This is a genomic window from Pseudomonas sp. SJZ131 (assembly GCF_007828705.1).
GTDB classification, from domain to species: Bacteria; Pseudomonadota; Gammaproteobacteria; order Pseudomonadales; family Pseudomonadaceae; genus Aquipseudomonas; species Aquipseudomonas prosekii.
In genome coordinates this window covers 1,431,346-1,486,141 of the sequence record NZ_VIVC01000001.1, presented here as the reverse complement: position 1 = coordinate 1,486,141, position 54,796 = coordinate 1,431,346, and the positions used below count along the sequence as shown (strand labels likewise).

Below are 54,796 nucleotides of genomic sequence, written 5' to 3'. Positions count from 1 at the left end.
CGAATGGCGCGACAACCCTGAATTGTCGGGATTGGGCGGCTGCATTGGCGACATCGGCACGCACGCGTTTTCCCTCGCCGAATTTGTCGCCGACCAACCGATCCAGCAGTTGTGCGCGATGTTGGGCGTGCACATCGCCGGTCGGCAACTGGATGACGACGCCTCCATGCTGTTCAAAATGGCCGACGGCGCCAGCGGCGTGTTGATCGCCAGCCAAGTCTGCGCCGGTGAGGAAAACCCGCTGAAGATTCGCCTCTACGGCGACAAGGGTGGCCTCGAATGGCGTCAGGAAGAGCCCGCCAGCCTGATCCATCGCGCCCTCGATCAACCCATGCGCGTGTTGCGTTCCGGCGTCGGCCAGCCGTGGTTATGCGCCGCTGCGACCCAGCGCATGCGCCTGCCGGCCGGCCACCCCGAAGGCTATCTCGAAGCCATGGCCAACCTTTACGGCGACCTCGCGAATGCGATCCGTGGCCACGCCCAAGGGCAAACCAGCGGCCACGATGCGCCCGGCGTGCCGGGCATCGAAGTCGGCCTGCGCGGCATGGCGTTCATCGAAACGGTGATCGCCAACCATCGCGGCGACGCCAAGTGGACCGAGCTGGTCTGCACCCCATGACTCTGGAGAATCCTGCCGTGAACGACATCGCCAAAACCCCGACCGGCCTGCGCGGCCCGGGGATTTTCCTCGCGCAATTCATGTCCGCCGAGGCGCCGTTCGACAGCTTGGCGAACATCGCCCAGTGGGCCGCGTCGCAAGGCTACAAAGCGATTCAACTGCCGACCTTGGGCACGCAATTCATCGACCTGGCGCGCGCGGCAGACAGTCAGGATTACTGCGATGAGCTGAAGGCGATTTGCGCGCAGGCAGGCGTCGAAATCAGTGAGCTGTCGACCCACTTGCAAGGCCAGTTGGTCGCCGTGCACCCGGCGTTCGACACGCTGTTCGACGACTTCGCCCCGGCGCATCTGCGCGGTCAACCGCAGGCGCGCACCGAGTGGGCGGTCGAGCAACTGAAGCTTGCCGCGCGTGCCAGTCAACGCTTGGGGTTGACCGCACACGCGACGTTTTCCGGGGCGCTGCTGTGGCCGTACATCTACCCATGGCCGCAACGGCCGAGCGGTTTGGTCGAGCAGGGTTTTGCCGAACTGGCCAAGCGCTGGTTGCCGATCCTCGACTGTTTTGCCGAGGCCGGCGTGGATCTTTGCTACGAAATTCACCCTGGCGAAGACCTGCACGACGGCGCGTCGTTCGAGCGTTTTCTCGACGCGGTCAATCATCATCCGCGCGCGGCGATCCTCTATGACCCGAGCCATTTGCTGCTGCAGCAAATGGACTATCTGGGCTTCATCGACCGTTACCACGAGCGGATTCGCATGTTCCACGTCAAGGACGCCGAGTTCCGCCCTGACGCGCGCTCCGGGGTCTACGGCGGTTATCAGGGTTGGGTCGAGCGGCCGGGCCGGTTCCGTTCGCTGGGCGATGGCCAGATCGATTTCAAATCGATTTTCAGCAAACTCACCCAATACGATTTCAGCGGCTGGGCAGTGCTGGAGTGGGAGTGTTGCCTCAAGGATTCGGCACAGGGCGCGGCCGAAGGTGCCGCGTTCATTCAGCGGCACATGATCAGCAAAACGCAGAAGGCCTTTGACGATTTCGCCAGTGTCTCGGCCGATGACGCGTCCAACCGCCGTTTGCTGGGGTTGCCCGACGCCTGAAAACTGCCTGAAAAAAGCTTCTTATCTGCAGAAAAACAAAAATAAAAAAGGTGACTGGAATGACGACGATGACCGCGCGACTGAGCGCAATGATGTTCCTGCAGTTTTTCATCTGGGGTGGCTGGTTTGTCACCCTCGGCACGTTCCTCGCCAGCAATCTTGGCGCCAGTGGCGGGCAGATCGGCATGGCGTTTTCGACGCAGTCGTGGGGGGCGATCATCGCGCCGTTTGTGATTGGGTTGATCGCCGACCGGTTCTTCAACGCCGAGCGCATTCTCGCGGTGCTGCACCTGATCGGCGCCGTGTTGCTGTATCAGCTCTATCGCGCGGCGGATTTCGCCACGTTTTACCCGTACGTGCTGGCCTACATGATGATCTACATGCCGACGTTGGCCTTGGTCAACTCGGTGGCGTTCCGGCAGATGAGCGACCCGGCGCTGGAGTTCTCGCGCATCCGCGTCTGGGGCACGATCGGCTGGATTGTCGCGGGCGTGGTCATCAGTTTTGTGTTCGCCTGGGATTCGCAAGCGGCGATTTCCAGCGGCGGCTTGCGCAACACCTTTTTGATGGCGGCGATAGCCTCACTGCTGCTCGGGCTCTACAGCTTCACGCTGCCGCGCACCGCGCCGCTGAAGGCTGAGGCGGGCGGCGGTCTCAAGCAAATGCTCGGTCTGGATGCCTTGGGGTTGTTGAAGGATCGCAGCTACCTGGTGTTCTTCATTGCCTCGATTCTGATCTGCATTCCGCTGGCGTTTTATTACCAGAATGCCAACCCGTTTCTCGCCGAAATCGGCGTGACCAACCCCACGGCAAAAATGGCCATCGGGCAGGTCTCCGAAGTGCTGTTCATGCTGTTGCTGCCGCTGTTCATCCACCGTTTCGGAATCAAGATCGCGCTGTTGGTGGGCATGTTCGCGTGGGCGTTGCGCTATGTGCTGTTCGCCTACGGCAACAACGGCGACCTGGCGTTCATGCTGTTCACCGGCATCGCGCTGCACGGCATCTGCTACGACTTTTTCTTTGTTTCCGGGCAGATCTACACCGACGCGAAAGCGCCGGAACGCTTCAGAAGTTCGGCGCAAGGCTTGATTACTCTGGCGACTTACGGCTTGGGCATGTTGATCGGTTTCTGGGTCGCCGGGCAGGTCACCGACCATTACGCTGCGGCCAGCAGCCACGACTGGAAAAGCATCTGGCTGTTCCCGGCAGGTTTTGCGCTGGTGATTTTTCTGTGTTTTTCGCTGGCGTTCAAAGGTCGGCAACCAGCGGCGGTGCAACCGACGGTTTGACGGCGTTCACCGGCTAACGACCGACCAATGGATAGTGCCTGATACGGCACGGATAGCTGTTGCCGTCGCCCTTGCAGATACCGTCCAGATAACGGTAGTCGATCTGCACGGATTGGCCTTTTTTCGGCCAATGGCGGCGCGGCAGGGTCGATTGATAGTCTTTGGTTTCCGGGGTGAAGGTCAGGTTTGCATTTGCTTCAGGGCAGTCCGCTGTCGCTTGTTTCGAACTGACTTTCACCACCCGTGCTTGCAGTTGTGGGTAAGGCTGTTTGACCACTTCGGTGATCAGCACCTTCAGGCTGCAAATCTGCCATGTCGAGGCGTGTGCGGGTGCGCTCATTGCTGCCAATGCCGACAGGGCAAATACGTAGCGCGCGGTGTGTTTGATCATGATTGCCCTGGCCCGTAAGGCTGACGTTGAACAGCAAGTCGAACAGAAAGTCAGCGCAGCTTAGTGGATTTGTTTGATGTTCTCTCAGGGTTTTTGCTGATTCTCCGAGCGCACCACCAGCCAGATCCCGACCGCAGAAACCGCCATGCCCAGCGCCATTTGCCACGACAGCGGTTCATCGAACATCGCCCAGGCCCAGAGCATGGTGACGGGCGGGCTCAGGTACAAAATGCTCGCGACGCGGGTGGCGCTGGCGCGGCGCAGGCAGATCCAATAGAGCCCGTAACCGCCAATGGTCGACAGCCCGACGGTCCACAAAACGCTCAAGGCAAAGCCGCTGCTGGGGATCGGCGCGAGGCTGCCGTGCCAACCCTCGATGACGCCGAACGCAACGCTCGACACACAACATTGCAGCCACAGGTTGGGCAGCAGACCCATCGATGCCGCGACCGGCAAATGCTTCTGCCACAGCGTCGCCACCGCCAGCGACAACATGCCCAGCAGCGGCAAGCCATACGCCCACAACGGCGCCTCGCCCCACGCCAGCGCGCCATGCGTGACCAGCACCACGCCGAGCAGACCGACGAACAATCCCGCCCAGACTTGCCACACCAGACGTTGGCGCAGCACCAGCGCGGCGAGCAGCGCCATGCCCATCGGCAGCAAATCAGCGAACAACGCGGCGAGGCCGGCCGGTACACCCAGCGCAATCCCTTGAATCACGCCGTACAGATAACCGCTCATCGCCAGCAAGCCGATACCGGCGTTTTTCAGCAATGTAACCGGTGAGGTTCGGCGCAGCTGTCGGGCGACGAAGGGCAACAGGATCAGCGTGACCACCACGCAGCGCCAGAACACCACCAACAGCGCCGGCGCGTAATCAATCGAGAAGCGCGCGCCGACAAATCCCGAGCTCCACGTCAGGATCAACGCCGCTTCGAGCAGGGGCAGGGGGATCGCCTGACGCCAGTCAGTCGCGGATTTTGTTTTGCAGACAATCGGTAGGGGCTGGTTCATTGCCACAGGCTACGAAAGCTGGCTAATCTAATAAATCAAAATATAGTGCAGCAGTTCTTCACAAAGAGTGAACCATGACAGCCATCCTCGATATCGACCTGCTGCGCACCTTTCACGCCGTGGCGCGCATTGGCAAGTTCAGCGCGGCGGCCGAGCAATTGCACAAAAGTCCGGCGGCGGTGAGCGTGCACATTCAGCGCCTGGAGGCGGTGGCGGGGGGGCGCTTGCTCAATCGTGACAATCAATCGGTGTCGCTGACCGCGCTGGGCAAGCGTCTGCTGCAATCCACCACGGCGTTGCTCAGCACCCACGACCGCGTGCTTGCTGACCTGCACGGCAGCCATCTGGCCGGGCGCATCACTTTGGGCGTGCCCGATGAATATGCCGGCCACGTGATCCGCGACATCCTCCCGACCTTCATCGCGGCGTGGCCCAACGTGGTGCTGGAACTGAAAACCGCACCGAGCTACGCGCTGCGTGATCTGGTGCAGCGCGACAAATTGCACTGCGCGGTCATTGCGCAACCCAAGGGCCAGCTCGACGAACACACGCAATTACTGGTCGCGACCACGCCCGTCTGGGTCGGTCCGATCAACAACAATCTGGCCGCGCTGGAGCCGTTGCCGCTGGCCGTGCACGCCGCGCAATGCCCGTATCGGCAAGCGATGATCGAGTCGCTCAAGCACGACGGGCGACGGGCGCGGGTGGTGCTGGAAAGTCCGTCGAACCAGGCAGTCAAGGCCTGCGTCGAGGCCGGACTGGCGATCAGTTTGATCGACCGCGCGATGGTCACGGCGCACATGCAGATCCTCGACGGCTTGCCGCTGATCGCCGATCACGACGTGGTGTTCATGCGCTCGGCGGCGTCGCGCGACTACGAAGCAGTCAACCTGCTGGCTGAGGCGATGCAGCAATACTTTCGGCTGTAATCAGCCGTTTCCGGGCGCCGCTTCAGCAGCTGGAGCTAGAGTTAACGGATGACCAAGTGTGATGCACGAATTTGCAGGAGGGCGAAGATGCTGACTACTGAACTCGATACCGACGCGCGCAATATCGTCGTCATCGGCACCTCGGCCGGTGGTGTGCAGGCGTTGATCGCGCTGTTCGAAAACCTGCCCGCCGACTTGCCCGTGGCCTATCTGGTGGTGCTGCACATTCCGGCGCACGAGCCGAGCGTGCTGCACAGCATTCTTGGCCGGGTCACGACGATGCGCGTGGTCGCGGCGCAGGATGGCCAGCGGATCGAAGCGCGCACCGTGTACGTGGCCATCGCCGACCGGCATTTGATGTTGACCGAGGCCGGGATTCGCCTGACCCGTGGGCCGAAAGAGTGCCGCGCCCGGCCGGCGGTGGACGTGCTGTTTCGTTCGGCGGCGGTGAATTACGGGCCGCGCGTGATCGGCGTGATCCTCTCCGGCGCGCTCGACGACGGCACTGCCGGCCTGTGGGCAGTCAAGGATCGCGGCGGCCTGACGTATGTGCAGGAACCGGCCGAAGCGATGCTCGGCTCAATGCCCGAAAGCGCCATCGCCCACGTCGAAATCGACCTCGTCGGCAGCGTCGCAGTGCTCGCCAATGCCCTCGCCAGCGCCGTCGGCCAACCGATTGCCGGCCTGCCAAGCCATGCCGTGCGCGATCGGCATTTGATCGAGAACATCATTTCCCTCAAGGGCAACGGTCTGGAGGCCGGGGTGATGGGCCTGGGCAAGGTTTCGCAGTTCACCTGCCCGGATTGTCACGGTGTGCTGGTGCAGATCGAGGAAGGCCCGATCGTGCGATTTCGTTGCCACACCGGCCACGCCTTCTCGATGAAATCACTGATTTGCGAGGTCAACGCGGCCATCGATACCGGGCTGTGGGACACCTTGCGCGCGGTCGAAGAACGCATCCTGTTGCTCCGGCAAATGGCCGGTCTGGCGCGAACCTCAGGGGCCAGCGGCGATGCCGATGAATGCGTGCGCCAGGCCGATCTCGCCGAGCAACGCCTGAAACCGCTGCGCGATCTGGTGCTTGATCCAAAATTCTTCGGTCACGACGCCGAACAATAGCGACGCAAATTGTTTAAACCTTCTTCGAACGGCGAGTGTCGATAGCTGGAGACCGTCCACTTCGCCTGAACGAGGAGCCGTTTATGATCGGTGTTGTGATTCCTGCGCATAACGAAGAAAAACACATCACCGATTGCCTGCACTCCGTCCTGCGTGCCGCCGAGCATCCTGACCTGTGTGGCCAGCGCGTGGCGGTGCTGGTGGTCTTGGATACGTGTTCGGACGCCACCGCGCAACGGGTCGCAGCGCATAGCGTCGGGCAACTGGAAGTGACCTTTCAGAACGTTGGCCGCGCCCGCGCGACGGGCGCCCAGCAGTTGCTCAGCGCCGGCGCGCAATGGCTGGCATTCACCGATGCCGACACCGTGGTGCCGCACGATTGGCTGGCCCGACAGCTGGGTTTCAAGGCTGACGCGGTGTGCGGCACGGTCGAAGTTGATAGCTGGAACGATCACGGCGAATCGGTGCGCTCACGTTATCTGGAGCTCTACCAATTCGTCGAAAATCACCGGCACATCCACGGCGCCAACCTTGGGCTAAGCGCCGAAGCCTATCGAAACGCTGGCGGATTTCAGCACCTGGAGGCACACGAAGACGTTCACCTGGTGGCCGATCTTGAGCGAACTGGCGCGCGAATTGTCTGGACCGCAACCAACCCGGTCGTCACCAGCGCACGTCGCGATTTCAAATGCCGCGGCGGTTTTGGTGAGTATCTGGCCTCGCTCGGCGCTTCGCTTAATCCGTCGATGAATGCAGGCGCCGCGCCGTGAACATCGAACTGATCGACGCGTTGCAATGGCCGGCGATGGTGGTGACGGTGGTGTCGGCGTGGTTTGTCGGTTCGCAGCGCCCGCGGCGGCGCATGTTCGCGTTTTGGGGCTTTATCGCCAGCAATGCGTTGTGGGTTATCTGGGGGCTACATGCAGATGCTTACGCGCTGATCTTGCTGGAATGCGTGTTGCTGGGGATGAACGCGCGGGGTTTTCGCAAGAACTTGCTCGGCCATCGCGCGTCTTGATTTTCACTGTCCACGAAAGTTTTTCTTGCAGCCGCGCAGGTTCATCAAACACAGGCAAATCTGCAAAACGATCAGCGCATAGGCTTCGGCATAAAAGCCCCAAATGCTCCACAGAATATTGCTCAGGATGAAACAGAAGAACCCGGTCATTCGGCGTTTCGGGCGTTGCGAGCCGATCAACCACGCAGCCAGTACCGTCACCAGCATCGCCGGCCACTGCACCCAATCTAGATAGGCCAAGCTTGTTTGCTCCTTTAGCTGCATTTTTGAACCGATTGTTGCTCAGCCGATTGTTGCTCAACCGATTGTTGCTCAACCGATTGTTGCTAAAAAAGCAGACGCCGTGGCACGCGGAAAATTCAGATTGTCGGCAGTTAAGCCTTCGGGGCAAACCGCCGGTCCGCCGTTTGCGGCGATTTTTTGAACGTCCTGCCGTTGGTTTTGACAGATAAAAGTGAGCCCCTGAATTCAAATAAAAGTTTGTTGCTCTCCAGTCCACCGCGCGCAGACGCCATGGCTTGAGACACGATGAGGAGAGTGAGATGAACGACCTGCCGGCAGCACGTTTTGCGGTGAAACCCTTGCTCTTCGAGCCGTCCTTCGAACAGATCCCCGAAGACGAAGCGCAGACCAGTAAAGAGCTGGCTGAAGCGCTGCATTCCATCCTGGAAACCACCTACAAAGACAACGGCCACGCCACCCGCAGCGTGCACGCCAAGGCGCACGGCTTGCTGCGCGGGCACATCACGGTGCTGGATAATCTGCCGCCGGAACTGGCGCAAGGTGCGTTCGCCAAGCCACAGACGTTGCCGGTGGTCATGCGTTTTTCGACCAATCCGGGCGACATCCTCGACGACAAGGTTTCAACACCGCGAGGCTTGGCGCTGAAGATCATCGGCGTCGAGGGCCCGCGCCTGCCGGGCAGCGAAGGTGAGACCACGCAGGATCTGGTGATGCAAAACGCCAAGGCGTTCACTGCCGCGACCCCCAAGGCGTTTCTGAAAACCCTGAAGTTGCTGGCGAAAACCACTGACAAAGCACCGGGCATGAAAAAGGCCTTCTCGGCGCTGCTGCGGGGCGTGGAATCGACCATCGAAGCCATGGGCGGCGAGAGCGGCACGCTGAAAAGCCTCGGTGGCCATCCGCAAACCCACATCCTCGGCGAAACCTTCTACACCGTAGTGCCGACGCTCTACGGCGTGCATTACGCAAAATTGTCAGTGGTGCCGGTTGCGGCCAGTCTCACTGCGTTGACCGATCGTCACGTCGATTTCGGCGGCAACCCTGACGGCTTGCGCGAAGCGGTCATGGAGTATTTCGCGGTGAATGGCGGCACGTGGGAAGTGCGCGTGCAACTGGCCACCGACCTGGAAAAAATGCCCATCGAAGACGCTTCGGCGGTCTGGCCCGAAGAGCTCAGCCCTTACGTCACGGTCGCGCGCATTGAGGTGCCGGCCCAGGCCTCATGGGACACCGAAAAAGTCAGCCAGATCGATGACGCAATGGCCTTCAGTCCCTGGCATGGACTGGCGGCACATCGTCCATTGGGAGGCGTAATGCGCGTTCGTAAGCCATCCTATGAAATGTCCGCCGGATTTCGCGCGGAGCACAACGGCTGTCCCATCCGGGAGCCGCGTTAAGCCCCATCCGGGGGCTGCGTTAACAGGAGCTATTTGATGAAAAAGCTATACGTAAGCCTGGGTTTTTGCAGTTTGTTCATGCTGCACGGTTGCTTCGACAACTCGAACAACGAAACCAAGGACAACACCGACGGCACCAAATCCTCCGTGCAGATGCAATAGGGCAAGGCTGACGAGAGCAAATAACTGATCGCTCACCGATGAAGATCACATCGAAGCGGCCCACGACGGATCGTGTACAACAAGAAAAAGGGTGATCGCGATGAATTGTCTGATTTGTGTCGGTGCCGCCCAGCGCATCCTGTGCGACGGCCCTTGGGAAGAAAGAGATTGCCCGGATTGCGGGCGTTATCGGGTCTCCGATGACTTGATTCTGGCCCTGATGGATCAGGGCCAGATTTTCGACGTCGCAAAGACTCGAGGCTGGCTCGACACTCGGCGCGTAGAGGGCGCGGTGCCTTCGATTGAAGTGCATCAGGCGTTGCTGGTGTCTTGATCAACCACCGCACTCGACCCGTTTACGCGCATAACCTGTGGTTGGCGCGCGGTCCGGATCGCGGCGGCAAGATTTATCGATTAAAGCGCTCAACCAATGAATATTGGGTTTTGGCCGTATCGGTCAATTCCTTGCTCAATTCGGCCGAATGCCGCGCCTGTTCGGACGTCTGATCGGCCAGAGTGGCGATGGTGGTGATGTTGCGGCTGATTTCCTCGGCGACTGCAGTTTGCTCTTCGGTCGCGGCGGCGATCTGCGTGGTCATGTCGGTGATATTGGCCACGGCTTCACTGATGCCGACCAACGCCTTGTCCGCTTCGAGCACCCACGCCACGCCTTCTTCAGCCTGACGATGTCCGCTTTCCATGGTTTTCACCGCGTTGTTCGATGACACCTGCAACTTGGAAATCAGGCTGTGGATCTGCGCGGTGGACTCGGTGGTGCGTTGCGCCAACTGGCGCACTTCATCGGCAACCACGGCAAAACCCCGGCCCATGTCGCCCGCGCGTGCGGCTTCGATGGCGGCGTTCAGCGCCAGCAGATTGGTCTGGTCGGCGATGCCTTTGATCACGTCAACCACGGTGCCGATTTCGTTGCTGTCCTTGGCCAATTGCGCGACCGTCGCCCCGGTTTCCCCGACCACTACCGACAGACGCTGAATCGCCTCGCGGGTGTCGCGCGCAACTTCGCGTCCACGCCCGGTCAGCACATTAGCTTCCTGAGTGGCGTCGGCGGTGCGTTGCACGTGGCTGGCGACTTCCTGGGTGGTCGCGGCCATCTGATTGACCGCCGTCGATACTTGCTCGGTTTCGACGCGCTGGCGTTCCAGCCCGCGCGAACTGTCGGCGGCCAGACCGTCAGAACGCCCGGCCAATTGATTCAATTGCTCAGCGGTGTCCTGCAGGCGCGTCAGGCAGGTCTTGAGCCGCGAAGCCTGGCTGACGAACGCGGTTTCCAGCCGTGCCTGCGGGCCGCGTTCGTCGCTGTACATTTTCGCCAGCAAGGCATCGGAGGTGGATGCTTCGGCCATGTCCAGCAAACGCAACGCGCCTTGATTCTGCTGGCGCGAAACGAACAGACCGATCGGCACCGACACCGCAACTGCCAGCGCGATGGCTGGCGCCATGCCCAGATAAGCGCCGCCCAAGGTGCCCACCAAACCCATGGCCAAAACCGGCAGCGAAGCGAGCAGGGCGGGTTGCCATTTATCGCCAACCGGCACGGCGGATTTGCCCAGGCTCAGGCGTTTATACAGCGCTTCAGCGCGGCGGATTTGTTCGGCAGTCGGTTTGACCCGCACCGACTCATAACCCACCACCTGACTGCCTTCAAAAACCGGCGTGACGTAAGCGTTGACCCAATAATGATCGCCGGTTTTCGAACGGTTCTTGACGATGCCCATCCATGGTTTGCCCAGCTTCAGCGCGGCCCACATATGGGCGAACACGGCCGAGGGCACATCCGGGTGGCGGACGATATTTTGCGGCGCGCCGATCAGGTCAACTTTGTCGAAACCGCTGATGTCGACAAACGCATCGTTGCAGTACGTGATGACGCCTCGTGCATCCGTGGTCGAGATGAGTTTTTGTTGAGGTCCGAGGCTGACCTCGCGCTGCGTGACGGGTTGATTGTTTCTCATCAGTATTGCTCCTATGCCCTGAGGTAGAGACATCGGCCGCAATGCTGGAAAGGTGAGCGGTTAGCGCTGAATAGAGGTGCTGTGTGTCGGAAAACTGTTCTGCGCGAGGTGTTTTCTCGCAATCGCCAGCCGCACCGGATGCCTGTTTCAGTCACCGCTGTCGAATTTTTTGCAGATCCCATCCAACTCATCCCACGGATCACACCGCTGCTGCGCGCGCCCGCAGCCGGGGGAATGGGCGAACGCGGCGGGGCGCTCGACTTCGGGTTGCCGGGCGTGGCAGGTCCGGCACCAGACGACCCCGTTGGCTATTCGCCAGCGTGAATTCCAGTCCATCAAGTCCTCACTCGCCGTCATCACACACCTTCCTCAACCTGAATCTATATAGGGTTGATTGGCAGGCTCGGGTGAGGTTCCAGTTTTTTGCGGCGCCGCGCTCAAACTCAGCGCTTTTCGGCTAGTTCTTGCACTTGGCCAAGACCACTTGGCAGGTTTTCGGCGTACCACCCGAGCGGCTGGCGTAACGGAAGCAGTTATCCAGGGACTTTTTACGCGCCATGTGCAAACTGTCGCCCCAGGCCAAACCTCCTTCGCCGGCCGTCGGCACGGCTTTGGCATAGCAGCTTGAGCCCTGCGTCGAGCTTGATCTGCTCGAACATCCCGCCGTCAGCGTTAGGCTGATGACGATCAGGCAGGGCAGGCGCCAGGACGAGCACTGCCGCGCAGTTTTTCCAATCATCTCGTTCCCCAAAATGTGTGAGGCCGTGTGGCTGGTCTATTCAGATTAGCCGTTATTGCGTCCGAGCCTACGCACGAGATTGCGCCCATCAACCCCGCGCGCGACGCCCGACTATTTGCCGTTTTTACGTAGTCCGGCGCTGGGGATTCTCGGATCATGCGTTCGCTTCAACTGAGTCCTTTCCGTGAGAGGTCGCCCACATGAACGATAAAAACCTCACCCACGCCACCGGCGCCCCGGTGATCGACAACCTTAACAGCCAGACCGCCGGGCCGCGCGGGCCGGCGTTGTTGCAAGACATCTGGCTGCTGGAAAAACTCGCCCATTTCGACCGCGAGGTGATCCCCGAACGGCGCATGCACGCCAAGGGCGCCGGCGCCTACGGGACGTTCACCGTGACCGCCGACATCAGCCATTTCAGCAAGGCCAGCTTGTTTGCCGACATCGGCAAGCAAACCCCGGCATTCGTGCGTTTTTCCACGGTGGCCGGCGAACGCGGGGCTGCCGACGCCGAGCGCGATATTCGCGGTTTTGCGGTCAAGCTCTACACCGATCAAGGCAACTGGGACATCGTCGGCAACAACACGCCAGTCTTCTTCTTCCGCGACCCGCTGCGTTTTCCCGACCTCAACCATGTGGTCAAGCGCGATCCGCGCACCGGGCTGCGGTCGCCAACCAATAACTGGGACTTCTGGACGCTGCTGCCCGAGGCGCTGCATCAGGTCACGATCATCATGAGCGATCGCGGCATCCCCAGCAGCTACCGGCACATGCACGGTTTCGGCAGCCATACGTTCAGCCTGATCAACGCGCAAAACCAGCGCGTGTGGACCAAGTTCCACTTCGTGTGCCAGCAAACAATAGCCAACCTCAGCGACGGCGAAGCGGCGGAAGTGGTCGGCGCCGATCGTGAAAGTCATCTGCGCGACTTGTACGAAAGCATCGAAAGCGGCGACTTCCCGCGCTGGAAGTTGTGCATTCAGACCATGACCGAAGAGCAGGCGCGCACGCATCGGCACAACCCGTTCGACCTGACCAAAGTCTGGCCGCACGGCGAATACCCGCTGCAAGAGGTCGGCATTCTCGAACTCAATCGCAACCCCGAGAACCATTTTGCCGAGGTCGAGCAAGCTGCGTTTTCCCCGGCGAATATCGTCCCCGGCGTGAGTTTTTCGCCCGACAAAATGCTCCAGGCGCGGCTGTTTTCCTATGGCGATGCGCAACGTTATCGCCTCGGGGTCAACTTCAATCACATCCCGGTCAACGCGCCGCGCTGCCCGTTCCACAGTTATCACCGCGACGGCGCCATGCGCACCGATGGCAACCTCGGCTCGACGCTGTCGTATTACCCCAACAGCTTCGGCGAATGGCAGGACCATCGGCAGTTGCACGAACCGACCTTGCCGCTCGACGGCGATGCCGGGCACTGGGACCAGAGCCTCGTCGAGGACCATTACGAGCAACCCGGCAAGCTGTTTCGCCTGATGACCTCGCTGCAACAACAATTGCTGTTCGACAACACGGCGCGGGCCATGGGCGATGCGCCGCAGCTGATCAAACAGCGACACATCAACAACTGTGCAAAAGCCGATCCGGCCTACGGCGCCGGCGTGGCCAAAGCCTTGAATCTGAGCCCGAGCACGGTCGCAGCCGAAGCCGAAGCCCAAGCCGAGACTGAGACCGAGACCGACTTGCGCAGCGTTCTTTGAATTCACCTGGCCCTCGTTAACCCGTCAACCCGTCAATCCGTTACGTGGAGAACACTCATGAGCAGCAGCGATTCCAACAAAAAAGCATTGGTGGTCGTCGATATCCAGAACGACTATTTCCCCGGCGGCCGCTGGGCGCTTACGCAGGTCGAGGAGGCCGCCGCACAAGCCGCGCGGGTCATCGAGCGGTTTCGCGAGCGCGGTGATCTGGTGGTGCATATCCGCCATGAATTCAAGGACGCCAACGCGCCGTTCTTCCGCCCCGGCAGCGAAGGCGCGCAGATCCACCAAAGTGCGAAAAACCGTCAGGACGAGCCGGTGGTGCTCAAGCATTACATCAACTCGTTCCGCGAAACCGAGCTCAAGGACATCCTCGATCAGCACGGCATCAACGAAGTGGTGGTGGTCGGTAACATGAGCCACATGTGCGTCGACGGCATGACCCGCGCGGCGGTGGATTTCGGCTACACCACCACCGTGCTGCACGATGCCTGCGCCACGCTGGACATGGAGTTCAACGGGGTCAAGGTGCCCGCCGCGCAGGTACACGCGGCGTTCATGGCGGCACTCGCGTTCGGCTACGCGCCGGTCATTTCCACCAGCGAATACCTGGACCGTTGATCCATTGAAAACGGCGGGCGGATGGGCGGCATGGGCCGTCGCCTGGCCTGCCGTTTTCGTCGTCTATGCTGATGACCTGGACCGAACTGGCATGGAGGCTGCCGTCTGCTGTCCGGGATGATTGAGGTGCGTCGATGGTGCAGTTGATCTGCTCGGAATTCGATGAGTTCGAAGAGGCGTTATACGGCGTGCAGGGCCGATATGTGCTGCGCACGCGGCAGCAGCGCGATTGGCAACTGAACGTCGTCGACCTCAATGGCGTGGCGCTGATGAGCGGCCGCGAGGGCGCCGGCACGGTCTACACCGGGATCGGCCTGCCAGGTTACTTCAATATTTTCGTGCCGCTGACCGCGCATGAGTCGACCGTGGTCGACGGCCATGCCTTCAACCGTCGGCGGGTCGGCTGGATGGTGCCGAACGCGATGTTCCACATCAACGCGAAGAGCCCGGCGAGTTGGCTGACGGTGGCGATGTCTTGCGAATTGGTGTTGCGCTGGGCGGCGATGCGCGAGGACGAATTCGACTTCTCGCTGCTGCATCGCAACCTGGTGAGCAATGCCCAGCGCCACCTCGGGCCATTGTTATGGCTGGCGCGGCGGCTGTTTCACATCGACGCCCACGCACCGCAAGCGCTGCACACCGACGCGGCGGAGCAGGCCGCGCGCACCGAGGTGATGGACGTGGTGTTTCGCCTGTTGCTGCCGGTCGATCCGGTGCACGCGGCGCCTCGCCACAACCGCGACCACAAAGACATCCTGCGCCGCGCGCTGGAACTGCTCGACACCCTGGACATCCAGTCGGTGTACACCGAAGACATTTGCCAGGCGACCTGCGCGTCAGAGCGCACGGTGCGCAATGTTTTCAACGAATACCTCGGCATGAGCCCGCATCGCTATTTGATGATCCGCCGCTTGCACGCGATCCGCGCAGCCATCCGCCACGCCGGGCCGGAGGACACCATCACGCACATTTGCGCACGCTTCGGCGTGTGGGATTTCGGTCGGTTCGCCAGCCTCTATCGACAGTATTTCGGCACGCTGCCCGCGCAATCGCTGAAAGCCGCCAAGGCCTTGAACCACTTATAGCCAGCCTCACGGCCCGCTTCACAGCAAGGTCCGCAACAGGGTTTTGCTCGGGTATTCGCCGAACAATTGATGGTAATCGGCGGCCATCCGCCCGCTGTCGGAGAAGCCAAAGCGCAGGGCGATCTGGCTGACCGTTTGCGTCGTCGGATTGGCGATCGACAACGCCGCACGCACCAGGTGCAAACGACGAACATGCAGATAACGATTAGGCCCGACGCCGAACACTTCCTTGAAAATCGAGCGCAAGGTGCGCTCGCTGACCCCGGCCTGGCGGCACAGGTCAGACAGGCGAATCGGTTGCTCGTCGGCGCCTTGCAGCAGCGCCACCACCCTGGCGATGCTGGCCTGACGCTTGGCCTGCTGCCAGTTGATGCGAGGGCTGGTTGCGGTCGCAAGTGCAGGGTCCGGTGTGTTCATGTCGGCGCGTTATCTGCCTTGATTGACTTGCTCAAGCGTGGCGCCGAGCGCGAAACGGCACTACGTAAAACAGGCAAATTTGCAGCGGTTGTTGTCGGCGCAACTTGCCGATTTTACGTAGTGGGCTGCCGCTGTATCTCACCATGCTGTGGCAGTTAATTGCCCGACACCACGCCATGAACATCCGCCATAACTCCCAGGGAGTGCAAAAACCATGAGCACCTTCACCACCCAAGACAACGTGGAAATCTATTACAAGGATTGGGGCAGCGGCCCGGTCGTGGTGTTCAGCCACGGTTGGCCGTTGAACGCCGACAGTTGGGAAGCGCAGATGTATCACCTGGCCGCCAACGGCTTTCGCTGCATTGCCCATGATCGGCGCGGGCATGGCCGCTCCAGTCAGCCGTGGGACGGCAATGACATGGACCATTACGCCGACGACCTCGCGCAGTTGCTCGACCACCTCGACGTCACCGACGTGACGCTGTTCGGTTTCTCCACGGGCGGCGGCGAAGTGGCGCGGTACATCGGTCGTCACGGCACCGCGCGGGTGAAAAAGGCCGGGCTGATTTCGGCGGTGCCGCCGCTGATGGTCAAGACCGAAGCCAACCCCGGTGGCCTGCCGGTGTCGGTGTTCGACGGCATTCGCCAAGGATTGCTGGCCGACCGCTCGCAGCTGTTTATCGACATCCCGAGCGGGCCGTTCTTCGGTTACAACCGGCCCGATGCCAAGCCGTCGCAAGGCGTGATCAATGCCTGGTGGCTGCAAGGCATGCTCGGTGGCCACAAAAACACCCACGACAGCATCAAAGCGTTCTCCGAAACCGACTTCACCGAGGACCTGAAAAAGTTCGACGTGCCGACATTGATCATCCATGGCGACGACGATCAAATCGTACCGATCGACGCGGCGGGACGCGCCTCGGCGAAATTGATCAAGGACAGCCAACTGATCGTCTACGAAGGCGCGCCGCACGGCATCACCGACACGCACAAGGAACGGCTGAGCGCAGACCTTTTGGCGTTCGTGCAGTCCTGAAGATACAGCTCGATTGGTATCAAACGAAGCCGCTTACCCAGCGGCTTCGTTGTTGTCACCGTTACCGTCAGCGTTGCTAAAAAAGCAATAGTCATTTGCGATTCAGGCGGATTGTGGCTCTGCGTGCCTCCAGTTAGCATCGACGCAACTTCAACATTCAGCCCTTACCAGGTGAGTTCGAGGCGGCGTAATCGGCCTTGCTCACAGCTTTCAATCCACTTATTCGCAGGTACTTAAATGTCGAAACTCTTCGAAGACTTCAACATGGGCGACATCACGCTGAACAACCGCGTGGTCATGGCGCCGCTCACCCGATCCCGCGCCCCGAACGACGTCGCTGACGAGCGCATTGCGCTGTATTACGCGCAACGCGCCACCGCCGGTTTGATCGTCAGCGAAGGCACGCCGATCTCCCGCGAGGGCCAGGGTTACCTGTTCAACCCGGGCATCTTCAGCGCCGAGCAAATCGCCGGATGGCGCCTGACCACCGACTCGGTGCACGCCATCGGCGGCAAGATGTTCGCGCAACTCTGGCACGTCGGTCGCGTTTCGCATCCGTCGATTCAGGAAGGTGGAAAACTGCCTGTGAGCGCATCCAGCAAACGCCCGGTGGGCGCGACGGCGTTCGGTTATGACGCCGATGGCCAACCCGCACTGGTGGAACCGCCAGCGCCGCGTCAGCTGAATACTGAAGAGGTTTCTCGCATCGTCGGTGAGTTTGCCCAAGCGGCGCAAAATGCGATTGAAGCCGGTTTTGACGGCGTGGAAATCCACGGCGCCAACGGTTATCTGCACGAGCAGTTTCTCAATCCGCTGGTCAACGACCGCACCGACCAATACTCCGCTGCCGAGCTGGACAACCGTCTGCGCTTCACCTTGGAAGTGATCGACGCCGTAGTCGCCCGAGTCGGCGCCGGGCGCGTCGGCATTCGCGTTTCGCCTTACGGGCAACTCTTCGACATGCCGTGGTACCCGCAAATCGACGAAACCTACACCGCGCTGGCCGCCGAAATCGGCGCGCGCAAACTGGCCTACGTGCATGTGATGGACCAATCCGGGTTTCCGGCGCCGGGCACCGAAGATGCCGGTGGCGGCCCAACGGATGCGTTTATGAATCTGCTGGCGGCGATGAAATCCAGGCTGGCGCAAACTGCCCTGATCCTCGCGGGCGGCATGACGCGCGCTCGCGCAGAAGACCTGATCAACGACGGCATGATCGACCTTGCCGCGTTCGGCACGCCGTTCATCAGCAACCCGGACCTGGTCGCACGCCTGAAAAACAACTGGCCGCTGACCGAAGCGCAACGCGCAACCTTCTACGGTGGTGGTGCAGAGGGTTACATCGACTACGCCCCGCATCAGGACTAAGCGCCGGATCTTTGCTGGCCTGAGGTATCGACAGCCGTTACATTTGTAACGGCTGTTTTGCTGTGTCCGCCGAAAAACTTCCTGATGAGAGTTGCCCATGCACCTGAAAGCGCACCGCTACTTTGCAATGGTTGCCGTGACCGGCAGCTTCACTGCGACGGCGCGGCATTTCCAGGTGCCGGCCTCATCGGTGTCGCGTTTTATCGCCGCGCTCGAACGCGAGGTCGGCCAGCAACTGCTGTACCGCAACACCCGCGCGGTGAAACTCACTGATGCCGGCGAGCGCTATTACCTGCAAATCCGCGACGTGCTGGAATTGCTCGACGCCGCCGACGAAGAAATCATGGGCAAGGGCGCCGAAGCAGGTGGCCTGGTGCGCATCAACGCGCCGGTAGCGTTTGGCAGTTTGCACATCGTCAAACTGCTTAATGGCCTCTACGACAAATACCCGAAACTGACCGTGGAACTGACGGTCACGGATGCCTATATCGACCCGATTCAGGAGGGCGCCGACCTCATTTTTCGCGTCGGTCATCTGCAGGATTCCGGTTTGATCGGCCGCAAGATCTGCGATCAGCAATACGTGCTGTGCGCCAGCGCCGACTACTTGAAAAAACACGGCAAACCGAGCTCGCCGCAAGACCTGAAAAACCACGCCTGCCTGGTCTACAAAGGTACCGGCGGCGCCCAGCGCTGGTTTTTCCGCGCGCCCGGCGACGGCCAATCCGGCAGTGAGCATGTCGAAATCATCGATGTGCACGGCCCGCTGCGCAGCAACAATGCCCAAGTGTTGGTGGAAGCGGCGCTGGCGGGGCGGGGAGTGGTGTTTTTTCCGTCGTGGTTGTTCAGCCGCGAAAGCTTCGTCAATCAGCAACTGATTCGGCTGTTGCCGGAGTGGCAAGGCTCGGTGGAGCAGTCGCCGAGCCAGATACATTTGCTCTCGCCGGAGAATCGCTTGCGTTCACAGAAGGTGCGGGTGGTGTGGGATTACTTTCTGCAGGCGATTGGCACGCCGCCGTATTGGGATGATTTGGGTGATTGTACGGTCCGGAAATTAGATTAGTGATGATGGAGGCTCAAAAATTTCTAATCTGCTACTGTCACTGGGGTACAAACAAGGTGGTTGCAGGATATTCATCAATAACAGGGAAGATAAAATGGACGTTGCGTTAGTTATAAAAGTGATTCTTGCATTGGCAGCTATGGCCGGTGTGGCAAAAATAATTTATGAGTTTTCCGCAGGGGGCAAACTTCGTTTAAAAGACGAGTACCGTTTTGCCAAGGAGTTTTTGAATGAGCTCAGTTCTAATGAAAAGCTCCACCATCTCGCCATCGAACGTGGGTATTACGCACTTGCGGGCACATCATCCATCAAGGTTTCAGAGATCAAGTACTTGATTTCATTAACCAGTCCTGACAGACGACTCAAGGATTATGTGCTTTCCAGGAAATATGTTGAGCTGAAACAGCAAAGCAACAGGATTGAATTTCGAGATAAATACAAGAGCGGGTTTTCAAGGGTTTGGAGAAAGATCGTGTTTGTTTCTGTGTACTTCGTGGGCTCTTGTTTGGCTTTTTCTCCATTGCTTTTGATTAAACCATTTGGGCTCGAGCCGAAGTTCATGCTGCTGATTTTAGTGACCTTACCTTGCTTCGGCTTTTTTGCCGTTGATTCGATGAGAGGGTTTGTCAAAATCGTAAGAGGAGAGGCTCTTGTTAAGGAGCAAGAAGAACACGCTCCATTAATATATGTAAAAACTGAGCACAAGAAGCCCAGCAGCGTTGTAACGCCAGTTTAAATTTGCTTGCGGCGTTCCGAGGGACGCCGCAATTGACCTCAGCGGTTGTTACGCAAAATCGAAAAGTTCAACGCCGCCGCGACGCAGAGCCACCCCAGGTACGGCAACAGAATCAGCCCGGTGATGACGTCCAGGCGCATCGCCAATACCACCATCGCCGCGACCACCAGCCACAGCAACGAGATGATCACCATGCCGGCGAAAATCCGGTGCGCACCGAAAAACACCGGCGTCCACAGGGTGTTCAGCGCAATTTGCGCGGCCCATAACGCCAGCACCTCTTGGCTGCCAGGTATCAGGCTCAAGCGATAACCGGCCCAGGAAATCAGCAGATAAATCGCTGTCCACGCCACGGGAAACAACCAATTGGGCGGGGTGAAGCGCGGTTTGATCAGCGCTTGATACCACGGGCCGGGTTTGAACATGATGCCGGTGCTCGCGGCGGCACCGCAGGCTAGAAGAAAAACAAAAAAAGTCATCGTCTGTCCTTGGCTGAAATCAGCTGTCTGGGATTGAAGCCATGTCGGCCGTCTCAGGGTTGGAGGCCCAGCGCTGCAAAAAGGTCAGGACAAACGCATAGATTTTTCCGTGAGTCGCGGAAAACGCCTGCGACGACCGCCGCCGATCAGCCCTTGGCGGTGGCCAACTCGTGCGCAATCAAACGCCCGGTGGTTTGCGCCACTTCAATCAGGCGTTTGCGCGGCATGCCATTGCAGGCCGATGCCGACAACCCGCGCAACGCCACGCTAATAAAATCGGCGAGCGTCTGCGCATTGTTCGGATGAACCACTTGCAGATAGTCGTGGATAGCCTTGATGCCGCCATCGGCAAGCGTTTCGGCCATGCTGCGGGCGGTTTGATCGTCGGCGCGCAGGCCTTCGGTAATCATGCAGCCGCGCAGCGTGTTGTCCCTGCCGTACTGCTTGGCCGCCGCTAACAGCAACGCAGCCAGGGCTTCGGCTGGCGGTCGATCCGGCGCCAGCAACTTGTCCAGCGGCAGCGCATTTTCACTGGCGTAGCGCTGCATCGCGCGTTCGAACAGCTCGGCTTTGCTGCCATAAGCCGCGTAAAAACTCGGTGGCTTGATGTCCATTGCTTCGACCAGATCCGTCAGGCTCACGGCATCGAAGCCACGCTCGTGGAACATCGCCTGAGCGATGGCGACGCCCGCTTCTCTATCGAAGGCGGGACGGCGTTGGCGGAGCTTGTCGTTCATGGTGACCTCATCGATTAGGCCAGCAGTGTAGCGAGCGCTACATATCAGAGCAATTACCAGCCATCCACAGAAACTCTATGTAGCGATCACTAAATATCTTGCATCCTGGCTTGGCGCTATGTAGTGTCCGCTAAATAAATTTATCGGCACACATAGGAAAATCAGCATGCAATTTCAAGACAAAGTCGCACTCGTTACTGGCGGAGCCTCGGGTTTGGGCCTGGCCATTGCGCAGGAACTGGCCGGGCAGGGCGCTCACGTAGTGATTACCGGTCGCCGCCAGGCGCAGCTCGACGAAGCGCTGGCCAGCCTCGGTGATAACGCCAGCGCAATCGCGGCGGATGTTTCGATTGGCGCTGACTTGGACGCCTTGTTCAGCCAGATCAAGGCGCGTCATGGTCGCCTGGATGTGTTGGTCGCCAACGCCGGGGCCGGCGAACTGGCGCCGCTGGGTGAAATCACCGAAGCGCATTTCGACCGCGCCTTCAACACCAACGTCAAAGGCGTGACCTTCACCGTGCAAGGGGCGCTGACGCTGATGGGCAAGGGCGGCAGCATCGTGATCATCGGCTCCACCGCGTCGATCAATCCCGGCCCGGGCCTCAGCGTGTACGGCGCGACCAAAGCCGCGTTGCGTGCCTTGGTGCGCAGTTGGGTGGTGGACATCAAAGGGGCCGGCGTGCGCATCAATCTGCTCAGCCCCGGCCCGGTCGATACGCCTTCGTTGCGCAACTTGCTCGCCGAACACGCGCAGGAAGTCATTCAGTCACTGAGCGAAAAAAGCACCCTGGGGCGCATCGGCCAGGCGCATGAAATCGGCCAGGCAGTGGCGTTCCTCGCCAGCGATGCCTCGAGCTACATCAACGGCGTCGAGTTGTTTGCCGACGGCGGCGCCTCGCAGATTTGAGTCACCACGACTCGACAACAGATTCCCGAAACGCTTTTACCTGGAGCAACAGCCATGAATGACAGCAGCCACACCCCGGATATCGTCGCGCGACTGGCGGCCGAAAGTGCAATTCATCACCTCCACGCCACGTACATTCATCGCCTCGACAGCGGTGATTTTGCTGGCGTCGCCGAGGTTTTGCAGCATGCGGTGATCCACGTGCTCGGCACCGAGGCTTCTACGCTGGAGGGGCTTCTGGGGTTTTTCGAAGCCGGTTTGCAAGTCCACGCGGATGGCACGCCACGCACCTGGCATTCGATTACCAATGTGCTGATCGACGTAGATCCGTCGGGCGTAACGGCCAGTTCGGCCAGTTATTACACGGTGCATCAGCAGATTGACGGCTTCCCGTTGCAGCCGATCTGCGCCGGCAAATACCTCGACCAGTTCGAACGCCACTACGGCCAGTGGCGCTTCAGCCGCCGCGAGGTGACGCTGCGTTTTGCCGGCGATCTGCAACACCACGTCAAAGGCGCGCAACGCGACGCTGTGGCGCACACCGCGTAACAGCAAAAAGTACGGCGCATGCTCGCTTGTTTTAAACAGCGTGCATGCGCGGTCGGTTTTCTCCCAAACAAGGGCTCAACATGACGAACAAACGACAGGCGCTGGTCACGGGCGCCAATAAAGGCATTGGTCTTGCCATCGCCAAAGGCCTCGCCGAGGCTGGGTTTTGCGTGTGGCTCGGCGCGCGCGACCGGGTGCGAGGCGAGCACGCGGTCGCCGGTTTGCGCGAGCTGGGCCTCGACGCAAAGCTGTTGGTCATCGACGTTGCGGATGAAGCGAGTGTGAATCACGCCGCCGCGTTACTTGCCGGCGAAATCGATGCGCTGCAGGTGCTGGTCAACAACGCGGGGATCGCCGCAGACATGAGCAAGGCGCCCAGCGAGGTGCGCATGCAGGACATGAAAGCGGTTTTTGAGGTCAACCTGTTCGGCCCCGTGCGCGTGACCCAGGCGTTTCTGCCACTGCTGAAGGCTGGCGACCGCGCACGTATCGTGATGATGAGCAGCGGCGTCGGTTCGCTCGCGTTGATCACCGACCCGACGTCGATTTATTCCAGCGTCAACCTGCTGGATTACACCGCGTCCAAGGTCGCGCTGAACGCGGTGACCGTGGCATTCGCAAAAGAACTGCAGCCGTTGGGTATTAAAGTCAACGCGGTCGAGCCTGGCCACGTGCGCACCGATTTGAACGGCAATTCCGGGGTTTTGACGCCGCAGGAGGGTGCAGCGACAGCGCTCAAGTTCGCTTTGATTGGAGATGACGGGCCCACCGGTGGCTTCTTTGGCAGCCATGGCCGCCAGCCTTGGTGACAGCGATGAAAACGGCTCAGCCAATCCGGTCATTGCCCAATGAATCACGCTGCATCGATTGCAGGTTTTTCTCGATGGTTTCGCAGATCGCTTCCATTTGGATTTGATGTTCGCTTGAGCGAAACGGGCTTTGCAGGTCGGTGCCGATGCGTTCGATGGCCAACAGCATGAAACCGACCACGGTTGAGGCCAGCGGGGTGAACCAACCCAGCGACTCGACGAGGCCGACGGGAACGATCAGGCAGAACAGCGAAATAAACAGCCGTGGAAAGTAAACGTAAGGGTAGGGCAGCGGCGTATTGGCGATCCGCTCCATGCCGCCCTGGCTGTTGGACAGTTCGACAAGCGTCGATTCCAGCCGCGTGAGGCGAATGCTGTCGAGCCGCCCGGCCTTGTATTCCAGGGCCAGCAGGGCGGCCGAGCCATTGAGCACGTCGTTGGCAAAGTTGTTGGTGGTGGCGCTGCGGGCGAACTCTTCGGCCGGGATAAATGCGCGAACCTCGTCAGGGCACGGCTCGCCCTTCAGGTGCGCGGCCAGGCAGTTCACGTAGGCGACGTGGCGACGCACCAGCGTCGACTTCATCGGGTTGATTTCGCCGTCGGTGTCGTCGAGCAATGTCAGCACTTGCCGGGTAAAACTGCGCGAATTGTTGACCATCGAGCCCCACAACGTGCGGGCTTCCCACCAGCGGTTGTAGGCGCTGCTGTTGCGAAAACTGATCAGCACGATCAGCGCCGAACCCAGCAAAGTCAGGGGCATCAGCGGCAGGTTGATCTTGGTGTTGAGGAACAACATGTAGTCCATGGTGACCGCGATGTCCCACAGCAGCAGCCAGAACAAGGCCCAGCCGACATAGCCCATGGTTTTGATCATCAAGCGGTATTTTTCAACGATGGCAGCTTTCAAACAGGAACCTCGCGGCGAGCGGTAAGCATCAAGACCCTAGCTCGGACGCGGTTTGGTGGCGAAAGGTTCGCGATTGACTGTAATCAGAGATGTCGGTCGTCAGGTTTTTCGAGGTCTACAACGGGGCTGGTGGCTGTTTGCTGGCTTCTAAACATGTTTAGTGGGATCTGTTTGGCGACACCCGTTGAAACGTCCTGAAGACTACAAAACCTTGTGCCTTTGCCTACGGTTAAGACAGAATCCGCCGGCTTGTGCGCCTCGCTCTTGAGCCCTATCGTTTGCCTGCCACTGCTCATCAGTGGTCGGGTTTAGTAGCTCGAGAGTTTTATCAAGATGCATAAGCCCCATCCTTTCAGGTGTTGCCTGTTTTTGATGGTGGTTGTGCGCAGGGCGCTCTCGAGCGCGCCGGTTTTGATAATCCTCCCGGTCTACTAACCTGCGTACAGCCGCCACCCTTCTTTTAGTAGGGAAAGGTTGTGGCTCTAATTGTGGGTTATCAATATGTTCAAAGTAACGCCGAATCCCCCGAATACCGGTCCAGTACCTTACGACGCCTCTTTCGATCTTGATCCCGCAAAGATGAAAGTCGCGGCAGACCGCGCGCTCGAGTACTACCTCAATCCCGGGGCGACGAAAACGCAGATAGCGCCACGCAAACCCAGCAACATTTTTGCCATCGACGCAGACGCGGACGACGAGACCTTACTCGTTGATGCGTGTGATGCGTTGGCCTCCGCCAGCATCATCGTCAACGACATGGTTGGCTTGACGGACAACCCGCGACGGCAAGCGCTGCTGGTGCTGCAACGGGTAATCACGATGGGCGAGTTAGCGGTCAATCGGTTGCTGGATAACCACAAGCCTGGATAATTCAGGCCGGTGAGGGGGCTTGCTCCCTCACTACAGAATTGACGGATCAAGAAACGAAAAGGAATTTGCTGATGACACTCAAGGACTTTTATCAATCAGTTTTGCGTAAGTTTTATTCCATGGCGGCTTCTTTGCGGTCGCGCAAGACACCGAAGTTCGAGGAGTTTGACGTACAGTCCGCCATTCATGCGGTGTGTTCCGCAGACGATGCGTCGGACGCTTTTGAAATCTTCAAAGAAAACCTCGAGATTCTGCGTGATTGGCGGATTTTGTATGCCTGCACCGATGACAGAGGCTCCTTCAAGATTGCCAGGCGCAGTTTCGGCGCGAACGGAATTGTCTCGACCGCCATGCGCGGGCGTTCGCTGATAGTTCTGGATAAAGAGTTTGCAACGTCGACCGCGCCAATCAGCTACCCGATAGGTTATGGCGTTTACGCGGACTCCAACGTTGCGACCTTCATCATGAAAGCGTCCTACGGCGTCTCCAAATCGAAGGACTTGCCTGCATTCATTTCCGGTATTCGAGAAGTGTTAACTCTGCAGGATCTGAAAACGCTCAATCCGTTTTATTACTTGTGGGAATGCCAAAGAAGTTGGGGCGCCAAGACCCACGCGGCGTGCCGGGAAAATCTGGCGGCCATTATCGCGATGCATGACGATGACGATCCCCTGGGCGAGGGATGGAGCGAAAGGTTTCTGAGTCGCCATCGAGAAAAGTCGGAGTTGGCGGCGGACAAGATGATCGCAGCTTTCCTGACCGACGCACTGGCCGAGGAAACAGCGTCCAGATTGCTGTTGATCGAGGCGATGATTGTTCGCACAAAAATCATCGATGGCGCCTCGACAAAATCACCCGCGCACAAGCTCGTCGAACTCATAAAGTTCATGTGCGAAGAGCTGCACACCGTCATGGTCAGAGAACTGCGGATCTGCTCGGATATCCTTTTCAAAGGGAAAACCGGCTTGACCAAAAAACTCAACTCTATTGAAACCAAAAAGAAAGCGAACGCCGTATTGCAGGGCTGCGTCTGGGACGTGTTCATGTTGAGAATAATGGATGACATGGTCACCCCTAAAGGCCTGCCGCTTGGCGCTGCCTATATTCCGACGCTGGTTTCCATGGATGGCGACGTCACGGACATTATCCAGATGACCGAGCTGCGGGCACTGGCCCTGTGCAGGAAAACCGGCAGGGCGTTTCCGTTTTTGGATGTGCAGTTAGAGGATTGGTTGATCGAGCGCATCGGGATGAAAAGGGCGCAAGAGCTGAGACCGCTGTTCGAGCAGGGCGGCTTTGAAGCCCGAGCGAAAAACCGCAGCCTGGAACGCGTGAAGGAAATAGCGCTGCGCGACCGGAATCGCCTTCTCCCTGCACAATCGCCTGCCAGCCAAGCCGGGTAGAAGCAACCCCGGCCAACAGGGTCAACCCCAACCCCTGTAGGAGCTGAGCTTGCTCGCGATGGCGTCGGGTCTGACACAACCGCGTTATCGTTCATCGCGGGCAAGCCTCGCTCCCACGGTGTTAAACCCAATCCCTGTGGGAGCTGAGCTTGCTCGCGATGGCGTCGGTTCTAACACAACTGCGTTATCGTTCATCGCGAGCAAGCTTTGCTCCCACGGTGTTTGGGCTGATGCATCGCGTTACCGTTCATTGCGAGCAAGCCTCGGTCCCACGGGTTTGTGCGCCGTTGGTTGGGTCGCCCTCGGACAGCATCTGTGTCAGGCATTCGCGTTCCTGCGGGCCGGGTAGTACGCCGCTGGTTTTTGCCACCAGCACCGTGACACCTTGCGCATTGACTACCCGAACCTCGGCTGTCGCGTGGCCGCGTTCATCGATGTGCGCGATCAACCAATCACATTGCAGCTGTTCGCCCGCGTAAACCGGCCTTTTGAACTCAAAACTCATTCCTTTAGCCAACCAACCGATCTGCCCGCCAATTTCGGTGACCAGGCTGGCGGTCATCAAGCCGTGGGCAATCGGTGCATCGAAACCGCGCACGGCTGCGTATCCCGCGTGGCAATGAACGGGGTTGTAGTCGCGAGACAGTGCTGCGAACTGACGAATATCTTCGTCCGAAAAACAGCGCTTCACGGTGAAACTGTCTCCAGCCTTGAGGCCTTCAGCGGCGCGTTCTCTCAGGCTTTTCATTACACAATCCTCGGGCTAAAAAGTATGTTCGGGACCGGGGAATATGCCCGCGCTCACATCATCGGCAAAATCCTTCGCCGCGTTGTGCAGCACCGAACGCAAGTCGGCGTATTGCTTGACGAAGCGAGGCAGGCGACCGTTGCGCAAACCGGCCATGTCCTGCCAGACCAGCACTTGGGCATCGCACTGGTTGCCGGCGCCGATCCCTACCGTTGGAATTGAAACGGCCTCCGTGATCGCGCGGCCGACGTCGCCCGGCACCATTTCGATCAAAATGGCGAACGCACCCGCCGCTTCGAATGCCTTGGCGCTATCGATCAAGCGCTGCGCGTCCTCGCCTCGGCCCTGAACACGATAGCCGCCCAACTGATGCTCCATCTGCGGCGTGAAGCCGATGTGCGCCATCACTGGAATACCCGAACGGCTGAGCTTCTCGACCTGAGGCAGCATCTCGATCCCACCTTCGAGTTTGACCGCGTGCGCCCCGGCTTCTTTCATGAAACGCACGGCGGTGTGGAAGCACTGCTCGGCGCAGGCCTGATACGAGCCGAAAGGCAAGTCGGCAATCACCAAGGCCCGCTGCGTCGAACGGCTGACCGCGCGAACCAGGGGGATCAGTTCGTCAACGGTGATCGCAAGCGTCGATTCATTGCCATAAACGTTGTTCGAGGCGGAATCGCCCACCAGCAACACCGGTATTCCGGCCTCGTCAAAAATCGCCGCGCTATACATGTCATACGCGGTGAGCATCGCCCATTTCTGACCCTGTGCTTTCATCTGTTTCAGGTGCGGGATGCGCACTCGCGCCGCCGGTTGTACTTGGGGCGCGCTGCCATACGGTGAAGGCTGATCACTCATGAATGCGGTCTCGAAGATGGATTAACCGAGCATCTGCCCGGCAAGCAAAGCGATGGCGATGATAATCATGGCGGCGCCGGAACAACGGCTGACCCATTGCGCCGCTGTCGGGCGTGTGCGCAGCACCACCTGCGAACCCAATCCGACCAATAGATAAATCACCCCGCAACTGAACGTGTGGATCAGGCCCAGCACAATCATTTGCATTGGCACCGGCCAAGGCGCGGCGGCGTCGGCGAACTGCGGCAGTAATGCCAGAAACAACAGGAACACTTTCGGGTTGAGCCCGCTCACGCAAAGTCCTTTCAGCGCCCAACGCTGCCATGACCCGGTCAGCTGACTGCGGTCGGCGTGAGGTGTGGCGGGGTAAACGAACATGTTGAATCCCAGCCACAGCAGATACCCCGCCCCAGCAATCGTCAGCACGGACAGGGCCAGCGGATGATTGGCTACCAGCGTGCCGACACCAGCGGCGACGACCAGTGTTGCGATCAAGTGCCCCGACAATAATCCTGCTACTGCCGGCATGACCACGCGACCCTTCAATCCGGCAGAAATGGCGTAGGCCCAGTCGGCCCCAGGGGTGATCACAAACAGAATAGAAACGGCCCAGAAAGCAACAAACATGCTCAATGTCATGATGCTGCCCGCCGTGTGTGAGGGGTTACCGCGTTAGACATCGTCCGGCTCCAAGCATTATTGGTGCGAGGAAGAATAGTGAAATGTTGTTAGAATTTATTTTCAAAGATGCTCATTGGACCGATTAAAACGGGGAGATTCTTCCAAATGGACAGGATTGATCGAAAAATTCTTTCTGAGCTGCAAAAAGATGGGCGCCTTTCGGTCACCGACTTGGCCGAGCGCGTGGGGTTGAGCCTTTCCCCTTGCCATCGTCGGGTAAAGGCGCTGGAAGAGTGCGGAGTGCTGCTTGGCTACCGAGCGCAATTGGACCCCGGCGCATTGGGCTTGAATTTTTCCGCGATGGTTTTTGTCACCTTGCGCGAGGGTGACAGGCAGGCCGTCGAGGCCTTTGAAACGGCGCTGGTCGACATCCCGCAGATCGTCGACGCGCAACGATTGTTTGGCGAGCCGGATTATCTGTTGCACGTGATTACGCAGGATTTGCCGGCGTTTCAAAGGCTCTACGATGACAGCCTGTCGACACTGCCCAATGTCCAGCGTTTGACCTCGACGCTCGTTATGAAACGGGTGATTCAAGATCGGCCGCTGCCGGTGTAGGCGCGATTGCGGTTGTTACTTCTTTAGCCGCACTCACCAATCCATCCAGCCAATCCTGATGGGCATTGATCATTTGTGGGTTGGGTGTTCGGGCTGATGCATCGCGTTATCGTTCTTCGCGGGCAAGCCTCGCTCCTACAGGGGTAAACCCAACCCCTGTGGGAGCTGAGCTTGCTCGCGATGGCGTCGGTTCTGACACAACTACGTTATCGTTCTTCGCGAGCAAGCTTTGCTCCCACGGTGTTTGGGCTGATGCATCGCGTTATCGTTCTTCGCGGGCAAGCCTCGCTCCTACAGGGTTAAACCCAACCCCTGTAGGAGCTGAGCTTGCTCGCGATGGCGGTATCAGCGTTTCAGCGCATTGCACTCGTTGCGCAAGTCGCTGTTGCTGATGGTGCTGCAACTTTCGCCTTTGGTTTTGGCGTAGCAATAAGTCCGTTGGTCGCTGTCGCTTATGCTGCTGCAACTGGCGTGGGCGTAACCGCTCAGCATCAATAACACCGCAATGATCAGTCTCATCTACCGCTCCATTGGCGTCAGGTCTGCCTGACGCTGATTATTCCAAAATGATGTTGTGTCGCACCGTGCAATCAAATTGACATCGCGGTTTTGATTAGTTCCGACAGCAAAAAAATTGAACCGCTTTTCGACGCGCTCGCCTAATGATCAGCTTGTGAATATTTGCGCAGGCAATTTGCCAATATCGGCATTTTCCGAGAGGTGATCAACGTGGCTAAAGACGACAAGAAGAGCAAAGACGACGCTTCGAAAGCCAGCAAAGAACTGAAGGACAAAAAGTCCTCGCCGGCGAAGAAATCAGCCGCAGCCTCGGCTCTTTCGAAGTCTTCCGAAAAGAAAGACAAGAAGGACAAGGAAGATAAGAAGGACAAGAAAAAAGACGCCGAACCAAAGAAATCTGCAAAAAAAGCTGATAGCAAGCCCGAGAAGGCCAAGAAATCAGAGAAGGCAGACAAACCGGCTAAAAAGAAAAAGTGACACCTGCTGTCAGCTAGGGCTTTACGCCCTAGCTTCTTCACAATGCGATGCTTTCCTCATCAACTGTCGGCAAGGCCAAGTTGCTGCTGCATTACGGAAGCAGCGTTGTAGCAGTTGAAGGAGATGACTTTGCCATCCTCAAGATGAAAAACGTCACAGCACGGGATATCTATTTTCTTGCCAGTCTGTGGGACAGTCCCTGAGGCAATTATCAGGTCACCGGTATGCGTCCCCCGGATTGCGAGTTCCACGACGACAACGTCCTGCGCCACATAGACGTTGAACAGTTCGCGGTGGACATCGGGAAACGCATCGGCGAATGCGTCGATAGCCTCGCCAATAGCCTGTCCCTGCAGTTTCGTTCCGGTCGGTATGTCGCACATATAGCCTCGTTCCGAGAAGAACGAGACGAACTTCGCGACGTCTTTGCCGCTTCCTTCTGCGGCTGCGTACAGTTTTCTGACGATTTCTTCATTGTTGTAAAACATCATCAATCCTCCGCGTAGTGGGTTACCGACGCACTTGGCGTCGTTGTCGCTGTTCTACGTATTCGCTGAGTTGCGAATTTTTCGGTTGGTCACAATGGCGCGAGGCGAGGGCTAACGTTCAACTCGCGGCCCGAGCCAGTGCTTGTGTGTCGATATATTCACGGATGTGCGTCAGCTTTCCATTTCGCACGGTGATGGCGAAGACCCAATCGTCTTCCCATGTTTTGTTCGTCGACTTGATTTTGCCTTTGGCGTAGCCGACGACCAGAACCCGGTCGCCCTGGGCGATAAATTCGCGGGGTTCCATGAGTGAGGTTTCCATGGTTGCGGACTGCGTTTCAAACAGTTCTAACAGTCCCGCATGACCGCGGCGGGTGCCGGCCAACGGCCAGTTCTCACCCGGAATGATCCACTCGATATCTTCGGCCGACAGCGCCAACAAACCTTGCATATCTCCGCGGCCGAGGGCTGCGAACGCATCTTTCACAAGCTGCACATTCTCTTGCACGTTCATTGAAATCTCCCGTTTCGCTCACTGCTGATCCAAGCGCTGCCGAGTGTCGGCGACTCAGCCGATTTCGACGTTCATGGCAATGTCCCAAGTACCGGCGCCGTTTTTTGCGAGGCCAATCATCATCAAGCCGAGCGCTTCCAGTGTCTGAGCCATGTGCAGGCCGCCGACGTCCAGGGGACGCAGACCGATGCTCTCGATGAAGGTCGAAACGCGCGCTTTCGCCTCGGCATCGTCGGCGGCGATGAACGCGTCAAGGCGCCCATCTTTGGCGAGGACGTGGCCGAACAGCGTGTTGAACGCCTTCACCACGTGCGCGCCGGCGGGAAGGATTTTGGCGATCTCCTGCGCACCCGAACTGCCAGCGGGGGAGACAAGGCCAGTGAGGTCCGGGGAGGCGGTGTTGGTGATGTCGATGATCACTTTGCCGTCGAGCGCGTCTGCGAAATCGGCCACCACCGACGCCGCCCCGGCGTAAGGCACAGCAAGAATCACAATGTCGCCGGCCGGCGCGGCCCCGTACTTGCCCGTGATGGCTGCGGTTGCGAGTTTTTCGGCCAGCGCCTGCGCCTTCGCGGGGTCGCGGCTGATCACCTCAACGGTATGTCCGGCCTTTGCGGCACGCCCGGCGATCGCCGCGGCCATGCCTCCGGAACCAATGATGCTGATAGTGCTCATGTGCAGTCTCCTGGTGAATCGGCAATTTTTCGTTGATGGCCGCCGGGCCCGTTGTAGCTCGGCGGCTGCGCAAATCAGTCGGCGGGGAAGTAATGGCCGTTGTCCAAGTCTTCGAGCAGGCCGGGCTGAGCAGGCTCCCAGCCGAGGGCCTGGCGGGTGATCAGGTTGGATGCCGGAAGGTCCAGCGTGACCAGATTCGCGAGAAAGCCGAAATAGCCCGGCAGCATCAATACGTCCGCCGGAATGCTTACGGCCGGCACGCCCAAGCGGCTGGCAATGGCCTCGGCGATCTCGCGAAAGCGCATGCCATCGCCTTCGATCCCGTGCCAATACTTGCCCGCTGGACTCTTCTCCAGCGCGAGGCGGAACAAACTGGCGAGGTCACGCGCGTGCACCGCCGGCCATACATTTGCGCCGTCTGCCGGATAGCCAATGACACCCTTTTCCTTCGCCAGCCCGATCAGCAGCGGGAGGAAGCCGCTGTCAGTGGTGCTGTGCGCGATGGGCGGAATCCGCACGATCGAACAGCGCACGCCCTGTTCAGCAAGGCCGATCACGGTGGTTTCGACGATATTGCGCACCCGCAAGGTGCCTTTGTAAGGCTCGCCGCCGGGAAGGGCTGGGTCTTCTTCGGTGGCTGGTCGGCTGAGGTTTTCCCAGCCGGGCGAGCCAATGCTTGCTGATACGACCAGGGGTTTTCCGGTCCCAGCCAGTGCTTCGCCATACGCGAGCATGATCTGCCGCTCCGCTTGCGCGACCGCGTCAATTCCGCCAGTGGGAAGCAGGTCCTGGCGGTGCGCGACGTGGATAACGCCGTCAGACTCGGACGCTGCAGCCTTGAGCCCATCGAGGTCGGAGATGTCGCCGCGACGCACCTTGGCGCCAAGTGCGGTCAGTGCCGCTGCAGACTTGTCGGACCGAGCGAGGCCAGTGACCTCGTGACCAGCGGCGATGAGCTCGGGAATGATGTACGAACCGATATGGCCGGTCCCACCAGTGACTAATACGTGCATGTCATGGCTCCGTGTGCGTGAGGTGATGCGCAAAATACCGATACGAGAACGCTCAGCACTGACCGGTAAGGGCAGGTCATGCTTCGGCTATTGGTGCGAGCCGGCGAACTCATTCAACGAGCGATCCATGTTGGTCGAATCACTTGCAAAAAGCAAGTGATCTATCTGGTTTTACTTGCGCCATGCAAGCGATGTTAAGATCGCGCCATGAAGACAACTCTCAAAGACGACTTTCGGTCGCATTGCGCGGTGAACTACGGTGTGGAGATTTTTGGCGACCGGTGGTCGCTGTTGATCATTCGCGACATCGTTTTTGCTGGAAAGAAGACGTATGGCGATTTCCTCAAATCGGAAGAACGAATCGCAACCAATGTTCTGGCGTCCCGTCTTACCTTTCTTGAGGAGCAAGGCGTTCTGTCGAAAGCGCCCAGCCCCGACGACAAGCGCAAGGATTTCTACACCTTGACCGAGAAGGGCCTGGACCTGATTCCTGTGGTGATCAGCATTGTGCTCTGGAGCGCGAAGCATGATTCAAAGTCATACGTGCGGCGTCACGAGGAGTTGGTCGCTCGCTTAAGTCAAAACCCGATACAGGCGAGCGAGGAAATGAAGGCGCTGGTCCGAAATGGCGGCTGCATATTTCCTGAAAGCGTTGCTGAATAGCATGCGGTGAGCAGCCCTCGTATCATCTGCGCCAACCCATACACCCAACAAAATCCCAACCCACGCTTTCAAGCGGTATGCCTTCTGTTCAGCGGCATGCCTGCGCAAGCCGTCGTCTAAACATTCGAGCATCAACATGACCACTTACCATGCCAGGTTCACGGAGGGACCCGTCGGCAGACATGTGTTGAACATGGCAGGCACCAGCGCACTGGGTTTGCTTGCGATTTTCCTCGTCGACATCCTGACCCTGATGTACGTGTCGATGCTCGACGACCAAAGCCTGTTGGCCGTGGTCGGGCTCGGCAAGACGCTGATGTTCATCAACAGTGCTTTTTCCGCCGGCCTGGTAATCGGTGCCGGCGCGTTGCTTTCCGAGCGGATTGGCCGACATGCCTCGCGGTCGCTGGCCCGACTTACCAGCCATATGCTGATCATGGCGCTGGTGCTTTCGAGCACGATTGTTCTGCTGGAATTGCTGCTCGCGCAGCCGCTGGCGCGCTGGCTCGGTGGCGATCTCGCGGTTTACCAGGCGGCGCGGTTTTACCTGTGGACGGTGGTGCCCTCAAGCATTCTGATTGCGGCCACGCAAATGTGCGTGCAAATGCTTCGCGCGCAGGGTCAGGTGAGGCTGGCGCTCGCGGTGTTGCTGGTGGGGGCGGGAACGTTAGCGGTGGCCGATCCGCTGTTTATTTTCGGCCTCGGCATGGGCCTGGAAGGCGCCGGTATTTCCTGTCTGCTGGCAGCGGCTGTGTCGCTGACCCTCGGTCTGGTGTTGGTCAAGCGTCACATCGGTTTGTCGGCGCTGATCAATCTCAAGTTACTGGCGCTGCACACGGGGCGCACCTTGCGCGTGGCACTTCCGGCGATGCTCGGCAATCTGGCCATGCCCGTGGGCATTACTTACCTGATGGTGGTGATGGCGGGCGTGGGCACGTCGGCGCTGGCCGGAATGGCGGTGGTTGATCGCATTCTGCAGTTTGGCTATTGCGTGTTTTTTGCCTTGCCGGCTGCGCTGGTTCCGGTGATCGCGCAGAACCTCGGCGCGGGGTGCGATGAGCGGGTCAAGGCGCTTGTGGTCTTTACCCGCCGCTGCGTCGTCCTTTATGGTGTGGCGCTGTGGTTTTGCCTGGCGGTGGCGGGGCCGTGGATTGCCGATTATTTTCACCTGGTGGACGCGGGGCGAGAGCTGCTTTTGGCGTTCTGTCGGGTCGGCGCCGGGTTGTGGATTGTCTTCGGCCTGGATTTTGTCGCGCAGTCGATGTTCCTGACGATGGACCGCGCCTGGTGGGTGCCGGTGTTCGGTTGGATCCGCGGGACGCTGGGCACCCTGCCATTCGTGTATGTCGGCGCCGATCATTTTGGCGCCAGTGGCGCGGTGTTGGGCATGTGGACCGGCAACACACTGGTGGCGATCGCCGCAATCGTCACGGCGTCAGTGGTCTCGCGGCGTTACTTTGCCCAACGCACGCAGGCGCTTCATCTGCACTGAACCAACACCTTTTCAACGGATTTTTATGGCAGTCATGGACACTCAAAACCAATCGACGGATGCGCAGGGCCCCAAGCGTCGCCGCGCGCCGAAAGGCGAAATGCGCCGGATGGCGCTGCTTGATGCCGCCACTGAAGTCTTCGCCCGGGACGGTTATCTCGGCGCTTCCATGCGCGATGTCGCCGACATTGCCGGGATCACTACCGTCGGTTTGCTGCACCATTTTCCGAACAAAGTGGCGCTGCTGCGGGCGCTTATCGACCGTCGGGATGAACGGGTGGTCGCACGTTTCGGTGATCTGGCCACCGCGCCGACGCTGGAAGGTTTTTTGCAGTTTCTGCGATTGAGCATGAGTTTCAGCGTCGAGGATGCGTGCGAATGCCAGGCGTCCGTGATGATCAACACCGAAAGCCTGTCGGAAAAGCATCCGGCATTCCCTTGGTACAAAGACAAGTTCGACATGGTGCATGGGCATGCCCAGGCGCACCTTGGGTCTTTGCAGGAAGCGGGGGAGATTCGCCAGGAAGTGGACGTGAAGGCGCTCGCCCAAGAGATTTTCTCGATGATGGACGGGCTGCAAATCCAGTGGCTGAGAGGGCGGGCAGAGGTCGACGTGTTGAGCGTATTTGACGGCTATTTGCGCCGTCTGGCCGCTGATTTAAAACCTGAGCAGAAGGCTCATCCCTGAGCCTCGTGCAACGGTCAGTACGTTTGCGTGGCCGATACTTGAACGGCTTTGCGCAGTGGCACTGGCAGCGGGTTGCTGTCGCGGGTAGTCAATTGCTCCGGGTACAGCGTGATCAGCGTCTGGCTCAGGGCCAAATCTTCTGAATCGGTGCCGACGCGGATCTTGAACTTGCCGGCATCGACATTCCAGCTAGCGGTGTTATCCACGTAGTACGCCAGCGAACGCGAGTCGAGCGGGATGCTCACAGTCTTGCTCTCACCAGGCTGCAGATACACCTTGGTAAAGCCCTTGAGTTCTTTCTCCGGACGGTCGACCGCAGGTTTTACCGGCTGCACGTACAGCTGCGCCACTTCGAAACCGGCCTTGTCGCCCTTGTTGGTCACGGTGAACTTCACGTCAACCGTGGCGCCCGGCGTCAGCACGTTGCTCGACAGCTTCATGTCGCTGTAACCGAACGTGGTGTAGGACAAGCCAAAACCGAACGGGTAAAGCGGCTTGGCGTGCTTCTTGTCGTAGCCGCGATAGCCCAGGTACAGGCCTTCGCTGTAGGTCATCTCGGTCAGCGCATTGTCGCCGCGATAAGCCGCCGGGTCCGGATAGGATGCGTAGCTCGGATTGTCTTCGATCTGCTTGTCGATGGTCACCGGCAGTTTGCCCGACGGGTTGACCTTGCCATAGAGGATCTCGGCCAGCGCCTGGCCACCTTGCTGACCCGGGAACCAGGCTTGCAGGGTTGCGCCGACTTTCTTCGCCCATGGCTGCATGTCCGCGACACCGCCGCCGTGCATCACCACGATGGTGTTGGGGTTGGCCTTGGCGACGTGCTTGATCAGTTCCGCTTGCTGATCCGGCAGTTCATAACCGTGGTCGGAGCCTTCGCCTTCGTTTTCATAGTTGGTGCCGGCGGCCACCACGACTGCATCGTACTTCGACAAATCGGCAGGTGGACGCAGCGCCGCCCAGCTCATTTGCACGCCGGTGAGGCCGCCGAGTGCCGGGATGAAGTTGCCCTGGATACGCTGGTATTCGAGCTTGACCGTGTATTGCTTGCCAGCGACCAGATTGGCGGTCTTGCCGGAAGTCGTCAGTGCGTTGACCACGTCGGCGGAGTACGGCACACCGTCGCTCTGCACGATCAGTTCATCGTTGACCCACAGTTTGTACGGGCCATCCGCACGAATCTTGAACACTTGAGGACCGGAGACCACAGGTTTGATGTTCGCGGTGAAACGCGCCGAGAAATTGCCGGCAGTCGGGCTGAAACCGGACACCGTGGTGGTGCCGTTATTGGTTTCGTTGGTGCTGGTGGTCCAGTTCAAATTGACGCCCGGCTCAACACGCGTCTGCGCTGGAGTACCGGCGAAACTGGTGTTAGCGAAGTATTCAGCCTTGACCCCGGAGTTGCTGATGTTGCTGCTGCCGGTGGATGGCTGATACCACACCGAACTCTTCGGATTCAGGCTCATCTCGGGCAGATAAGTGACGTTGGAGCTGCTCGACGCCAGTTGCTCCAAGCCGCTCAGTTCGGTCACGTAACTGTTGGGTGGCGAGTTGGCGGTACCGAACGGCGAGGCCGGCGCCTGGTTCGCCCAGTCACCGATGACCGCGATTTTCGCCGATTTGGCCAGTGGCAGCAGCGGCTTGCCGGCGCTGGTTTTCTCGTTGCGCAGCAGGACGATTGCCTCACGCGCGGTGTTCAGCGACGCGCGCGCACCGTATTCGGGATGATCGAGGGTTTTGGCGGTGTTGAGGTTTTCCTGGAAGTCGTAACTGACGATCGCGCGCAGGTTGCGCTTGACCTTGTCGTCGATAACGTTCTGGGTCAGTTGGCCGCTCCACACGTACGGCATCAAGTTGGCTTCGGTGAATTGCAGGCCCGACGGCATGTCGATGTCGGTGCCGGCCCACGCGCCTTTGAACGCATTGTGAATGGCGTTAAAGTCGCTGATCACGGTGCCCTGATAACCCCATTCACCCTTGAGCACGTCGGTGATCAGGTGATGATTTTCGCAGGCGTAGTCACCGTTGACCTTGTTGAAACCACACATGATCGAGGCGACGTTGGCGTTCTTGACCATCGATTCGAAGCCCGGCAGGTACATCTCGCGCAGGGTGCGTTCGTCGGCGACGATGTTGACCGCCTGCCGGTTGGCTTCCTGCTCGTTGGCCAGGTAATGCTTGCCGCTGGCCTGGATGCCTTGGGCCTGAATCGCGTTGACGATGGCCGGGGCGAGTACCGCGCCGAGGAAGGGATCCTCGCCACTGACGTATTCCGCCGAGCGACCGTTGAACGGCGTGCGGTACAGGTTCACCCCCGGCGACAACATCTGCTGGCCGCCGGAGATCTTCGTTTCATAAGCGATCGCCAGGCCGAATTCCTTGGCGCGGTTGATGCTCCAGGTTGCGGCGAGCGCCGATTGCGACGGGTACTGCGCGCCGAACGTGGCGTTATTGACGTGCACGCCCATCGACGAGTCGTATGCCGTGGTGCCCTTGATGCCCCACTTGAGCAGGGAAGGGATCATGTGACCGTCATTGACGCGGGTGAAGTTGATCTTTTCCGACAGGTTCATGTTGTCGAGGATCGAACTGACGCGCGCTTCGACTTCGTTGCCGGTGGCCGGCGTTACGGCGGCGAGCGCCAGGTTGGCCTGGACGATGCTGAAGGTCAGCACGCTCAAACCCAAGGTGTGTTTAAAGGCTGACAAGGCAAAAGTCCTGTTGGTGTGGGTCGGGTTCATGGCTGCTGCACCTGCGCGGGGGCGTCAGCGGTTTCTACCGGCGCATCGAGCATCGTCGCCACGCTGTTTTGCGTGGCGGGAGCGAGGTTGGCGGCGCCAGTAAGCTGGTCGCGTTTGGCCTCGATTTGTTCACGCAGTTGTTGTTCCGCGTTGCCGCTGTTCGCCGCTGAGGCATTGTCCACCGCCATGGCGGGTAAACTTTGCGCGCACAAAAGTATTGCGCCCATAACGGGCGACATGATTCGAAGCATCGATCAATTCTCGGTTTTTGGAAGAGTCGTTATTGCACGATTGCAAACTTGAGGTCTGCAAGTCGCACATAAGTCCGAAGCATGCACATGAAAGTTCAATGCTCGCAAAACAAATTTTCCAAATTGGAAATGGGTGGGGAGAAAAGCGACGTTCGGAGGCTGTTTTCAGTGGTGGCCAATTGATAGTTTTTCAATCTGTGTGTTGAGAAAATAGGTTTTTTCGGCATTTACATCCTGAATATGGAAAAGGAATCGGTGTAAAACAGCGTTTTTTGCTTGGATTAAGCAATAGAGAATAACACGCTAAACCTAGTTGCAATTAGGTTTAGCGCTCTGATAAGCTTTCCCGGCAGTTACTTTTATGCATTTTGCATTCGCTTCCGATGGGGTGAAACATGACCCCGCGAATGCCATAGCGATATGTCAGCGCCAACTTTGGCAAATGTGCGCCTTATTGATTATTCAACTATCGATTCATTGAGTGAAACGTCGTTTGGCGTTTCGCTTGTTGTGTCGTTAGTTGCTTGCGCCCAAGAGATAGTTAACAGTGTGATGCAACTTCCTTCGCAATCCGAAATATGCCAGTGGTTGATCGACAATGCCGAGGTCAAGGCCTCCGACGTCAAACGCGCACGCAAACTGTGCCTGGCGGAAAGTGATAGCGACGAGGAGGTGCTGCGCAATCTGCTGCGCCTGGGCAGCGTGCGCGACGATCAGGCAGTCGAGGCTTACGCGACGCTGCTCGGCGTCCCGCGTTTGGCACTCGATGAAGCGGCGTGGGACATCGAGCCGTTGCCGATCGGCAGCGAGCGATTTTTGCGTCATCACGGCGTCGTCGCGGTGGCGACCGATAGCGCTACGGTCACCGTCGCGGCCAGTCCACCGCTGACGCAATACGCGCTGGACGCAATGAGCTACTGCGCGGGCAAAACCGTGTTGTTGCGCGTGACGACCGCCGCTGACGTCAACACGCTGATCGAACGTCTTTACGGCCAGGGCCGTAGCGCCATGAACGCGCTGATCGAGTCGCTGGACGATAACAGCGGCGCCGAGGACGATATCGAACACCTCAAGGACCTGGCATCCGAGGCGCCGGTGATCCGCTTGGTCAACCTGATCCTGCAATCTGCGGTGGAGCAGCGGGCGTCGGATATCCACATCGAACCGTTCGAAAGCCAGCTGAAAGTGCGCTACCGCATCGACGGTGTGCTGCACGAAGCCGAGGCGCCGCCGTCGAGTTCTTCGGCTGCGATCATTTCGCGCTTGAAGATCATGGCGCGGCTCGACATTGCCGAGCGGCGCTTGCCTCAGGACGGCCGCATCATGCTGCGCATCCAGGGCAAAGAGTTGGATTTGCGGGTGTCGACGGTGCCCACCAGTTTCGGCGAATCGGTGGTGATGCGCCTGCTTGACCGGCGCACGGTGAGCTTTGATTTCCCCAGCCTCGGCATGGACGGCGAGCGCCTGAACAGCTTCCTCGACGTGCTCGAAAGTCCCCACGGGATTCTGCTGGTGACCGGCCCCACCGGCTCCGGCAAAACCACGACGTTGTACACCGCGCTGTCCCGGCTCAACACCGCCGAGCGCAAGATCATCACCGTCGAAGACCCGGTCGAATATCAGCTCGAAGGCATCAATCAGATTCAGGTGAAACCGGCGATTGGCCTCGACTTCGCCAATGCGCTGCGCTCCATCGTGCGTCAGGATCCGGACGTGATCATGATCGGTGAAATGCGCGATCTGGAGACCTGTCGCATCGCGATCCAGAGTTCGCTGACCGGGCACCTCGTGCTCTCGACCCTGCACACCAACAGCGCGGCGGCGAGTATCACGCGCCTGCTGGACATGGGCGTCGAAAGCTACCTGATTGCCTCCACCGTCAAAGGCATTCTCGCCCAGCGTCTGGTGCGGCGCCTCGATCCGCAGACGCGGATTGCCTTTGAAGCGTCGCCGGAAATGATCGCCGAGCACGGTCTGCAGCAGTTCACCGAGCAACGCCCGATTTTGCTGTATCGCCCGGACACCGAGGCGCCAGGTGGCGGTTACCACGGCCGCAGCGCTATCACCGAGCTGTTGGTGATGAACGAAGAACTGCGCTCGTTGCTGATGCGTCAGGCCGATGCCGCCACCCTCGAACAAGCCGCCCGGCGTGGCGGTCTGCGCACCTTGTATGAGGACGGTTTGCGTCAGGCAATCGCCGGCATCACCTCCCTTGACGAGGTGCTGCGCGTCACGCGCGGCGACTGATCATGACTCATTTCAAGTACCGCGCACTGGACGCCGACGGCGCCTCAAGACAAGGCAATCTGCAAGCCGCCGATGAGGCCGGCGCCGTCGCCGCACTGCAAAAACGCGGCTGGTTGATCCTCAGCCTGCAAGCGTGCGCCGGCCATGGCTTGAGTGCTTCTTTGCGGCGCAGCGCCATGCGCGGCGCCCCGTTGGTTAGTTTCACTCAACAACTGGCAACACTGCTGGGCGCCGGCCAACCGCTGGAGCGTTCGCTGGGCATTGTGCTCAAGCAGGCCAGCGATCCGCGTCGCCGGGCACTGCTCGAGCGTGTGCGCGAACAGGTCAAGGCCGGCAAGCCGTTGAGCCAAGCGCTTGAAGAGGAGCACGGGCAGTTTTCCGCTTTGTACATCAGCATGGTGCGCGCCGGTGAGGCGGGCGGCTCGCTGGAAAACACCTTGCGCCAGCTCGCCGATTACCTCGAACGCAGCCAGACGCTGCGCGGCGAAGTGATTAATGCGCTGATCTATCCGGCCTTTCTAGTCGTCGGCGTGCTCGGGTCGCTGGCGCTGTTGCTGGCGTATGTGGTGCCGCAATTTGTGCCGATCTTTCGCGATCTCGGCGTGCCGATTCCGCTGATCACCCAGGTCATTCTCGCCCTCGGCGAATTCCTCAGCGCTTATGGCCTGCTGGTGCTCGCGGCGTTGGTGATCGTGGTGTGGGGCGTCGCTTTGGCACGTCGCGATCCGCAACGCCGGCAACGTCATGACCAGCGTGTGCTGTTTATCAAAGTCATCGGCCCATTGCTGCAGCGGATCGAGGCGGCACGTTTGGCGCGCACGTTGGGGACGTTGCTGAGCAACGGCGTGGCGCTGCTGCAAGCGATGATTATCGTCCGCGAGGTCTGCGGCAATCATGCCTTGCGCGCGCAGGTCGAGCAGGCCACCGAGCGGGTCAAGGGCGGCGGAACGCTGGCGCAGGCGTTTGGCGAGCAGCCGCTGCTGCCGGAACTGGCCCTGCAAATGATTGAGGTCGGCGAACAGGCCGGCAATCTCGACGCGATGTTGCTCAAGGTCGCCGAGGTGTTCGATGTCGAAGCCAAACGTGGCATCGACCGCTTGCTCGCCGCTCTGGTGCCCAGTCTGACCGTGGTCATGGCGGTGCTGGTCGCGGTGATCATGCTCGCCATCATGCTGCCGCTGATGAGCCTTACCAGTAACATTTGAGGAAAAAATCATGTCCCGTTCGAACGCTGCCGCCCGTCATCGGCAAGGCGGTTTCACTCTGTTGGAAATGCTCGCGGTAATTGTCTTGCTCGGCATCGTCGCCACCATCGTCGTGCGCCAGGTTGGCGGCAATGTCGACAAGGGCAAGTACGGCGCCGGCAAGGCGCAGCTGTCGAGCCTGAGCATGAAAATCGAAAGCTTCGGCCTCGATGTCGGCAGCCCGCCGGGCAACTTGCAGCAACTGCTGGCCAAACCGGCCAATGCGGTGGGCTGGGCTGGCCCGTACGCCAAGCCGTCTGATCTCAAGGACCCGTTCGGCCACCCGTTCGGTTATCGATATCCCGGCGAGCACGGCAGTTTCGATCTGATTTTCTATGGTCAGGACGGTCAGGCTGGCGGTGAAGGCTACAAGGCCGACCTCGGCAACTGGGAATGACCATGCTTGCCTTGCAGCGCTCGCGCGGCTTCACCTTGATCGAGCTGCTGGTGGTGATCGTCTTGATCGGCGTCAGCATCGGTTTGATCAGCTTCGGTGTCGGCAAGGGCCTGCAATCGGTGAAAGAACGGCAGGCGCTGACGCAATTGGTCCAGTCGCTGCGCGCCGCGCGGGTGCAGGCCATCGTCACCGGCCAACCGGCGCAGACGCGTTTTGATCTGCGCCACGCGCGGTTTCACGGCCCCGACCAAAAGGCCCACAGCCTGCCGCAGGACATGCACCTGCAATTGGTCACCGCCGAAGGCCTCGGCGCGGCGTTCGAGTTTTATCCGGACGGCGGATCGAGCGGCGGCCACTTGTTGGTGTCGCGCAACGACCAGCATTGGCGGATCGATATCAATTGGCTGACCGGCAACGTTCAGTTGCACGCGCTCAAGTGAACAGCCAACGCGGTTTTACCTTGTTGGAAATGCTCGCGGCGCTGGCCGTGCTGGCGCTGTGCAGCAGTGTTTTGGTGGTCGCGTTCGGCAACGGCGCACGCGCCTTGCAGCAAGTGCAGCGCAGCGACCGCTTGAGTCTGGTCGCGCGTTCGCTGATCGACGACGCCAGCGACCGCGCCTTGCAAGTGGGGCGCAGCGACGGCGAGTGGAGCGGGGTGCATTGGCAGATGGACGTGAGCCTGGTGCCCGGCGCCGCTGGGGCGGCCAATGCTTATCGGCTGGATTTGCACGTCAGCGATGGCGCCCGGCAAGCGCGCTACAGCACCTTGCAAGTGCGCAGCGCCGGCAGCGGGGCGGCGCGATGAAACGTCAGCAACGCGGTTTCACCCTGCTGGAGGTGCTGGTGGTGATCAGTCTGCTGGGCCTGTTGCTGACGCTGATCGGCGCGGCGCTGTCCGGCGCCAATCGGGCGATGGCCAAAGCTGAGCGCTACAGCAGCCGCCTCGATGAAGTGCGTTCGAGCGAGAACTTTTTGCGCAGCGCCATCGCTCAGGCGTTGCCGCTGGCGGCGGGGAAACCGGGGCAAGCGCAGTCGCCGATGTTTCAGGGCGACACGCAGAGTCTGAGTTTTTACGCGCCGCTGCCAGCGACCTTGGGCGGTGGTGTGTATCGGCATCAAGTGAGTCTGGCGGATGGCCGATTGCAGGTGACCCTGCAGCGTTTGCAGGGCGAAGTCTTGCAGCCGGCCAGAGAGCCACAAGTGCTGTTGCAGCAGGTCAAGTCAGTGCAAATCAGTTACCGCGGTCAATCGCCCTCAGGAGCCGGGGCATGGCTGGATCGTTGGCCATGGCCGGGACGGCTGCCGCGCGCCGTGCGCATCGACGCGCAATTGGCTGGTGCGGTTGTCTGGCCGACGCAGGTTATTCGCCTGCGCCTGGACTTGTCCGGCGAGAACACGGCGCCATGAAACGTCAGCGCGGGGTCGCGCTGCTGCTGGTGCTGTGGGTGTTGGCATTGCTCGGCACATTGCTCGCCGGTCTGGTGGGCTGGGTGCATTTGCAAAACCGCCAGGCGCTCTGGCAGCGCCAGCATTTACAGGGGCAATTGGCTGCCGAGGCGGGCATCGCTCTGGCGGTCATCGCCCAGCTCGATCGCGATCCGCAACGGCGCTGGCTGGCCGACCGGCAAGTGCATGCGCTGGGTTTTGCTGACGCCGAACTGGCGGTCAGCCTGCGCAGTGAGCAGGGGCAACTGGATCTGAATGCGGCGCCTGCCGGGCTGATCGCTCGATTGTTACAAGCCTGCGGCGCCGCGCCCGGTGAGGCCCGGCAACTGGCGCACGCGGTCGAGCAACGGCGCGGCGAGGATCAGGCGCCGCTGCGAATGGTTGAAGAGTTGCGCGAAATACCCGGCATGACTCAGGCGTTGTACCAGCGAGCGGCACCCTACGTGACGTTATGGAGCGGGCTGCCGAGCCCGGACCCGCGCTTCGCCGCGCCGTGGCTGCAACGCACGCTGAATTTGCCGCGAGCACCAGCGGCGGTGATGCCGGCCGGTTCGATCATCACCCTGAAAAGCCGTGCGACGTTGCCCGGCGGTTACACCACGACGCTGCGCGTCACCTTGTTATTGAATCCATCGAAGGAGGGCGCACGACCGTACCGGGTTTTGCGCTGGCAAGAATGAAGCAATTGATCTCAGCACCTCTGGCGCAGCGTTTTGCCCAGCTCAACGCCCGTTGGCACAGCCACTGGCGCGGCAGTCTTGCCCAACGTGTGTGGCAGGCGTGGTTGCAGGAATTGCGCAACGTATTGCCGGCGCGCGTGCAAAGCGCTGTGCTGCCGCGCCAGCGCGAGCGCCGCTTGAATTGGCCATTGCCCGACGTGCTGCCTGACGGTAACGGCGAGCGGGTTGTGTTGCTGCTGCCTCACGCGATGGTACTGGCGCAACCGTTGAATCTGCCGCTGGCCGCCACTCGCGAACTGCGCAGCGTGGTCGGTTTTGAGCTGGACAAGTACACGCCGTTTCCGCGCGAGCACATGCACTTCGTCACGCGTGTGCAAAGCCGTGGGAAAACCCTGGCGCGGGTGCTGCTGGTGGCGATTGTGCGCGAGCGTTTGCAAGCGGTCCTTGAGCATTGCCAAGAGCGCGGCTTGCACCTGCACGCCATCGATTGTCGCGGTGCCGACGGCCAACCTCTGGGCGTCGATCTGTTGCCAGACCAACACCCGCGTCAAGGCGCCAGTCGCGGTCATTTGTCAGGTTATCTGGCGGTGAGCTGCGTCGGCCTGTTGCTGGCGTGCATGCTGATGTGGCTGGACGTTCGTGCGGATCGAGTCGCGGCGATGCAAGCGGCGGTGGAGCAACAACGCGAGGAGGTCCAGGCGTTGCAAAAGCTGCGCCGCGAACTGGTCAACACCCAGGGCGCCGCGCGCTATCTGGCGCAACGCAAGAGCGCGCAACCGAGCGTGTCCAGCGTGCTGCTCGACCTCACCGGTTGCCTGGGCGCGGACACCTGGGTCGAGCAACTCGAGATCAGCGAAGACGGCGGCGTCTCGATCACTGGCCAGAGCGCCAAGGCCAGCGCGTTGATCGCCCGTGCGCAAAACTGCCAAACCCTCAGCGATGCGCAATTTCAGGGGATCATTCAGCCCGACGAACACACCGGCAAAGAGCGCTTTTCTCTGCGCGCGCATTTGCGCTCGCAGCCAACTGCACAGCTGCGCAAGGAGCCCGCCGATGCGTCGTGATTTGACTGCGCGCGAACGTCGCGGCGCGGCGCTGATTGCGCTGGCGCTGACCCTGTGGGCGGCGTGGTGGTTGCTGGTGCAGAGCTGGTTTCTCGGCCCGCTGACGGACATCGAAACTCAGGCAGACAGCCTGCGTGAACAGCAGCAACGTTACGCCGGCATATTGCAGCAGCGCGACGCACTGCAACAACAGTTGCAGCAGGCCCGTCGCGATCCGGCAAGCCGCAGCAGTCTGCTGCCCGGCACCGACCCCAGCGGCGTGGCCGCCGACTTGATGCAACGCAGCCTCGATCTGGTCAAGGCCCACGCCGAGCAAGGGCCGGGTTGCCAGGTCACGCAGCGCATGCCGATCACCCCGGAGCAAGACAGCGCCGAGCCGTATCGCCAAGTCAAAGTCAGCCTCACTCTGGAATGTGCCATGGAGCCGCTGACCGGGCTGCTGCACGATCTGGAATACGCGCAACCGTTTCTGTTCGTCGACCACTTGAGCATCCGTCGCCAGACCTCCGCGCCGGCCAGCGGAGGGGCCGGGCGCTTGCAGGTGAATTTGCTGTTGCGCGGGTATCTGCAGCCGGCCGCTGGCAAGGAGCCTGAAGCATGAGGTTCAGCCGGCTCGATCTGCTGTTGATAACCGTCGCCGCTTTGCTCGGCGGCGTGGTTATTTCGCTGCTGCTCGGCGCCGGGCGAGAAGCGCACTGGCTGCCCGCCGCTGCGCCAAGCAATCTGCCGGCCAACGCCGCGCCACAACCTTTGCCGACGCTGACGGCGCAGGCACTCAGCCTGAGCTGGCAACAATCGATTTTCAGCGCTGATCGCAAGCCCGACCTCGTCAGCGGCAAAGGCGCAACGGCTGCGCTGCAAGGCATTGTCCTCACCGGCGTGGTCATCGATGGCCAGGGGCAGTGGGCACTCTTGCGCCTGACCAACAAACGCACGCGCAAACTTGCCGTCGGCGCCACGCTGGAAGATGGCTGGACCCTGAGCGAACTCAGCCCGCTGCAAGCGACTTTTACCTATCAGGGCCAGACCCGCCAGTTGAGCCTGCCCGTGCTCCGCCTACCGCCGCCATCGACGGCGCCCGTCATCACTCTTCCAAATGTACCGAGACCATGAACAATTGCTTCCCTGAAATCTTTCGTCTGCGCAGCCCATTGCTCTGTCTCGCCACGGCAATCGCCTTGGCGGGCTGCGCGTCCACGCCGTCGTCGACAGAAAACGACCCGGCCCTGATGCAGGAAGCACTCAACGGTACCGGTTCGCAGCGCGCGCCCGTGGTGGAGGCGCCGGAGACTGCGGCCGGCCCTTCGACGGCCGCGAGCGTTGCGCCAGCGCGGCGGCAGATCATCCGCGGTAATCAGAGCTTCGTCCGTCCCCCGGCGCCAGCCTCCGCGGCAAAATCGGGCGCGGCGCCGAGCGGCGACATCGTCTTCAACTTCACTGATCAGCCGATCGAAGCGGTGATCAACAGCATCATGGGCGACCTGCTGCACGAGAATTACAGCATCGCCCAAGGCGTCAAAGGCAACGTCAGTTTCTCCACGTCGAAACCGGTCAACCAGCAGCAAACGCTGTCGATTCTGGAAACCCTGTTGTCGTGGACCGACAACGCGATGATCCGCCAAGGCGACCGCTACGTGATCCTGCCGTCGAACCAGGCGGTCGCCGGCAAACTGGTACCGGAAATGCCGGTCGCCCGGCCGTCCACCGGTTTGACCGCGCGGCTGTTCCCGCTGCGCTATATCTCCGCCACGGAAATGCAGAAACTGCTCAAACCCTTCGCCCGCGAAAATGCTTTCCTGCTGGTGGACCCGGCGCGCAACGTGCTGAGCCTGGCCGGCACCCCGGATGAACTGGCCAACTATCAGGACACCATCGACACTTTCGACGTTGACTGGCTGAAGGGCATGTCCATCGGCGTCTACGGACTGCAACGCGCATCGGTGGCCGAACTGATGCCGCAACTGCAAAAACTATTCGGGCCGGACAGCGGCATCCCGTTGGCCAACATGGTCAAGTTCATGCCCAACGAACGCACCAACTCCATCGTCGCCATCTCGTCGCAGCCAGCCTATTTGCAGGAAGTCGGCGACTGGATCGCAACCATCGACGAGGGCGGCGGCAACGAGCCGCAGATGTACGTCTACGACGTGCGCAATATGAAAGCCTCGGATTTGGCCAAATACTTGCGCCAGATCTACGGCAACGGCGCGATCAAGGAAGACGCGGCAGCCAAGGTTGCGCCAGGTTTGCGCACCACCTCGCTGTCGTCGCTCAATGGCAGCGGAAGCGGGCTTTCCGGCGGCACCTCGCAAGCGTCCGCCGGCCTCGGCGCAGAGAACAATCGCGGGCAATCGAGCAGTGCAGAAGAGGATGCCGAGGACGAATCCTCCGGCAGCGAAATGACCGAAAGCGAAACCGGCGAGGCTGCCGAGTCCGGCAGTGAAACATCCGGGCAGAGCCTGGAACAAAGCGTGCGCATCACCGCGCAGAAAAGCACTAATCAGCTGCTGGTGCGCACCCGTCCGGCGCAATGGAAAGAGATCGAATCGGCGATCAAACGCCTCGACAATCTGCCACAGCAAGTGCAGATCGAGACGCGCATCCTCGAGGTCAAACTGACCGGCGAACTGGACCTGGGCGTGCAGTGGTATCTGGGCAAACTGGCGGGCAATTCATCCAGCACAACGGTCGCCAACACCAGCGGCAACCAAGGCGCGCTCGGCGCCGGCGGGGCAGGGCTGGGCGCAGCGGATTCGCTGTTCTATTCCTTCGTCAGCAATAACCTGCAAGTTGCACTGCACGCACTTGAAACCAACGGGCGCACGCAGGTGTTGTCCGCGCCGTCGCTGGTGGTGATGAACAATCAGCAAGCGCAAATCCAGGTCGGCGACAACATCCCGATCAGCCAGACCACGGTCAACACCAGCAATTCCGACACCACGTTGAGCAGCGTCGAATATGTGCAGACCGGGGTGATCCTCGACGTGCTTCCGCGGATCAATCCGGGCGGCCTGGTGTACATGGACATCCAGCAACAAGTCAGCGACGCCGATACCAGCAACATCACCACAACCCAACCCAACCCGCGCATCTCGACCCGCTCGGTCTCCACCCAAATCGCCGTGCAAAGCGGCCAGACCGTGCTGCTCGGCGGTTTGATCAAACAGGACAACGCCGAATCGACGTCCAGCGTGCCGGGTTTGTCGAGCATTCCCGGGTTGAAGTGGTTGTTTGGTAGTACGTCTAAGTCTCGTGACAGGACGGAGCTGATTGTTTTGATTACGCCACGGGTGGTGACCAATGCCGGTCAGGCGCGGCAGGTTACTGATGAGTATCGGCAGCAGATGCAGTTGCTCAGGTGATGAGGGGGGTGTTGGAGGGGTGGGGTTTTTGGAAGTGGGGAAGGGGGGATTTGGTTTGGGGGGATAGATCGGTTGGTGGTTTTGAGTTTTTTGCGTAGTTCGTGAATGGCTGCTTCTTGGCCGAAAGGAGCTGTTTGTGAGCGGCAGCTTTTGGCCCCAAAGCAGCCTCCTCATGGATGGCTGCTGACGACCACGAGCGGCCACTCAGTGCGACTCGATAATCCCAACCCGAACATGCATCATCAGGCTCCCACGATCCCGTCGTGGCATTGCAGCCATAAGTGCAAAACGTGCCCGCCTGCCCGAATTAGCTTTTTGAAATGGAAGTCATCTCATGTTCGAACGTAACAAACTGGTTCCGGAGTTAATGGTCACCAACCTGGATAGCAGCCTGGCTTTTTGGGTTTCTTGCTTGGGGTTAAAAATAGCTCATCAACGCCCGGAAGAAGGATTCGCATACCTTGATTTGAACGGTGCTCAAGTAATGCTTGAGCAGATTGATTCCGACGCGGGGCAATGGCTGACTGCGCCGTTGACTAAGCCGTTTGGAAGGGGCATCAACCTACAGATTGATGTTGAGGCTGTCGCACCCATCATCCAAAAACTTGATCTGGCTGGATTTCCACTCTATCGGGAATGCAAAGAAACCTGGTATCGGGCTGATAATGTAGAAGTAGGCCAGCGCGAATTCATCGTCCAGGATCCCGACGGTTATCTCGTGAGGTTGGTACAGCGGTTGGGGGAGAGACCGGCATGCTCAATCTGAAACTCAGCCAAGTCTATCGTCAGCTTTGTGCCGGTGCAGCCCTTTACGATAGGCAGCAATCGGCCAAGAGCAGCCATTCGCTCAGGGCTTCTTCGTGCTTAGAAGCGGGGACCGCCCCAATCCAGCATTAGAGTCGACGCAGAGCATTAATAAACTGGACTCATGAAATTTCATCCTGATGGTTTCTCTCTATCGAACATTCTCCTGGATCGTTGTGAATCGCCTTTAGCTACCGCATGAGGCCTCGCACAGCAAGTTCACGCATTAGCAAATTCGTGGCTCGTATTGGTAAACATCTGCTAAATTCACGCCAGGCAATTACCACTCTACGCCTCGCAGGCAATAGCTGGGGATGGACTCCAATCTATTAAGCATCTGTAAGGATTTCGATGAGGGCAAGATCATGTATTTCTCCGGGCTGCGGCGAGCAATTCAAGACGTTGAAGAGAAAATGTTTTATGACATCGCCCTTCTGTTTCTTCAAAGTGAAGGTTACAAAGAGCTCAGTATTATTGATGGCGCGGGCGATGGTGGCCGAGACGTACTCTGTTCGCGAACCGACCTTCGAATTCAACTGAGCGTAAGAAAAGATTGGGCGATTAAGATTAATGACGAGGCTGGCGCCACTCGCGCAGCTGGCAAGCGGCATCTTATTTACATAACAAATCGGCCAATTCGAGACGTTGATTTGGCGTTGTTTCGAAATGATAAATACAGGCAAAAAGGAGAGGTTGATCTCACTGTTTTTGATCTGAATAGAGTATCAACTAGCCTTTCTGCTCCTGGTGTAATTAAAGCTGCATATGAAAGGCTCGGATACTTGGTGCAAGGGCGGATCGCCGCGAGTCCTAAGGAAATTGCACTTAGTAATCTTCTGCTTTTTTCAAATGAGGCAAAGGACTTGCGCCAAGACGTTATTGAAAGTAATGTTCGTGCGTTTCTATACAAAAAACCCTCGTCGAAAAGTGGAGACATATTAGCAGGAGTCGTTAAATCCTTGCCGGGTGTTGATATAGAGCATGATTCAAAGAATGCATTGGAGCGCCTGGCAGGCAAGGGTGATGTTGTTGTTGATGCTGGATGCTATAAACTTTCTGATTCGGCCAGAAAACTAATTGAAGTGGCTGAAGAAGATTATTTGCAGTCAACTAGCCATGATCTTGTTTCTATCGCTGAGAAGTACCGTCTTAGTAGCGAGGATGCGCGACGGGTTATTGAGATGGCACTTGAGATTTCCGCTCGTGAAGGCGCGCTGAACGGTGATGGGATCCAAGAGGAAGCGCTGGCAGACTTCATTTCCAATCACAATCTGGTTCGTAGAAAAAACGAATTGTACGAAGATTTATCCAGACTTTCGGTGGCCAGAGTTTCCCAGTACGGGAAAACACTAGATCATATTTTTTCAACTAATACTTTTGATATATATAGAGCACTTGGGAGGACGACTGACGTTAAGATGTTGTTGGACTCAAGCGTTGCAATGCCATTGCTGTTTGGTCTTTGCTTCGGATCAGTAAGGTCTAGATATAGTATTGCTGCTGCTGCGCTACAGCAATTATGCGCTAGTCATAAAATCTCAATGGCAGTTCCACGATGCTATGTTAATGAGATTGTATTTCACGGTAAGGAAGCGCTGGAGTACGTGCAGACTTATTCAGCTCTAAATGAAATGAATAAAGAGATTTTAAAGTCTTCGAATAACTCCTACATAAGTCACTATAGCCATCTAAGGGATAAGAAGGAATTGGCGGATGACTATGCTTTGAAGGATTTCTTGTCGCACTTTGGTTTGGTAGGAGGTGCTCCTCCTCGGAAAGTGGAGAATAAAATTGAGAGCATTCTCGAAGAATTTGGAATCGAAATTATCTCTGCCGGACGATGGGATGCTGATATACGGCAAGAAATTGCAGATGGGAAGCCCGCAAGCCCATCAATTCTAATTGATCATGATGCTTCGGTTTGTACGTTCTTAAAAAACAGTGTCGATGAAGGATTTATTTTTGCCACTTGGGACCGAGTTATGGTCGGTGTTGTTGAGGGAAAATCTCGGATTTTTGCAAGCTCCCCATCAAAAATTGCTGATTTTCTATCAATGGCAAGTGCTTCTGATATCGAAAGCAACCAAAGCTTCAACTTGCTCGGATCTCTTCTTTACTGCGATGAGCGGAAAGTTTCCGCACTAGCCGCAAGGGTCGAGAAGATTGAGTCAGCCGAGAAAGCGTATGAGTTCCAAAGTCTTGCTGCGAGTGCGCGGGGCGAAGCGGTGGACGATGACCCTCAGGGCAATGCCGCCAACGATGATAGCTATAAGGGCTGACGGCTACGTCAAGGGAATCGCCCCGGCCGCCCTAGAGATCGAATGACATCTAGGGCGCATGTACGGCGAGAGCAAAAATGTGCAGCAAGGCGGATGTACACTCCCAGCCATCGAACTGGTCGACAATTGTTTTGGCTGCATGGTGGCTAGCGAAACCGAGCCAGCTCATCGACCTGGGTTGACCGTCCGCTTCTGGCCGAAAGCAGCCATTTGCGAGCACCAGCTTTCAGCCATCAGCGCAAGTGCCATAAACAACAGCTGCGCCGAATACCTCGCGCAGCAACCGGGTCCCGGCCTAAACGTCGAGCACTGCGAAGCCGATCTGATCCATTCCCCTTACTCTGCTGAACATGGCGACTTTCTCCTCATGGCCGCGCCAGAAAGGAGGAGATCAGCGGGTTCAACGCTGGTGCGCATTCCTCTGTGACCCAGTGACCGCATCCTTGCAGCACGTGCGCCTCTACATCGACAGCGTAGCGGCGGATGTTTTCCGGCTGCTGGGCGCCGAATCCACCGTTACCACCTCCGCCGACAGCAAGAACGGGCAGGGTTATCTTGGTTGTCGCCAACTTTTCGTTCTGGGCAATCGACTGGGGGAGCGCGCGATAATATTCAAATGCGTGGTGGAAAGTCTTGGGCTTCGAGTATGAGCGGACATAGCTGTCTATCAGCTCATCGGAGAGCGCCTCTTGGTTGCTTGCATGGTGGCGGATGAAGTGCGTCAGGAATAACCGCTCGTTCCCCTTGACCATCGCGTCTGCCAGTTGATCCGAGGCCGCAAAGAAGCTGTGGTGCCAGCCAGGCGCCTCTCCGGTCGCGACAAATGCTGGCAGTGAATACAGCGTATCGTCAGGAATTGTCGCTTCGATGAAGGCGGCCTTGACGATATCTTCCGGATGACGCGCGACCATCGGATAGCTATTCCAAATGCCGATATCGTGTGCAACCAAGTAGAAAGGCTTTTCGGGGCTGAGGCGTTTTGCGAGCTTGTAGAGATATTCGGAGACGTCCACGCCCGTATAAGACGTTTGCGGAGCCTGCGAAAGACCAAGACCGGGCAGGTCGACTGCTACGACTGTGTAGCGTTCGGCGAGTTGCTGCATGAGTTCATTCCACTCATACCATGTTTGTCCAAAACCGTGGACGAGCAGCACCAGCGGACCTTTACCACCTTGCACGAAGTGCAACTTCACCCCATCAACGCTTTCGTATTTGCCGGTGAAACCCTTAGGAATCAGGAATTCCTCCTGCACGATGTGGGGAGCTTCTTGCGGCGCAGCCTGGGCAGGCGCCCCAGTTATAGCGAGCACGGCGAGTGCGAGGGAAAATGCAAATGACTTCATTTTTTTTACCTTGTGCTGGAAGGGGAATAGGGGATCAGGTCAACGGATTGATTCAGCGCGGTGACCCGGAGGAAAAGCGAAACGACGTGCTGCGAGTGCAATGACAAACGCGAGCAATGCGAGCGCGGTGACCACGGGCGGCAGCATCGGTGTCCCTCCAGTCGTGAGCATTACTCCGCCAAGCGCTCCGCCTGCTGCGATCGCCAAGTTCCACGCCGTGGTCACCATTGCCTGCGCCAGGTCGACGCCATCGCCGGCTGCGTCAGCCGAAGCGGTCTGCATCATCGCGCCGGCCCCACCAAATCCAAGGCCCCAGATAACGGCAGCGGCGTAGACAGCGATTTCCAGTTGCCCAGCGATAGTCAATAGAGCGGCGGTCAGCGCGAACGAACCGATTGCGAGAAGTACCATCCGGCGCAGCATCCGATCCACCAGCCGTCCGACGATCCAGATGCCAAGAAGCGAGCTGATTCCGAATGCCAGCAAGACGAGATCAACGCGCGATTCCGCTGCTCTCGCGAACGGTGCGATGTAGGTGTAGAGGATGTTGTGGGCTGTCATCCAGGTCAGGATGACGAGCAGGATCGGTAAGATGCCTTTTGTCCCGATTACGCGCAGAAGTGAAGGCCGATTGTCTGCTGTCCGGCCGGGAGCGTCGGGTACTTTGGCGATGATCCACCCGATCAGGATCACACCGAGCGCCGATAGAGTGAGGAACGATCCCCGCCATCCGACGAAGCCGCCCAGGAATGTCCCCAGAGGAACACCCAGCGAAAGCGCCAAGGGCACACCAACCATGGCGACCGCCATCGCTGGCCCAGTCTGGTCGGGACGCACGATGCTGCGTGCGTAGCCCGCGAGCATTCCCC

Annotated in this window: 61 protein-coding genes (2 of these 61 running past the window's edge); 40 read left to right on the top strand and 21 right to left on the bottom strand. The window is 59.2% G+C overall.

The annotated features are described in order from the left end of the window. The 3 genes in view from FBY12_RS06520 to FBY12_RS06510 are tightly spaced (at most 59 nt apart) and all read left to right on the top strand, a layout consistent with a single transcriptional unit that may run on beyond the window. Positions 1-619, top strand: partial view of a Gfo/Idh/MocA family protein gene (locus FBY12_RS06520; protein WP_145252143.1) — the 3' portion only. Its footprint begins 560 nt before the window's first position; the window shows 619 of its 1,179 coding nt (coding positions 561-1,179); its start codon lies off the left edge, out of view; the stop codon is at positions 617-619. Then, positions 616-1,719 (top strand): sugar phosphate isomerase/epimerase, encoded by a 1,104-nt coding sequence (locus FBY12_RS06515; RefSeq protein ID WP_145252141.1) that lies wholly within the window; start codon positions 616-618, stop codon positions 1,717-1,719. The genes FBY12_RS06520 and FBY12_RS06515 overlap by 4 nt, the downstream gene beginning before the upstream one ends. Positions 1,720-1,778: 59 nt before the next feature. Beyond that, entirely contained in the window at positions 1,779-3,008 is a 1,230-nt protein-coding gene (locus tag FBY12_RS06510; RefSeq protein ID WP_145252139.1) for a nucleoside permease, read from the top strand. A 13-nt stretch (positions 3,009-3,021) separates the two neighbouring features. Here FBY12_RS06510 and FBY12_RS06505 read toward each other — a convergent pair whose 3' ends face one another. Beyond that, entirely contained in the window at positions 3,022-3,399 is a 378-nt protein-coding gene (locus FBY12_RS06505) for a hypothetical protein (protein WP_145252137.1), read from the bottom strand. Positions 3,400-3,483: 84 nt separating this feature from the next. Next, positions 3,484-4,416: a DMT family transporter gene (locus FBY12_RS06500; RefSeq protein ID WP_145252135.1), complete on the bottom strand. Its 933-nt coding sequence runs from the start codon at positions 4,414-4,416 to the stop codon at positions 3,484-3,486. Between the two features lie 74 nt (positions 4,417-4,490). Between FBY12_RS06500 and FBY12_RS06495 the strand changes: the two genes are divergently transcribed. The 4 genes from FBY12_RS06495 (at position 4,491) to FBY12_RS06480 (ending at position 7,482) form a co-directional block, all read left to right on the top strand. Further along, a complete protein-coding gene (locus FBY12_RS06495) occupies positions 4,491-5,345 on the top strand; it encodes a LysR family transcriptional regulator (protein ID WP_145252133.1) in 855 nt (284 codons plus the stop codon). An 87-nt stretch (positions 5,346-5,432) separates the two neighbouring features. Then, positions 5,433-6,464 carry a chemotaxis protein CheB gene (locus tag FBY12_RS06490; protein WP_145252132.1) on the top strand — a complete coding sequence of 344 codons (1,032 nt, stop codon included), beginning with the start codon at positions 5,433-5,435 and terminating at the stop codon, positions 6,462-6,464. Between the two features lie 83 nt (positions 6,465-6,547). Beyond that, entirely contained in the window at positions 6,548-7,234 is a 687-nt protein-coding gene (locus FBY12_RS06485) for a glycosyltransferase family 2 protein (RefSeq protein ID WP_109503770.1), read from the top strand. Positions 7,235-7,269: 35 nt separating this feature from the next. Further along, on the top strand, positions 7,270-7,482 hold the full coding sequence (locus FBY12_RS06480; protein WP_371927389.1) for a hypothetical protein: 213 nt from the start codon (positions 7,270-7,272) through the stop codon (positions 7,480-7,482). Positions 7,483-7,485: 3 nt separating this feature from the next. On the opposite strand, the gene FBY12_RS06475 is transcribed toward FBY12_RS06480, so the two are convergent. Further along, positions 7,486-7,722 carry a hypothetical protein gene (locus FBY12_RS06475; protein WP_092280394.1) on the bottom strand — a complete coding sequence of 79 codons (237 nt, stop codon included), beginning with the start codon at positions 7,720-7,722 and terminating at the stop codon, positions 7,486-7,488. Positions 7,723-8,024: 302 nt separating this feature from the next. On the opposite strand from FBY12_RS06475, the gene FBY12_RS06470 reads away from it, so the two are divergent. The 3 genes from FBY12_RS06470 to FBY12_RS06465 all read left to right on the top strand — a co-directional run bounded on the left by FBY12_RS06470 (position 8,025) and on the right by FBY12_RS06465 (position 9,618). Then, a complete protein-coding gene (locus tag FBY12_RS06470) occupies positions 8,025-9,122 on the top strand; it encodes a catalase family protein (protein WP_145252130.1) in 1,098 nt (365 codons plus the stop codon). Positions 9,123-9,158: 36 nt separating this feature from the next. After that, positions 9,159-9,284: a hypothetical protein gene (locus FBY12_RS27800; RefSeq protein WP_256663268.1), complete on the top strand. Its 126-nt coding sequence runs from the start codon at positions 9,159-9,161 to the stop codon at positions 9,282-9,284. A 100-nt stretch (positions 9,285-9,384) separates the two neighbouring features. Continuing rightward, on the top strand, positions 9,385-9,618 hold the full coding sequence (locus tag FBY12_RS06465; protein ID WP_145252128.1) for a hypothetical protein: 234 nt from the start codon (positions 9,385-9,387) through the stop codon (positions 9,616-9,618). Between the two features lie 73 nt (positions 9,619-9,691). On the opposite strand, the gene FBY12_RS06460 is transcribed toward FBY12_RS06465, so the two are convergent. Next, the gene (locus tag FBY12_RS06460; protein WP_371927388.1) at positions 9,692-11,197 is read right to left on the bottom strand and encodes a methyl-accepting chemotaxis protein; all 1,506 of its coding nucleotides are present in this window, start codon (positions 11,195-11,197) and stop codon (positions 9,692-9,694) included. A gap of 517 nt (positions 11,198-11,714) precedes the next feature. Next, positions 11,715-11,996 carry a hypothetical protein gene (locus FBY12_RS06455; RefSeq protein WP_145252124.1) on the bottom strand — a complete coding sequence of 94 codons (282 nt, stop codon included), beginning with the start codon at positions 11,994-11,996 and terminating at the stop codon, positions 11,715-11,717. Between the two features lie 200 nt (positions 11,997-12,196). Between FBY12_RS06455 and FBY12_RS06450 the strand changes: the two genes are divergently transcribed. The 3 genes from FBY12_RS06450 to FBY12_RS06440 all read left to right on the top strand — a co-directional run bounded on the left by FBY12_RS06450 (position 12,197) and on the right by FBY12_RS06440 (position 15,411). Beyond that, positions 12,197-13,705, top strand: coding sequence for a catalase (locus FBY12_RS06450; protein ID WP_145252121.1), 1,509 nt, complete (start codon positions 12,197-12,199; stop codon positions 13,703-13,705). 57 nt (positions 13,706-13,762) lie between these two features. Beyond that, the gene (locus tag FBY12_RS06445) at positions 13,763-14,326 is read left to right on the top strand and encodes a cysteine hydrolase family protein (RefSeq protein ID WP_145252119.1); all 564 of its coding nucleotides are present in this window, start codon (positions 13,763-13,765) and stop codon (positions 14,324-14,326) included. Positions 14,327-14,460: 134 nt separating this feature from the next. After that, positions 14,461-15,411 (top strand): AraC family transcriptional regulator, encoded by a 951-nt coding sequence (locus tag FBY12_RS06440; RefSeq protein ID WP_145252117.1) that lies wholly within the window; start codon positions 14,461-14,463, stop codon positions 15,409-15,411. A gap of 18 nt (positions 15,412-15,429) precedes the next feature. Here FBY12_RS06440 and FBY12_RS06435 read toward each other — a convergent pair whose 3' ends face one another. Continuing rightward, on the bottom strand, positions 15,430-15,828 hold the full coding sequence (locus tag FBY12_RS06435) for a helix-turn-helix transcriptional regulator (RefSeq protein WP_092280406.1): 399 nt from the start codon (positions 15,826-15,828) through the stop codon (positions 15,430-15,432). 214 nt (positions 15,829-16,042) lie between these two features. Here FBY12_RS06435 and FBY12_RS06430 point away from each other — a divergent pair, with 214 nt between their 5' ends. The 4 genes from FBY12_RS06430 to FBY12_RS06415 all read left to right on the top strand — a co-directional run bounded on the left by FBY12_RS06430 (position 16,043) and on the right by FBY12_RS06415 (position 20,034). Next, on the top strand, positions 16,043-16,867 hold the full coding sequence (locus FBY12_RS06430) for an alpha/beta fold hydrolase (protein ID WP_145252115.1): 825 nt from the start codon (positions 16,043-16,045) through the stop codon (positions 16,865-16,867). A gap of 237 nt (positions 16,868-17,104) precedes the next feature. Continuing rightward, a complete protein-coding gene (locus FBY12_RS06425; RefSeq protein WP_145252113.1) occupies positions 17,105-18,235 on the top strand; it encodes an alkene reductase in 1,131 nt (376 codons plus the stop codon). Between the two features lie 97 nt (positions 18,236-18,332). After that, a complete protein-coding gene (locus tag FBY12_RS06420) occupies positions 18,333-19,298 on the top strand; it encodes a LysR family transcriptional regulator (protein ID WP_145252111.1) in 966 nt (321 codons plus the stop codon). A gap of 94 nt (positions 19,299-19,392) precedes the next feature. Then, positions 19,393-20,034, top strand: a complete 642-nt coding sequence (locus FBY12_RS06415) for a hypothetical protein (protein WP_145252109.1) — start codon at positions 19,393-19,395, stop codon at positions 20,032-20,034. 38 nt (positions 20,035-20,072) lie between these two features. Here the strand turns inward: FBY12_RS06415 and FBY12_RS06410 are convergent, their stop codons facing one another. Both FBY12_RS06410 and FBY12_RS06405 read right to left on the bottom strand, forming a co-directional pair. Beyond that, on the bottom strand, positions 20,073-20,513 hold the full coding sequence (locus tag FBY12_RS06410; protein ID WP_145252107.1) for a TspO/MBR family protein: 441 nt from the start codon (positions 20,511-20,513) through the stop codon (positions 20,073-20,075). Between the two features lie 146 nt (positions 20,514-20,659). Continuing rightward, positions 20,660-21,250, bottom strand: a complete 591-nt coding sequence (locus FBY12_RS06405) for a TetR/AcrR family transcriptional regulator (RefSeq protein ID WP_145252105.1) — start codon at positions 21,248-21,250, stop codon at positions 20,660-20,662. A 166-nt stretch (positions 21,251-21,416) separates the two neighbouring features. On the opposite strand from FBY12_RS06405, the gene FBY12_RS06400 reads away from it, so the two are divergent. From FBY12_RS06400 to FBY12_RS06390, 3 genes are all read left to right on the top strand, one after another. After that, on the top strand, positions 21,417-22,157 hold the full coding sequence (locus FBY12_RS06400) for an SDR family NAD(P)-dependent oxidoreductase (RefSeq protein ID WP_145252102.1): 741 nt from the start codon (positions 21,417-21,419) through the stop codon (positions 22,155-22,157). A gap of 54 nt (positions 22,158-22,211) precedes the next feature. Beyond that, a complete protein-coding gene (locus tag FBY12_RS06395; RefSeq protein ID WP_145252100.1) occupies positions 22,212-22,706 on the top strand; it encodes a nuclear transport factor 2 family protein in 495 nt (164 codons plus the stop codon). An 80-nt stretch (positions 22,707-22,786) separates the two neighbouring features. Beyond that, complete coding sequence (locus FBY12_RS06390) at positions 22,787-23,515, top strand: SDR family oxidoreductase (protein WP_121732066.1); 729 nt, start codon at positions 22,787-22,789, stop codon at positions 23,513-23,515. 16 nt (positions 23,516-23,531) lie between these two features. Here FBY12_RS06390 and FBY12_RS06385 read toward each other — a convergent pair whose 3' ends face one another. Continuing rightward, the gene (locus FBY12_RS06385) at positions 23,532-24,422 is read right to left on the bottom strand and encodes a bestrophin family protein (RefSeq protein WP_092280420.1); all 891 of its coding nucleotides are present in this window, start codon (positions 24,420-24,422) and stop codon (positions 23,532-23,534) included. Positions 24,423-24,923: 501 nt separating this feature from the next. Between FBY12_RS06385 and FBY12_RS06380 the strand changes: the two genes are divergently transcribed. Next, positions 24,924-25,292 (top strand): DUF6124 family protein, encoded by a 369-nt coding sequence (locus FBY12_RS06380; protein ID WP_145252098.1) that lies wholly within the window; start codon positions 24,924-24,926, stop codon positions 25,290-25,292. Between the two features lie 71 nt (positions 25,293-25,363). Continuing rightward, positions 25,364-26,695 carry a hypothetical protein gene (locus FBY12_RS06375; protein ID WP_145252096.1) on the top strand — a complete coding sequence of 444 codons (1,332 nt, stop codon included), beginning with the start codon at positions 25,364-25,366 and terminating at the stop codon, positions 26,693-26,695. Positions 26,696-26,942: 247 nt separating this feature from the next. Here the strand turns inward: FBY12_RS06375 and FBY12_RS06370 are convergent, their stop codons facing one another. From FBY12_RS06370 to FBY12_RS06360, 3 genes are read right to left on the bottom strand one after another with little or no spacing between them, the layout of a single operon-like run. Beyond that, entirely contained in the window at positions 26,943-27,443 is a 501-nt protein-coding gene (locus FBY12_RS06370; RefSeq protein WP_121731986.1) for a MaoC family dehydratase, read from the bottom strand. Positions 27,444-27,458: 15 nt separating this feature from the next. Then, positions 27,459-28,301 (bottom strand): 3-methyl-2-oxobutanoate hydroxymethyltransferase, encoded by an 843-nt coding sequence (gene panB / locus FBY12_RS06365; RefSeq protein ID WP_121731985.1) that lies wholly within the window; start codon positions 28,299-28,301, stop codon positions 27,459-27,461. A 21-nt stretch (positions 28,302-28,322) separates the two neighbouring features. Beyond that, positions 28,323-28,940: a LysE family translocator gene (locus tag FBY12_RS06360; protein ID WP_145252094.1), complete on the bottom strand. Its 618-nt coding sequence runs from the start codon at positions 28,938-28,940 to the stop codon at positions 28,323-28,325. A gap of 147 nt (positions 28,941-29,087) precedes the next feature. Here FBY12_RS06360 and FBY12_RS06355 point away from each other — a divergent pair, with 147 nt between their 5' ends. Further along, positions 29,088-29,540 carry an Lrp/AsnC family transcriptional regulator gene (locus FBY12_RS06355; protein ID WP_121731984.1) on the top strand — a complete coding sequence of 151 codons (453 nt, stop codon included), beginning with the start codon at positions 29,088-29,090 and terminating at the stop codon, positions 29,538-29,540. A gap of 345 nt (positions 29,541-29,885) precedes the next feature. Here the strand turns inward: FBY12_RS06355 and FBY12_RS27635 are convergent, their stop codons facing one another. Continuing rightward, the gene (locus FBY12_RS27635; RefSeq protein WP_178111726.1) at positions 29,886-30,059 is read right to left on the bottom strand and encodes a hypothetical protein; all 174 of its coding nucleotides are present in this window, start codon (positions 30,057-30,059) and stop codon (positions 29,886-29,888) included. 210 nt (positions 30,060-30,269) lie between these two features. On the opposite strand from FBY12_RS27635, the gene FBY12_RS06350 reads away from it, so the two are divergent. Beyond that, entirely contained in the window at positions 30,270-30,536 is a 267-nt protein-coding gene (locus FBY12_RS06350) for a hypothetical protein (RefSeq protein WP_256592719.1), read from the top strand. A 59-nt stretch (positions 30,537-30,595) separates the two neighbouring features. Here the strand turns inward: FBY12_RS06350 and FBY12_RS06345 are convergent, their stop codons facing one another. The 4 genes from FBY12_RS06345 to FBY12_RS06330 form a co-directional block, all read right to left on the bottom strand. Then, entirely contained in the window at positions 30,596-31,027 is a 432-nt protein-coding gene (locus FBY12_RS06345; protein WP_256663267.1) for an ester cyclase, read from the bottom strand. A 115-nt stretch (positions 31,028-31,142) separates the two neighbouring features. Further along, a complete protein-coding gene (locus FBY12_RS06340) occupies positions 31,143-31,538 on the bottom strand; it encodes a nuclear transport factor 2 family protein (protein ID WP_145252092.1) in 396 nt (131 codons plus the stop codon). Positions 31,539-31,592: 54 nt separating this feature from the next. Continuing rightward, on the bottom strand, positions 31,593-32,213 hold the full coding sequence (locus FBY12_RS06335) for an NADPH-dependent F420 reductase (protein WP_145252090.1): 621 nt from the start codon (positions 32,211-32,213) through the stop codon (positions 31,593-31,595). Positions 32,214-32,287: 74 nt separating this feature from the next. Further along, complete coding sequence (locus tag FBY12_RS06330; protein ID WP_145252088.1) at positions 32,288-33,226, bottom strand: SDR family oxidoreductase; 939 nt, start codon at positions 33,224-33,226, stop codon at positions 32,288-32,290. A 207-nt stretch (positions 33,227-33,433) separates the two neighbouring features. On the opposite strand from FBY12_RS06330, the gene FBY12_RS06325 reads away from it, so the two are divergent. The 3 genes from FBY12_RS06325 to FBY12_RS06315 all read left to right on the top strand — a co-directional run bounded on the left by FBY12_RS06325 (position 33,434) and on the right by FBY12_RS06315 (position 36,069). After that, on the top strand, positions 33,434-33,889 hold the full coding sequence (locus FBY12_RS06325) for a helix-turn-helix domain-containing protein (protein ID WP_145252086.1): 456 nt from the start codon (positions 33,434-33,436) through the stop codon (positions 33,887-33,889). A 136-nt stretch (positions 33,890-34,025) separates the two neighbouring features. Next, positions 34,026-35,381 carry an MATE family efflux transporter gene (locus tag FBY12_RS06320; protein ID WP_145252084.1) on the top strand — a complete coding sequence of 452 codons (1,356 nt, stop codon included), beginning with the start codon at positions 34,026-34,028 and terminating at the stop codon, positions 35,379-35,381. A gap of 25 nt (positions 35,382-35,406) precedes the next feature. Then, positions 35,407-36,069, top strand: a complete 663-nt coding sequence (locus FBY12_RS06315; RefSeq protein WP_145252082.1) for a TetR/AcrR family transcriptional regulator — start codon at positions 35,407-35,409, stop codon at positions 36,067-36,069. A 14-nt stretch (positions 36,070-36,083) separates the two neighbouring features. On the opposite strand, the gene FBY12_RS06310 is transcribed toward FBY12_RS06315, so the two are convergent. Both FBY12_RS06310 and FBY12_RS06305 read right to left on the bottom strand, forming a co-directional pair. Next, positions 36,084-38,810 (bottom strand): glycoside hydrolase family 3 protein, encoded by a 2,727-nt coding sequence (locus FBY12_RS06310; RefSeq protein ID WP_178111725.1) that lies wholly within the window; start codon positions 38,808-38,810, stop codon positions 36,084-36,086. Next, a complete protein-coding gene (locus tag FBY12_RS06305; RefSeq protein ID WP_178111724.1) occupies positions 38,807-39,049 on the bottom strand; it encodes a hypothetical protein in 243 nt (80 codons plus the stop codon). Before FBY12_RS06305 ends, FBY12_RS06310 begins: the two co-directional genes overlap by 4 nt. Positions 39,050-39,613: 564 nt before the next feature. Here FBY12_RS06305 and gspE point away from each other — a divergent pair. The 13 genes from gspE to FBY12_RS06240 all read left to right on the top strand — a co-directional run bounded on the left by gspE (position 39,614) and on the right by FBY12_RS06240 (position 52,584). Then, the gene (gene gspE, locus FBY12_RS06300; protein WP_145252076.1) at positions 39,614-41,308 is read left to right on the top strand and encodes a type II secretion system ATPase GspE; all 1,695 of its coding nucleotides are present in this window, start codon (positions 39,614-39,616) and stop codon (positions 41,306-41,308) included. A 2-nt stretch (positions 41,309-41,310) separates the two neighbouring features. Next, positions 41,311-42,513, top strand: a complete 1,203-nt coding sequence (gene gspF / locus FBY12_RS06295) for a type II secretion system inner membrane protein GspF (RefSeq protein ID WP_145252074.1) — start codon at positions 41,311-41,313, stop codon at positions 42,511-42,513. 10 nt (positions 42,514-42,523) lie between these two features. Further along, positions 42,524-42,949: a type II secretion system major pseudopilin GspG gene (gene gspG / locus FBY12_RS06290; protein WP_145252072.1), complete on the top strand. Its 426-nt coding sequence runs from the start codon at positions 42,524-42,526 to the stop codon at positions 42,947-42,949. 2 nt (positions 42,950-42,951) lie between these two features. Continuing rightward, a complete protein-coding gene (locus tag FBY12_RS06285; protein ID WP_145252070.1) occupies positions 42,952-43,389 on the top strand; it encodes a GspH/FimT family pseudopilin in 438 nt (145 codons plus the stop codon). Then, positions 43,386-43,754 (top strand): prepilin-type N-terminal cleavage/methylation domain-containing protein, encoded by a 369-nt coding sequence (locus FBY12_RS06280; protein WP_109522478.1) that lies wholly within the window; start codon positions 43,386-43,388, stop codon positions 43,752-43,754. The genes FBY12_RS06285 and FBY12_RS06280 overlap by 4 nt, the downstream gene beginning before the upstream one ends. Beyond that, positions 43,751-44,356: a prepilin-type N-terminal cleavage/methylation domain-containing protein gene (locus tag FBY12_RS06275; protein WP_145252069.1), complete on the top strand. Its 606-nt coding sequence runs from the start codon at positions 43,751-43,753 to the stop codon at positions 44,354-44,356. Before FBY12_RS06280 ends, FBY12_RS06275 begins: the two co-directional genes overlap by 4 nt. Then, positions 44,353-45,075: a type II secretion system protein GspK gene (locus tag FBY12_RS06270; protein ID WP_145252067.1), complete on the top strand. Its 723-nt coding sequence runs from the start codon at positions 44,353-44,355 to the stop codon at positions 45,073-45,075. Before FBY12_RS06275 ends, FBY12_RS06270 begins: the two co-directional genes overlap by 4 nt. After that, positions 45,072-46,139, top strand: coding sequence for a type II secretion system protein GspL (locus FBY12_RS06265; RefSeq protein WP_145252065.1), 1,068 nt, complete (start codon positions 45,072-45,074; stop codon positions 46,137-46,139). The genes FBY12_RS06270 and FBY12_RS06265 overlap by 4 nt, the downstream gene beginning before the upstream one ends. Then, positions 46,129-46,740 (top strand): type II secretion system protein GspM, encoded by a 612-nt coding sequence (gspM, locus tag FBY12_RS06260; protein WP_145252063.1) that lies wholly within the window; start codon positions 46,129-46,131, stop codon positions 46,738-46,740. Before FBY12_RS06265 ends, gspM begins: the two co-directional genes overlap by 11 nt. Continuing rightward, positions 46,737-47,252 (top strand): general secretion pathway protein GspN, encoded by a 516-nt coding sequence (locus tag FBY12_RS06255; RefSeq protein WP_145252061.1) that lies wholly within the window; start codon positions 46,737-46,739, stop codon positions 47,250-47,252. Before gspM ends, FBY12_RS06255 begins: the two co-directional genes overlap by 4 nt. Continuing rightward, complete coding sequence (gspD, locus tag FBY12_RS06250) at positions 47,249-49,501, top strand: type II secretion system secretin GspD (RefSeq protein ID WP_145252059.1); 2,253 nt, start codon at positions 47,249-47,251, stop codon at positions 49,499-49,501. Before FBY12_RS06255 ends, gspD begins: the two co-directional genes overlap by 4 nt. Positions 49,502-49,835: 334 nt before the next feature. After that, positions 49,836-50,267 (top strand): VOC family protein, encoded by a 432-nt coding sequence (locus FBY12_RS06245; RefSeq protein ID WP_145252057.1) that lies wholly within the window; start codon positions 49,836-49,838, stop codon positions 50,265-50,267. Between the two features lie 352 nt (positions 50,268-50,619). After that, positions 50,620-52,584: a hypothetical protein gene (locus tag FBY12_RS06240; RefSeq protein WP_145252055.1), complete on the top strand. Its 1,965-nt coding sequence runs from the start codon at positions 50,620-50,622 to the stop codon at positions 52,582-52,584. Positions 52,585-52,949: 365 nt separating this feature from the next. Here FBY12_RS06240 and FBY12_RS06235 read toward each other — a convergent pair whose 3' ends face one another. Beyond that, complete coding sequence (locus FBY12_RS06235) at positions 52,950-53,927, bottom strand: alpha/beta fold hydrolase (RefSeq protein ID WP_145252053.1); 978 nt, start codon at positions 53,925-53,927, stop codon at positions 52,950-52,952. Positions 53,928-53,966: 39 nt separating this feature from the next. After that, a protein-coding gene (locus FBY12_RS06230; protein WP_145252051.1) for an MFS transporter crosses the window boundary here: on the bottom strand, positions 53,967-54,796 show its 3' portion. It continues 385 nt past the right edge of the window; only the last 830 of its 1,215 coding nucleotides appear in the window; its start codon lies beyond the right edge, outside the window; the stop codon is at positions 53,967-53,969.

Coding starts and splice junctions, on each gene's coding strand:
- gspG (WP_145252072.1), top strand. CDS start 42,524: ATGTCCCGTTCGAACGCTGCCGCCCGTCATCGGCAAGGCGGTTTCACT.
- panB (WP_121731985.1), bottom strand. CDS start 28,301: ATGAGTGATCAGCCTTCACCGTATGGCAGCGCGCCCCAAGTACAACCG.
- FBY12_RS06410 (WP_145252107.1), bottom strand. CDS start 20,513: ATGACTTTTTTTGTTTTTCTTCTAGCCTGCGGTGCCGCCGCGAGCACC.
- FBY12_RS06425 (WP_145252113.1), top strand. CDS start 17,105: ATGTCGAAACTCTTCGAAGACTTCAACATGGGCGACATCACGCTGAAC.
- FBY12_RS06310 (WP_178111725.1), bottom strand. CDS start 38,810: ATGAACCCGACCCACACCAACAGGACTTTTGCCTTGTCAGCCTTTAAA.
- FBY12_RS06380 (WP_145252098.1), top strand. CDS start 24,924: ATGTTCAAAGTAACGCCGAATCCCCCGAATACCGGTCCAGTACCTTAC.
- FBY12_RS06400 (WP_145252102.1), top strand. CDS start 21,417: ATGCAATTTCAAGACAAAGTCGCACTCGTTACTGGCGGAGCCTCGGGT.
- FBY12_RS06420 (WP_145252111.1), top strand. CDS start 18,333: ATGCACCTGAAAGCGCACCGCTACTTTGCAATGGTTGCCGTGACCGGC.
- FBY12_RS27635 (WP_178111726.1), bottom strand. CDS start 30,059: ATGAGACTGATCATTGCGGTGTTATTGATGCTGAGCGGTTACGCCCAC.
- FBY12_RS06515 (WP_145252141.1), top strand. CDS start 616: ATGACTCTGGAGAATCCTGCCGTGAACGACATCGCCAAAACCCCGACC.
- FBY12_RS06430 (WP_145252115.1), top strand. CDS start 16,043: ATGAGCACCTTCACCACCCAAGACAACGTGGAAATCTATTACAAGGAT.
- FBY12_RS06505 (WP_145252137.1), bottom strand. CDS start 3,399: ATGATCAAACACACCGCGCGCTACGTATTTGCCCTGTCGGCATTGGCA.
- FBY12_RS06500 (WP_145252135.1), bottom strand. CDS start 4,416: ATGAACCAGCCCCTACCGATTGTCTGCAAAACAAAATCCGCGACTGAC.
- gspF (WP_145252074.1), top strand. CDS start 41,311: ATGACTCATTTCAAGTACCGCGCACTGGACGCCGACGGCGCCTCAAGA.
- FBY12_RS06510 (WP_145252139.1), top strand. CDS start 1,779: ATGACGACGATGACCGCGCGACTGAGCGCAATGATGTTCCTGCAGTTT.
- gspM (WP_145252063.1), top strand. CDS start 46,129: ATGCGTCGTGATTTGACTGCGCGCGAACGTCGCGGCGCGGCGCTGATT.
- FBY12_RS06270 (WP_145252067.1), top strand. CDS start 44,353: ATGAAACGTCAGCGCGGGGTCGCGCTGCTGCTGGTGCTGTGGGTGTTG.
- FBY12_RS06405 (WP_145252105.1), bottom strand. CDS start 21,250: ATGAACGACAAGCTCCGCCAACGCCGTCCCGCCTTCGATAGAGAAGCG.
- FBY12_RS06355 (WP_121731984.1), top strand. CDS start 29,088: ATGGACAGGATTGATCGAAAAATTCTTTCTGAGCTGCAAAAAGATGGG.
- FBY12_RS06360 (WP_145252094.1), bottom strand. CDS start 28,940: ATGACATTGAGCATGTTTGTTGCTTTCTGGGCCGTTTCTATTCTGTTT.
- FBY12_RS06375 (WP_145252096.1), top strand. CDS start 25,364: ATGACACTCAAGGACTTTTATCAATCAGTTTTGCGTAAGTTTTATTCC.
- FBY12_RS06320 (WP_145252084.1), top strand. CDS start 34,026: ATGACCACTTACCATGCCAGGTTCACGGAGGGACCCGTCGGCAGACAT.
- FBY12_RS06325 (WP_145252086.1), top strand. CDS start 33,434: ATGAAGACAACTCTCAAAGACGACTTTCGGTCGCATTGCGCGGTGAAC.
- FBY12_RS06395 (WP_145252100.1), top strand. CDS start 22,212: ATGAATGACAGCAGCCACACCCCGGATATCGTCGCGCGACTGGCGGCC.
- FBY12_RS06490 (WP_145252132.1), top strand. CDS start 5,433: ATGCTGACTACTGAACTCGATACCGACGCGCGCAATATCGTCGTCATC.
- FBY12_RS06345 (WP_256663267.1), bottom strand. CDS start 31,027: ATGATGTTTTACAACAATGAAGAAATCGTCAGAAAACTGTACGCAGCC.
- FBY12_RS06415 (WP_145252109.1), top strand. CDS start 19,393: ATGGACGTTGCGTTAGTTATAAAAGTGATTCTTGCATTGGCAGCTATG.
- FBY12_RS06340 (WP_145252092.1), bottom strand. CDS start 31,538: ATGAACGTGCAAGAGAATGTGCAGCTTGTGAAAGATGCGTTCGCAGCC.
- FBY12_RS06265 (WP_145252065.1), top strand. CDS start 45,072: ATGAAGCAATTGATCTCAGCACCTCTGGCGCAGCGTTTTGCCCAGCTC.
- FBY12_RS06275 (WP_145252069.1), top strand. CDS start 43,751: ATGAAACGTCAGCAACGCGGTTTCACCCTGCTGGAGGTGCTGGTGGTG.
- FBY12_RS06245 (WP_145252057.1), top strand. CDS start 49,836: ATGTTCGAACGTAACAAACTGGTTCCGGAGTTAATGGTCACCAACCTG.
- FBY12_RS27800 (WP_256663268.1), top strand. CDS start 9,159: ATGAAAAAGCTATACGTAAGCCTGGGTTTTTGCAGTTTGTTCATGCTG.
- FBY12_RS06485 (WP_109503770.1), top strand. CDS start 6,548: ATGATCGGTGTTGTGATTCCTGCGCATAACGAAGAAAAACACATCACC.
- FBY12_RS06455 (WP_145252124.1), bottom strand. CDS start 11,996: ATGATTGGAAAAACTGCGCGGCAGTGCTCGTCCTGGCGCCTGCCCTGC.
- FBY12_RS06255 (WP_145252061.1), top strand. CDS start 46,737: ATGAGGTTCAGCCGGCTCGATCTGCTGTTGATAACCGTCGCCGCTTTG.
- FBY12_RS06315 (WP_145252082.1), top strand. CDS start 35,407: ATGGCAGTCATGGACACTCAAAACCAATCGACGGATGCGCAGGGCCCC.
- FBY12_RS06305 (WP_178111724.1), bottom strand. CDS start 39,049: ATGTCGCCCGTTATGGGCGCAATACTTTTGTGCGCGCAAAGTTTACCC.
- FBY12_RS06465 (WP_145252128.1), top strand. CDS start 9,385: ATGAATTGTCTGATTTGTGTCGGTGCCGCCCAGCGCATCCTGTGCGAC.
- FBY12_RS06330 (WP_145252088.1), bottom strand. CDS start 33,226: ATGCACGTATTAGTCACTGGTGGGACCGGCCATATCGGTTCGTACATC.
- FBY12_RS06495 (WP_145252133.1), top strand. CDS start 4,491: ATGACAGCCATCCTCGATATCGACCTGCTGCGCACCTTTCACGCCGTG.
- FBY12_RS06240 (WP_145252055.1), top strand. CDS start 50,620: ATGGACTCCAATCTATTAAGCATCTGTAAGGATTTCGATGAGGGCAAG.
- FBY12_RS06285 (WP_145252070.1), top strand. CDS start 42,952: ATGCTTGCCTTGCAGCGCTCGCGCGGCTTCACCTTGATCGAGCTGCTG.
- gspE (WP_145252076.1), top strand. CDS start 39,614: ATGCAACTTCCTTCGCAATCCGAAATATGCCAGTGGTTGATCGACAAT.
- FBY12_RS06440 (WP_145252117.1), top strand. CDS start 14,461: ATGGTGCAGTTGATCTGCTCGGAATTCGATGAGTTCGAAGAGGCGTTA.
- FBY12_RS06235 (WP_145252053.1), bottom strand. CDS start 53,927: ATGAAGTCATTTGCATTTTCCCTCGCACTCGCCGTGCTCGCTATAACT.
- FBY12_RS06480 (WP_371927389.1), top strand. CDS start 7,270: ATGGTGGTGACGGTGGTGTCGGCGTGGTTTGTCGGTTCGCAGCGCCCG.
- FBY12_RS06390 (WP_121732066.1), top strand. CDS start 22,787: ATGACGAACAAACGACAGGCGCTGGTCACGGGCGCCAATAAAGGCATT.
- FBY12_RS06370 (WP_121731986.1), bottom strand. CDS start 27,443: ATGAAAAGCCTGAGAGAACGCGCCGCTGAAGGCCTCAAGGCTGGAGAC.
- FBY12_RS06335 (WP_145252090.1), bottom strand. CDS start 32,213: ATGAGCACTATCAGCATCATTGGTTCCGGAGGCATGGCCGCGGCGATC.
- FBY12_RS06435 (WP_092280406.1), bottom strand. CDS start 15,828: ATGAACACACCGGACCCTGCACTTGCGACCGCAACCAGCCCTCGCATC.
- FBY12_RS06470 (WP_145252130.1), top strand. CDS start 8,025: ATGAACGACCTGCCGGCAGCACGTTTTGCGGTGAAACCCTTGCTCTTC.
- FBY12_RS06450 (WP_145252121.1), top strand. CDS start 12,197: ATGAACGATAAAAACCTCACCCACGCCACCGGCGCCCCGGTGATCGAC.
- gspD (WP_145252059.1), top strand. CDS start 47,249: ATGAACAATTGCTTCCCTGAAATCTTTCGTCTGCGCAGCCCATTGCTC.
- FBY12_RS06445 (WP_145252119.1), top strand. CDS start 13,763: ATGAGCAGCAGCGATTCCAACAAAAAAGCATTGGTGGTCGTCGATATC.